Source organism: Mesorhizobium sp. (assembly GCF_024509055.1).
Classification (GTDB): Bacteria; Pseudomonadota; Alphaproteobacteria; order Rhizobiales; family Rhizobiaceae; genus Mesorhizobium.
Window position 1 is genome coordinate 1 of sequence record NZ_JANINM010000214.1, and the last position, 42,135, is coordinate 42,135.

Genomic DNA, 42,135 nt, shown 5'->3' on the forward strand with positions numbered 1-42,135 from the left:
GTCACGCTGCAATGGTACGAGGACCTGCCGCGCACGCCGGCGCTGATCGACGCCACCTGGAACAGCCTGATGGTTGGCGTCTCGGCCGCGATCCTGTCGACTGTGCTCGGTATCCTCGCCGCCCGCTCGATCACCCGCTACCGCTATCCCGGCCGACGCGCCATCAACGGGCTGATCATGGCGCCGCTGGTGCTGCCGGAAGTGATCGTCGCCATCTCGATGCTGCTGGTGATGCTGCAGCTCGGCCTCAGCCTGTCGCTGTTCACCGTCGTGCTCGGCCATGTGCTGGTCTGCATTCCCTATTCGATGACGGTGCTGACCTCCGGCTTCGAGGGCTTCGACCGCAGCCTTGAGGAAGCCTCCGCCGATCTCGGCGAAAGCGCCTTCGGCACCTTCCGACGCGTGACCTTGCCGATGGTCGCGCCAGCCATCATCTCCAGCCTGCTCGTCTGTTTCACCATCTCGCTCGACGAGTTCATCATCGCCTTCTTCCTGACCGGCACCGAGGCGACGTTGCCGATCTACATCTGGGGCCAGCTGCGTTTCGCGGCGAAACTGCCTGGCGTGCTGGCGCTCGGCACCTTGCTGCTCATAGCCTCCTTCGTGCTGATGACCATTGCCGAAATCCTGCGTCGCCGCGCGGCCAGACGCACCCAGACCGAGGGAGGCCTCCATGCTTGAGCGGGTCCAGTCCGAGCGCATCCAATCGGAGCGCACCATGATCGAGATCCGCGACGTCACCCGCAGCTATGGCGCCTTCAAGGCGCTGGACGATGCCTCGCTCAGCATCCGCGAGGGGGAATTCTTCTCGCTGCTTGGCCCCTCTGGCTGCGGCAAGACCACGCTTTTGCGCATGATCGCCGGCTTCGACAATCCGACCAGCGGCTCGATCGCCGTCGACGGCCAGCCGATGGAAGGCATTCCCGCCAATCGCCGGCCGACCAACATGGTGTTCCAGAGCTATGCGATCTTTCCCCATCTCAATGTCGAGCAGAATGTCGCCTACGGATTGAAGCGTCTGAAGCTGCAGGCCGGCGAAGAAAAGCGTCGCGTCGAGGAAGCGCTCGCCCAGGTATCGCTGACAGGTCTTGGCAAGCGGCGCGCCACCGAGCTTTCCGGCGGCCAGCGCCAGCGCGTGGCGCTCGCCCGCGCGCTGGTCATGCGCCCCAAGGTGCTGCTGCTGGACGAACCGCTCTCGGCGCTGGACAAGAAGCTGCGCGAGCAGATGCAGGTGGAATTGCGCCGCCTGCAGCAGGCGGTCGGCATCACCTTCGTACTGGTCACCCACGACCAGTACGAGGCTTTGGCCATGTCCGACCGCATCGCGGTGATGTTCGGCGGCAAGATCGCACAGGTCGCTTCACCAAAGGAAATCTATCAGCGCCCGGTCAACCGACAGGTCGCCGACTTCCTCGGCGGCATGAATTTCGTGAAAGCTCAAATCGTCGAGGAGAACGGCGCTTCGCTGGTGCTCGACACGCTGGGCTTCGGCCGCGTCAGGACCGACAAGCCGCAGGCCTATGTGCGCAACGGCGGCGCTGCCACGCTCGGCATCCGGCCCGAACGGCTGCGTGTTCTATGGGACAATGCGACGGCGAAGTTCGAGGTCGCCGGCAAAGTCGTCGAGCGCCACTATTTCGGCGAGATCACCCATCTGATCGTCGAGATACCCGGGCTGGAAAAACCGCTCTCGGTGACCGAGACCAACGATTTCGGCGCCGACGACATACCTGTCGGCACGTCGATCCGCCTCGCCTATGACCCCGAGGCCCTGGTGGCGATGGCCGACTGAAGCGCGGCCTGGACCTTTCCGGCGGCGAGCCTTCCCGCCACGATCGCGCCTTCGACATAGCCCGGGAACGACGGCGAGACTTCCGAAGCCGCGAAATGGATTGGCGGCGCGCCGGCGAGGATGATGCGTTCGGCGTCCCTTGCCGTCAGATCGACGATAAGATCGCTGTAGGCGCCGCCGCTCCACCGGTCGTTCGTCCAGTCGCGCTGGCTGAAGTCGAGCATGTCGGCCGCATCGGGACCCAGCGCACTCACAAGCCTTGCTGTCACCTCCGCGCGCAACGCCGCCTCGCCGAGCAAATGCCAGCGCAACGCCAGCGGCCCGCCGACGAAAACGATGAGCGCTGCATGGTCCGCGTCCTTGCTGCCGTCACAGGCGAACAGCCCCGGCAGGTCGCGCCACATCACCATGCCGCTCAGCTCGCGCTCGCGCCAGAACGGCCGGGCGTAGCGCACCAGGATCTTGATCACCGCGCCGCTTTCCCAGACGCTCAGCTCCCTTGCCAAAGCCGCCGGTAGCGCAGGCGCGAAATCGAGCTTCGCGGCCGTTGCCGGCGGCAGCGCGACCAGAACCTCGCTCGCTTTGACGATGATGCCGCTGGCCGTCGTTACCTGAACGCCTTCGGGCCCGCGCTCGATGCGCGTCGCGGCCTCGTTCAGCCTGAGTCGACCGTCGAGATCGGCGGCCAGGTCGTCGGCCAGCGACTGCATGGTGTCGCGCAAGAAATACTGCAGCTCGAACACTTCGTTGGTGATCCGGCGGTCGTTGTCGATCAGGTACCAGAGCGGCACCTTGTCCGCCGCGAGGCACCACAGGCCTTCGACGAGCGATCGGAAGGCCGCCTTGGAATCGGCGTCGTCATGCTGGCCATCGAGCCAGGCCGCGACGCTCAGCCCGGCAATCGACGGGTCGTCTGGTTCGATCCGGTTCATGCGTTCGCGGATCGCCACCGATGCCTGATAGGTCCGCTCGGCTCTTGCTGGCGACATCCCAGGATGGGTGATGAATTCACCCTCGACATAGGTTTCGACGAACGTCTTGCCACGAGTTTTGGCGAGCGCCATCAGTTGCGGCATGTCCTGGCACAGGAACTGGCCGCCGCTGTCGATCAACTCGCCCAGCCCGTTTCGCATCGCTTCGACGCGCCCGCCGACGCGATCTCGCGCTTCGAGCACAAGGAAATCGAGCCCGGCGCGCTGCAACTCGAGCGCGGCGGACAAGCCGGTGAAGCCGGCACCGACGATGACAACGTCGGTCTTCTGCGCTGTTCCGCTCAATAGCCGGCCTTGATCTTCTCGAATTCGGCGACCATGCGCCGCTTGAGGCCCGGTGGGACGGGCTGTTGGAACAGCGTCTTGTCGAGGAACTTGTCGAGATTGTCGAAACCGCGGTCGGTGAGCAGCTTCTGATCCATCGCCGCCATGCCGGCGCTGTTGCCGTGACCGTAGCCGAAGGTTTTCACCATATACTCAGAAACGCCCGGAGCGTTGACCGCGCTCAGGAAATCATAGGCCTGATCCAGCTTGCCGGGCGCGTCTTTCATCAGCACGTAACCGCAGACCCAGGTCGAGATGCCTTCCCTGGTGTCGCGGTTCATCGCGATCGGCATGCCTTGGCCCTTCAGCGTCACATAGGTCTCGTTCCAGCCCCAGACCAGGTCGACCTCATTGCCCGAGAACGCCTGGTTGAGGTCGGTGTCATCGGTCCAGTAGAAACGGACATTCTTGTGCACGTCGCGCAGGAAGGCCGAAGCCTGGCTGAACTGCTCGTCGGTCATCCTGGTCCAGTCCTTGAGCCCGATGACCAGGCTCGCCAGCGCATAGGCGTCGTCGACATTGTCGCCGATGGTGACGCGACCCTTGAACTTCGGATCGGCAAAGATCTTCAGCGACTTGGCCTCCTCGGCCGTCACCTTGTCGGTACGGTAGAGCAGCGAGGTGTTGCCCCAGTCGAAGGGCATGAACCAGGCCTTGCCATCGGCGGTGGTCGCCAGATCCCTCATTGCCATGATGCCGGGATTGAGGTCCTTCCAGCCGGCGATCCTCGAAGTGTCGAGCGGCTGCAGCAGGCCAGCGTCGCGCCATTTCACCACGCTTTGCGAGCAGGGATGCGCGATGTCGGCCTTGAAGCCGGCGCGCATCTTCTCGAAGGCTTCATCCTCATCGCCGAAGAAGGAGAAAGTTGGCTCAGCGCCATATTTGCCGGTGTAGCCCTGGTGCAGCAACGGGTCCTCGTAGCCCGACCAGTCGAAGACGACGAGATCGCCGCCAGCCTCGGCAAACGCATGGGCGCCGCCCGCGCCGACGGTGATGACGGCGGCCACGGCAAGGCGGCGAAGCGTGGATTTCATGGCGCGAGAAACTCCCCCATCGCGGATATATTCCAGGAGGTTAGGAGAATTCCCGGGCTTTGGCGAGCCCGCCCGCTTCGGCCCCACACCGGAGCAGGCGGGACGCGGAGGCTGGGTTCAATAGCCGGCTTTGATCTTCTCGAATTCGGCGATCATCTTGAGCTTGAGCTCGGAAGGCAGCGGCGACTGGAACAGCGTCTTGTCGACGAACTTCTCGACGTTGTCGTAGCCCTTTTCCTTCAGCACGGCCGGGTCGACGCCCGCCATGCCCTTGGCGTTGGCCTGGCCGTAGCCCCAGTCCTTGACCAGCACCTTGGCGATCTCCGGATCGTTCACGGCATTGAGGAAGTCGTAGGCCTTGTCGGCATTGCCGGGCGCATTCTTGAACAGCACGTAACCGCAAACCCAGGTCGAGATGCCTTCCTGCGTGTCCTTCTTGGACTTGATCGGCACGCCGGCCTTGACCGACTGCACCGCAGCGTCGTTCCAGGCCCAGGCGAGGTCGACCTCGCCGCCGGAGAGCAGCTGCACGATGTCGGTTGTGTCGGTCCAGTAGGAGCGCACGTTCTTGTGGACCTGGCGCAGGAAGTCGGACGCCTGCTTGAACTGGTCGTCCGTCATCTTGGTCCAGTCCTTGAGTCCGATGGCGAGGCTGGCCAGCGCATAGGCATCGTCGACATTGTCGCCGATCGAGACGCGTCCCTTGTACTTCGGGTCGGCGAAGGCCTTCAGCGACTGCACGTCCTTCTCGTCGATCTTCGAGGAGTTGTAGGTGAGCTGCGTGTCGCCCCAGTCCCACGGCATGAACCAGGCCTTGCCGTCGGCGGTGGTGGCGAGATCCTTCATCGCCATGATGCCCGGGTTTAGATCCTTCCAGCCGGCGATCTTCGAAGTGTCGAGCGCCTGCAACAGCCCGGCTTCACGCCACTTCACCACGCTTTGCGAGCAGGGATGGCCGATATCGGACTTGAAGCCGGAACGGATCTTTTCGAACGCCTCGTCCTCGTCGCCGAAGAAGGCGAAGGTCGGCGAGTCGCCGTTCTTCTCGACATATTTCGGATGGAAGCCCGGATCCTCATAGCCGGACCAGTCGAACACGATCAGATCCTTGTCGGCGGCCACGGCGATCGCCGCCGCCGAGGCCGCCAGCGTGCCGGCGAGCGCCAATGTCAGTGTCAGGCGTCGGCTGAGTTTCTTCATGCTGTTCCATCCTCTTTTGCCGGTCTTGGCGGCCGGCTGTTGCTATCGGTAATGCTCCGGGAAGGCGGCGACCAGAAACTCGTTCGCCGCCTGCAGCGCGGTCTCGCGCGTGGTGTCTTCGGTGCCCATCATCATCCGCAGCCAGAGACCTTCGAGCATGGCAGACAGCGCGAGCGCCATGACCTGCGGCTCATAGGCGTAGCCCCCGCTTTCCTTGAGGGTCGTGCAGAGATCGATGAATATCTGCTGGTAGTAGGCGTCGCGCGAGCTGCTCAGCGCCTGGTAGGTCGGCCGCGACTTGGCCTCACCCCAGAAGGCGCACCATGCGGCAAGCTTGCGCTTGTTGCAGATCGAGCGGTCGAAATCGGCCGCCACCAGGGCCTGCAGCTGCCGCGCTGGGTCGTCGCCGGCCTTCTGCAAGGCGTTGCGCCAATGCGCCGAATACTCGTCATACATATGCTGCAGCGTGGCGACGAGAAGCTTTTCCTTGCTCTCGAAATGGAAGTTGACGATGCCGCGCGACAGCCCGGCGCCGTCCGCGACATCCGCCATCGTCGTCTCGGCATAGCCTCGTTTCGCCAGCGAATCGATCGTCGCCTCGATCAGCTGGAGCTGCCTCACCTCTTTCGAGGCCTTGCGTCCGCGCTTCTCGCTGTCGTTCTTGCGTGCCGGTTCGGCGACAGCGTCCCTGTCTTCTATCGTCTTCATAGGCGTCACGGCCCCAAGCATTGCCGGCTACCCAACCGGCTTCCAACCGCGCAGATGAGTGGGGCGGTGCTCGCCACTGTCAAGCACCTTCTGCATCGCCTCCCAGGTCTGGATATTCTTGTCGACATAGGCCGAGCCGACCGCGACCGCGACCTGGCCATAGAACGGCCCCTTGAGCCGCGCGAGCTCCTCGCGAGCCACTTCGCGGTACCATGGATTGCGATCCCGGACGGTGATGTCGCGGAAGCCGGCGCGCCGCATCGCCTCGGCATAGCGCGCCGGCGAAGCCATGGCGAAGGAAAGGCCCTCGGCCGCCACATAGGCTTTCATGTCCGGCGACGGTTCGTCGTCATGCGAGATCATCCAGTTCGACGCGGCGAACACGCCGCCAGGTTTCAACACACGGAAGATCTCGGTGAACAGCGCATCCTTGTCGGACACGTGCAGCAGCGCGTCCTTGGAGAAGACGACATCGAAGGACGCGCCGTCGAACGGCAGTGCGCCGGGCGCGGCCTGGACAAAGTTGACGCGGTCTTGAAGGCCTTGCCTGGCCGCCCCGCGCCTTGCCGTCCGGATCACCGGTTCTTCCACGTCGAAGCCGGTAGCCCGCGACGCGCCATGTCGCGCGACCAGATGCAAGGTGATGCCGCCAACGCCGCAGCCGATGTCCAGGATCGTCTTTCCCTTGAGCGACAGGCCTTCGACCACACGGTCGACTTCTTCCGGGCCGCCCGGCGAAAGGTACCCCTCACCCCAGAGCGCTTCGAGGAAGCGTATGGCGGTATCGTCATATTCCGGCTCGGCTTCCGCCGTTTCGATCATCGGATCTCAGTCCCAAATGCCGAAGTGGCCCGCTTGGTAATGCGGGATCCAGAATGCGTGCAAAGCCTAGCGCATCAACAGGAAAACGCAACACCATTTGTTGAACATTCATTCAATATAGCTGGACAAAAAACCGTGATCCATGCCAAATTCGGGCAATCGGGGAACAACGCCAGGCAAAAAAAGAGGCGACCGGATGGAGGTTAGGCGCGCATGAAGGCATGGGACGCGATCGTCATCGGCGGCGGCCATAACGGCCTGGTCAACGCCTGTTATCTGCAGCGTGCCGGCCTCGACGTGCTGGTGGTCGAGAAAAACGACTGGGTCGGCGGCGCAGCCACCAGCCGCGAGCTTACGCCGGGCTTTCTCTATTCCAACTGCTCCTATGTCTGCTCGCTGTTCCGGCCCGAGATCATGCGCGATCTGGAGCTACCGCGCTTCGGCCTGCAGGTGATCTCCTACGAGGGCGGCGCCGTGTTCACCCGTGACGGCGACTATCTCGCCAACTACCGCGACCATGATGCGCACCGCCGCGAGTTCGCCCGCTTTTCCAGTCGCGATGCCGAGGCCTATGACCGCTATTCGCGTGACGTCACCAGGCAGTGCCGCTTCATCCAGCCGCTTTTGATGCGCACCGCGCCCGACCCGGCCAGCTTCAAGCCGCGCGATCTCGGCGAGTTGCTCTATCTCGGCAAGAAGTTCGCCGGCCTCACCGCCGAGGAGATGGCGCTGACGTTGCGCTTCTGGACGATGTCTATTTCCGACTTCCTCGACGAGTATTTCGAGACAGACGTCATCAAGGCGAATTTCGCGCTCTCCGGCATCATCGGCACGGCGCTCGGACCGATGTCGCCCGGCACGGCCTACGTCCTGCTGCATCATTACATGGGCGAGGTCGACGGCTCGGTCGGCGCCTGGGGCTATGCGCGCGGCGGCATGGGCGCCGTCACCCGGGCGCTGGCCGCATCCTTCAAGGCCTCGGGCGGCACCATCCGCACCGGCGCCGAGGTCGACCATGTGCTGATCAGGAACGGCAAGGCTAGGGGCGTCGTGCTGGCCGGCGGCGAGGAAATCCACGGCAGGCTGGTCGTCTCCAACGCCGACGTCAAGCGCACCTTCCTGACGCTGGTCGAGGAGAAGGAACTGCCCGAAATCTTCCTGCGGCGGGTGCGGAACTTCAAGATCCGAGGCTCGTCCGGCAAGGTCAACATCGCGCTCGATTCCCTGCCGGAATTCCCGGCCCTGCCGAAGGACTCTCCCGTTTATCGCGGCGACATGCATTTCACCGATTCCATCGAGCGCATGGAGCGCGCCTATGACGACTGGAAGGCAGGGCGCTGGTCGTCCGATCCCTTTCTCGACATGGTGATCCCGACCACGCTCGACCCGACCATGACGCCGCCCGGCAAGCACTTCATGAGCTGCTTCGTGCAATATGCGCCACCCAAGGTGAACGGTCGCGACTGGACCAACGCCGACCGCGACGGTTTCGCCGAGAGTGTGATCTCCCAGATCGCCGAATACTCACCGGGTTTCGGTGACCGCATCGTCCACATGGAAGTGCGCACGCCGCGCGAGATCGAAGCCGAAGTCGGCCTCACCGAAGGCAACATCTTCCAGGGCGAGCTCACCTTCGACCAGTTGCTCTTCAACCGTCCCGTGCCGGGCTACGCGCAATACCGCTCGCCGGTCGGCGGGCTCTATATGTGCGGCTCCTCCACCCATCCAGGCGGCGGTGTCATGGGCGCGCCGGGACGCAACGCCGCCGCCGAGATCCTGCGCGACCTCGCCAGGCCAACCCAACATATGAGCCCGGCCCATGATGTCATCTGAAGCAAACTGGGATGTGATCGTCATCGGCGGCGGCCACAATGGCCTTGTCACCGCCGCCGCGCTGGCGAAGTCCGGCCGCAAGGTGCTGCTGCTCGAGGCTGGCGACGATGTCGGCGGCGCGGCGCGCACCGAGGAATTTGCGCCGGGCTTCCGTGTATCCGCGGTCGCCCATCTGCTCAACCGGCTGCATCCCGACGTCGTCAAGGCGCTGGAGCTTGAGCACTACGGGCTGAAGGTCGAGCGTAGCGATTTCGCGCCCTCGGTGGCGCTGTCGAAGGTCGGTCCGCTGGTGCTGCATGGCACCTATGGCGAGGTGCTGACCGGCGCCAGCCCTGCGGAGCAGTCCGCCTGGAAGGAATTGCGCGCGCAGCTGCTGCGCTATGCCGGCGTCCTGAAACCCTTCCTGTCGCGCCGGCCGCCGGACCTTGCCGGCATGTCGCTCGCTGAAATGACGGGGCTTGGCCAGACGGCGCTGGCGCTGAAGCGGCTCGGCAAGGAAGACATGCGCGACTTCCTGCGCGTGCTTCTGATGAACGTCTACGACCTGCTCGACGAGCAGCTTTCGGACGACCGGCTGAAGGGACTGCTTGCCTTTGACGCGACGCTCGGCTCCCATCTCGGTCCGCGCTCGCCGACCTCGCTGCTCGGCCTCTACTACCGGCTGGCGGGAGAGATCGGCGGCCTTGCCGGCGCTCAAATCCAGCCCAAGGGGGGCATGGGCTCAGTTGTCGCCGCCATTCAGGCCGCGGCCGAGAAGGCAGGCGTGACGATCCGCGCAGCCTCCCCGGTCGCCAAGGTCATCGTCGAGAAGGGCCGCGCCGTCGGGGTCGTCACGCAAGGTGGCGCGACGTTGCGCGCGAAGACCGTCGTTTCCGCGATCAATCCGGTGACCACAATCCTCGATCTCGTCGGGCCGCGCGAGGTCGACACCGGCTTCGTGCGCAAGGTGAAGAACATCCGTATGAAAGGCGATGCGGCCAAGCTCAATCTGGCGCTCGACCGGCCGCCGCAATTCACCGGAGTCGATGTCGCCGGTCACAAGGGCCGCCTCGTCATCGCCCCCTCGCCCGATCATGTCGAGCACGCCTTCAACCCGTCGAAATATGGTGAGTTCTCGCCCGAGCCGGTGATGGAGATCACACTTCCCAGCCTGGCCGACCCAGCGCTCGCGCCCTCAGGCGCCTGCGTGCTTTCAGCGGTGGTGCAATACGCGCCTTATGCGTTGAGAGACGGTTGGACCGCCGGCAAGCCGCTGTTCCTCAAGGCCATCATGGCGCAGCTTGAAACATATGCACCGGGCATTGGCGCGACGGTGCGTCATGCCGAGCTTTTGACGCCGGCCGACATCGAGACGCGCTACCGCATGCCCGGCGGCCACTGGCATCACGGCGAATTGCAAGCCGACCAGATGCTGATGTCGCGTCCCGTTTCCGGCTGGTCGGGCTACGACACGCCGCTGGAAGGGCTGTTCCTTGCCGGCGCCGGCTCGCATCCGGGCGGCGGCATCTCCGGCGCCCCCGGCCTCAACGCCGCGCGCCGCATCATCGCGATGAGGGCATAGGTATGTTTTTGCAAATCGCTGGCGCAGCGCTCTACGGCGAAGGAACGCCGTGATGAATCGTTATGTGAAAATCAACTCCGATCGCCTCGCGGCCCAATCCCATTTCCGCACGCTGCGGCTCGGCACGCCATTCCAGCCGCGCATCGACGCGCTGGGGCTGAAGCAGGACTGGTACAGTTGGGCCGGCTACCGCGCGCCGCATTCGCTGTGGGACGAGGAGCTCGAATATTTCGCCATACGCAGCCAGGCCGCGCTCTTCGACATATCGCCTATGACGAAATACCGGGTCGAGGGTCCGGACGCCGAAGCCTATCTCGATCGCGTCACGCTGCGCGACGTGACGAAGCTGAAGCCCGGCCGCGTCCACTACACCGCCTGGTGCGACGACGAAGGTTTCGTGCTCGACGACGGCACCCTGTTCCGGCTGTCGTCGACGCGCTTCCGGCTCTGCTCGCAGGAGCGGCATCTGCCCTGGCTGCTGGACAGCGCCATTGGATACGAGGTCAGCGTTTTGGAAGAGACCGAGGCCGTCGCCGGGCTGGCGCTGCAGGGCCCGACCTCCTTCGCTATCCTGCGCGATGCGGGCTTTGCCGGCGTCGCGCGGCTGAAGGTCTTCGACCTCGCCGAATTCGCGCATGACGGCGGGACCGTCACCATCTCGCGCACCGGCTTCACCGGCGATCTCGGCTACGAACTGTTCGTGCCGATCGACAAAGCGTTGAGCCTGTGGGACCGGCTGATGGCGGCGGGCGAGTTGCGCGGCATCCGCGCTATTGGCTACACGGCGCTGAACCGCGCCCGGCTGGAAGCTGGACTGATCGTCGCCAATGCCGACTTCACAGCTGCCGAGCATGCCATCCGCGCCGACCGCTTGCGCATGCCGGACGACATCGGCCTCGGCTTCATGATCGATCCGGACAAGGGCCACTTCAACGGCCGCCGCGCCATCCTCGAAGCGCGGGCCAAGAAGAAGCTGCGCCACGTGCTGGTCGGCCTGGAGATCGAGGGCAACATCCCGGCCGAACATGCAATTGTCTACCACAAGAAGAGCCAGGAGGTCGGCCTGGTCAGCGCCGCGATGTGGTCACCGATGGCCAAGCGTAACATCGCCATCGCCTCGCTGCGGCGGCCCTATGGCGACACGATCGTCGACGATCTGTGGGTCGAGATTTACGCCATGCGCGAGTTGCAGTACCAGAAGCTGATGAAGAAGGCGAAGGTGGTGCAGCGGCCCTTCATCAAGCTTGAACGCCGCACCGCCAGCCCGCCGGCGGATTTCTGACGATGGCAAGCGGAGCGGAAGACCTGGACGCCGCGGCGGAAGCCGCCGAGCAGTGGCAGTTGGTCAACACGCCGCTCGGCGAGATGTGGTCCGGCCGCACCCGTTACGCGGCGGCGATGTACTTCTTCAAGCGCGACGAGATGAACGCCGAGACGCTCGAGGTCTATCGCATCTGCGCCCGGCTCGACAGCGAAGATCCCTTGCCGATCATCCGCGACCGTGGCGTCGGCAAGGAATGGCTGAAGCGCATGGGCTTCGCGCTTTAGCCGCACCTATCCTATCGTGCGCTCCAGCACGTTGAGCCAATTCCGATAAGCGATCTTCTCGATCAGCGCGCGCCCGAAACCGCGCGCTGCAAGCGCGTCGATGAGCTTCGGCAGGCCGGCCACGTCGCCGATGACGGCCGGGATCATGGCGCCGTCGAAATCCGAGCCGAGACCGACGCCATCCTCGCCCAGCGCCTGCAATAGCGAATCGATATGGCGCACCATGATGTCGAGGCTGGTGTCGGCATTCATGCGACCATCCTCGCGCAGGAAGCCGGTGGCGAAGTTCAGCCCCACCATGCCGCCCGATTCGCGGATCGCGCCGAGCTGCCATTCGGTCAGGTTACGCGAATGGCCGCAAATTGCGTGCACATTGGAATGGGTGGCGACCAATGGCGCATCGCTGAGCGCCGCCACGTCGCGAAAGCCCTTCTCGTTGAGATGCGACAGGTCGATCATGATCCTGAGCTGGTTGCACGCCTTGACCAGCGCCTTGCCCGCGTCCGTCAAGCCCGGCCCGGTGTCGGGCGAGGACGGAAAGCGGAATGGCACGCCATTGCCGAACGCGTTCGGCCGGCTCCAGACGATGCCCAGCGAGCGCAGGCCGGCGGCGTGAAGCACGTCGAGCATGGCGAGCTCGGGATCGATCGCCTCGACGCCCTCGATGTGGAAGACCGCGGCGATCGAGCCCTTCGCCATCGCTTCGCGCACATCGCCGGCGCTGCGGCACACCGTCAGCGCGCCCGCGCGCTCCAGCCTGAACAGGATCGAAGCCATGCCGATGGTGGACTTGACCGCTTCGGCCTGCGGCAACTCGGGCGGCAAAGGCTCGTTGTCGCTCGGCGCCGGCGGCACGGCACTGCGTTTGCTCTTTTCGACCGGCGGCGGAAAGATCGCGAACATGCCGCCAGCAAAGCCACCCTTCCTGGCGCGCGGCAGGTCGATGTGACCGCCCGGCGTTCCCTCGATGAACAGCTTTTCGACGTCCGCTTCTTTCGACTGGTAGAGTCGCAGGAGCGTGTCGTTGTGTCCGTCGAAAACGGGGATCAGGTCGGTCTCGGTCATCAGGGAAGCCATTCAATTCGGTGACAGGCGGGACGAACATTTCCGTCCGAGCGAACCGTAAACTTAGGCAAGATGACCGAGCCGTGCAAATGCCAGACCGGCTCTTTTCCTTCTCCCCTTGTGGGAGAAGGTGGATCGGCGCGCAGCGCCGAGACGGATGAGGGGTGCTCCAGCGGAGTGAGACGCTGGCGTTCCCTGGAACACCCCTCATCCGGCCGCTTCGCGGCCACCTTCTCCCACAAGGGGAGAAGGCAAAGCGGTCAATGTTTCAGCACGTCCGACCAATCCGGATGGCGGCGGAACTGGGCGTTTGCAAAGGGGCAGAGCGGAATAATCTTCTTGCCGGCGGCCCGCGCGTCCTCGACCGCGCGGGTAACGAGCCGGAGCCCGGCACCCTGGCCGCGAAAGACGTCCGGCACCTCGGTGTGGTCGATGATGAGCTGATGCTCGCCGATCTTCGTGAAGGTCATCTCGGCCTCGGCGCCACCCGGACCGCGCAGCACGTAACGGCCCTTGGAGCCGTGGTCTTCGAGTTCGATCTCGGGCAATTGGTCAGCCATTTTTTCCTCCTGCTTCTGTCGGCGTGAGGGCAAACAGCCGCCGCGCCGCCTCGATTTCATTCGGCCGCACCTCGTGCCCGCCGTCGTGCCATTCGACTGTGACATCGGCTCCGTCGGCGCGCAAATACGCCTCCAGCCGCGAGGTCAGGTTCGGCGGGCAGATCGGGTCGCGCCTGCCGGCCGTGATCAGGACATGCCGACCGGCAAGACTCCCATCTACCTGGGGTTCGAACGGGATCAGCGGGTGCATGAGCGCCGTGGCATCGAACAGGCCTGGTTCGGCGAACATCACCGAAGCCAGGATGTTGGCGCCATTGGAGTAGCCGAGCCCGAACACCGCCGAGGGCTTTGCCGCCTCGACATGCGCCTTGACGAAACCAGCCATCCTGGTCGTCGCCCGTGCAAGATCGTCCATGTCGTAGACGCCCTCGCCGGTGCGGCGGAAGAAGCGCGCGGCGCCATGTTCCAAGACGTCGCCGCGCGGCGATACGATGGTCGCCGACGGCACGAGCTCACGGCCGAAAGAGAGAAGCTGGTTCTCGTCCGCCCCGGTGCCGTGGAAGACGAAGAGCAGCGGACTGCCCGGCGAACCGGGCAGCATCTTGTGGATGTAAGCGTCCTTGCTCATGGCTTAGTCTTCCAGCTTCTGCAGATGCTGTTCGAGATAGGGCCTCAGATGCTGATGCTGCGACGGCAGCTTCAACGCCTCGCCGAGATGAGCGGTATCCTCGTCACGGTCGAAGCCCGGCTCGTTGGTAGCGACCTCGAACAGCACGCCGCCCGGCGTGCGGAAGTAGATCGCCCAGAAGTAGTCGCGATCGATGACCGGCGTGACGCCATAGCCGGTGTCGACCAGCGCCTTGCGCACCTCCAGCTGCTTGGCGCGATCCTCCACCGCGAAAGCCACGTGGTGCACCGAGCCTGCGCCGAGATTGGCGAAGCCGGCGCCCGGCAGCGATTCGATGTCGACGACGTCGGCGCCATTGCCGTTCTTGATCGCCAATCGGCGAACGCTGCCGGACTTGTCGACTTCCTCATAGCCCATGAGCTTCAAAAGTTCCTCGGTGGCGCCGCCGTCCTTCAGCCTCAGCGAGACCGAGTGAAAGCCGCGGATCGCTTCGTCACCGGGGACCCCGCCTTTGACCCAGGGCGCTCTGCTGTCGGCCTTGTCCTCGACAAGAGCGAAACCGTCGCCGTCAGGGCCGGTGAAGGTAAGGCGCTTCTCGCCGAAGCTTTCAGTACGGGCAACATTGGCCACTCCTTCGTCGGCAAAGCGCTTTTCCCAATAGGCAAGCGTGCCATCGGGAACCGAAAACACCGTGGTGCCTACCTCGCCGACGCCATGCCGGCCCTTGCCGATGTCCGGGAACGGAAAATAGGTCATCACCGAACCCGGCGTGCCGAATTCATCCGCGTAGTAGAGGTGATAGACGTCGGGTGCGTCGAAGTTCACTGTCTTCTTGACCCGGCGCAGGCCGAGCTTCTTCGTGAAGAAGTCGTTGTTCTGGCGCGCATCGCTTGCCATCGAGGTGACGTGATGCAGCCCCTTGATCTGATTGAGCATGAACGTGCTCCTTTCCCATTTTTGGTGCGGCCCTCGCCGCTGTCGACGCCAATATGAGGATAGCCCCGCCGGCGGCAAAGCGGCCAAACACAGAATGGACTGTCTAGAATGAGTGAACGATATTGTTTTTACGTTCACCATTTTCAACAATCTGGGCAACTTGCAACACTCGGGAATTTCGGCTCCATGAGCGGCGCGCCTTGAAGGAAGAGAAGTTTGGACAACCAGGTCAGCCGCCCCAATGTTCTTCTGATCACCTGCGACCAATGGCGAGGCGACTGCCTGTCGGCGGTCGGCCATCCGGTGGTGAAAACGCCGAATGCCGACGCGCTTGCCGCCGAGGGCGTGCTGTTCCGCCGCCACTATGCCGGGGCCGCACCGTGCTCGCCCGCGCGCGCCTGCCTCTATACCGGCCTCTACCAGATGAACAACCGCGTCTGCCGCAACGGCACGCCGCTCGATGCCCGGCATGCCAACATCGCGCTCTCGGCGCGCGCCGCAGGCTACGACCCGACGCTGTTCGGCTACACCGACGTCTCGCTCGACCCGCGCGAACTTGCGGCCGGCGATCCGCGGCTGCAGAGCTATGAAGGCGTGCTGCCCGGCTTCACCGCGCGGCAACTGCTTCCGGAGCATCAGAAGCAATGGCTATCCTGGCTGCGGGCACAAGGCGTCGATACCGGCACCGGTTATCCGCAAATCCACCGCCCCGTAGGCCGGCAAGGCAAGGTCCATGGCGAAGTTACCAACGCGCCGCCTGTCTATTCGAGAGACCAGACGCCAACCGCCTTCCTGGCCGGCGAATTCATCCGCTGGCTCGGCGAGCAGGAGCAAGATGCACCGTGGTTTGCGCATATCTCCTTCATCAGCCCGCACCCGCCTTTCATCGTGCCGGAGCCCTACAACACCATGTACGACCCGGCCGACGGTCCTGCATTCCGGCGCGCGATGGACTGGCAGACCGAAGCCAGCAACCACCCTTATCTCGCCTACGACCTTGCAAGGCAGAAGCGGACGAAGTTCGTCCCCGGCGTGGAAGGCAAAGTGGCGGAATGGAGCGAGGAGAATTTCCGCCGCATCCGTGCGATCTACTACGGCATGATCTCAGAGGTCGACGCGCAACTCGGCCGCCTCTGGCGAGCGCTGAAAGCCGCCGGCGCCTGGGATGACACGGTGATCGTGCTGACTTCCGACCATGCCGAGATGATGGGCGACCATTTCATGCTTGGCAAAGGCGGCTTCTTCGATGCCAGCTATCACATCCCGCTGATCATCCGCGACCCAGGTAGGAGGAGAGCGGCGGGTTCATCCGTCGACCGTTTCACCGAGGCCGTCGATATTTTCCCCACATTGCTCGACCTGATCGGCGCCACGCCCAAGCCGCACCTCGATGGCAGATCGCTGGCGCCCTGGCTGAATGGCGACGTATCGACCGGCTGGCGCGACGCCGCTCACTGGGAGTTCGATTTCCGCACGATTGCCGGGGGCGAGGTGGAACGCCACTTCGGCATCGGCTCGCGCCAGTGCAACCTGGCTGTCATCCGCACCGAGGATTTCAAATATGTCCATTTCGGCGGTGGCTTGCCGCCTCTGCTGTTCGACCTGAAGAAAGATCCGGGAGAACTCGACAATCTTGCCGACGACCCGGCCTATCTACCGGTGCGGCTGGAATTCGCCGAAAAGATGCTCGCCTGGCGCGCCGGGCATCTCGACCAGTCGCTGGCTCTGGCGGAACTGACTGAAAATGGCGTGGTCGGCCACGTTGCTAGGACGGAAGGGCAGTAGGGCCTTGCTGCCCTACTGCCCTTGTTCCCTTACTTCAATATCAGCCGCTGCTTATCGCGTTGCTGGGCATACGTGCCCTTGTCGTAGGCGGCCTGCGCCTGCAGCTCATCCTTGGTGAAGTTGGTGTAGAGATACTTCTTCCCGTCCTTGTCGGTCATGAATTTGAGCTTGTCCATGCCGACCGCCACCTCCTTGGCGCCGATGCCGAGGAAACCGCCAACGTCGACGATCACCGCATCCGGCTTTTTGTCCGGCGTCAGGACGACGTCACCGATTTCGCCGATCTTGGCGTCGTTGGCGCCATAGACGGTCGCACCCTTGAGGTCATCGCCCCTGATATCGCCCATCGGCATTTCCTTCAGGGTCGACTTGTCGATCGAGGCCGTCGTCGTCTGGTCGGTGGCGGAAGCACCCGAGCCGGCAGGCTTGTTTTCCGCCGTGGACGTGGCAGCTGGCGTCGTGGCCTCAGCCGTCGTCTGCGCGGGCTGAGCCGGCTTGCCCGCCTTGTCGGCCGTCGTGTCGGATGAGGCTACTGCCGGCGTTGTCGTTGCAGGCGCATTGTTCGACGCCGCGTTGGTCGCTGCAGGGGCCGGATCGTAGGCCTTGCGGTTGAAATCCGGCTGTGCCTGCAGTTGTTCTTTGGTCGCCTCCGCAACCAGCCAGCGCTTGCCGTCCCTCTCGGCCCATTTCGCCTTGGCAAAATCGAAGGTGACGTTCTTCGTGCCCATGCCGAGGAAGCCGCCGACGCCAATGACGAGCGACTCCGCCTTGCCGTCCTTGGCCAGTACGATGTCCTTCACGTCGCCGATCTTCTGCGCGTCGTCGGCCGTGCCGTTATAGACCGAGCCACCCATGATGTTGCTGGCAAGGTTGCCGTCGGCCTTCTTCACCGGCTCGGCCGGTTTTACGTCGGCGGGCTTCTGCGCGCCGCCAGTCGCAGACTGACCGGCATCGGCCGACTGCGCCGGGGCCGGATCGTAGGGCTTGCGATCGAACGCCGGTTGCGCGCTCAATTCGTCCTTGCTTGTCTTGGCCACCAGCCAGCGGTCACCATTCTTCTCAGCCCATTCCAGCTTGCCGTAATCGAAGGCTACGTCCTTCTTTCCAACGCCGAGGAAGCCGCCGACACCGATAATTGCGGACTTGGCCTTGCCGCTGGCATCGAACACGACGTCGTCGATCTTGCCGATGTTCTGGGCGTCGTCGCCGGTGCCGTTGTACACCGAGACGCCGATGATGTTGGTCATCAATGCACCGTCCGCACGCACGACCGGCGTCGGGTTCTGGGCGGCGGGCGGTTCCGCCGGGGTCGGCGTGGCGGTTTGTGCGAACGCGCCGGTAGCAATCAACGTCGCAAGCGCGGTTGTCGCAAAAAGAGTGCGGATCATGATGGGTCTCTCCTCGTGCCTGATTTCCGTGCATGCCGCGCCGATCGCCGCCCTTGCTTTTGCGCAGGTCAGTCCGCGGCATTCGTTTGACAGGTTCACAACGTCGTGACCAAGGCGTTGTTCCATCTTCAAAAAGCAGCAGCCTTCGCCGCAGGAATTCCCGACCACTCGCGGAACCTTTGCGTCGCCTTTTCGTTTCAGCCTCCGGCTGAGGGGCGTTTTTCGGCCTGAATTGAAGCCGGAATTGAGAACACGGAGCGGGGCATGCGGTTTGCTGCGGTGCTGAACCAGGACGGCGGCACTTTGCGCGATATTGATATCGACGCCTTCTCCGAGCGCCTGCGCCACGCACTCGAAGCGGCTGGCCATTCGGTCCAGATCGATATCGTTGCCGGCCGTGACATTGCCGCGGCGCTGGAAAAGGTGATCGCAAAGCGGAATGTCGATGTCGTTCTTGCCGGTGGCGGCGACGGTACGATTTCGAAGGCCGCGGCGCTGCTCATGAACAAGAAGAAAGCCCTGGCCATATTGCCCGCCGGCACCATGAACCTGTTCGCGCGTGGCCTTGGCATTCCGCAGACGTTGGATGCGGCGCTGAAATCCATCGTCGACGGCGAGGTGATCGCGATCGATATCGCAAGCGCGAACGGGCAGCCCTTCATCCACCAGTTTTCAATAGGCATGCACGCCAAGATGGTGCAGCTACGGGACAGCATGGAGTTCGGTTCGCGCCTGGGAAAGATCCGCGCCTCCGTGCGTGCTGCATGGGTCACCATCAAGAATCCGCCGGCGCTCAAGGTGAGCCTGACAATCGGCAAGGCCGAGATTCTCACTCGCACCACCGGCATCGGCATCAGCAACAACCTGTTCGGCGAGGGCCATCTTCCCTATGCGGACAATCCGGCCGGCGGCGTGCTGGGCATCTATGTCAGCGTCGCGCGCAGGCGCCATCACCTGGCAAAACTGTTGCTCGACATGCTGCGCGGCAGGTGGCGCCAAAGTACGCATGTCGAGGTTCATCAGACTGACAAGGCGCTGTTGAAAATCCATTCGCCGACAAAGAAATTCAGCGCCGTCATGGACGGCGAGTTAATCAGGCTGGAACGCGAGACCGTGATTGAAATTCATCCCGGCGCGCTGAACGTGCTCGTGCCGGCGCGCGGCGCGCAAGCCAGGGCTGCATGATGGGAAAATCAGCCGCCCTGCGACGGCTTTTGCGCTGCGGGGGCAGCAGGCACCGTCTCCTGGGTCGTTGGCTTCTTGATCAACTCGCCATAAATTTCCGCTCCGCCCCAGGCGATAAAGGCAAGCAGAAGGCCTGCGATGAGTATCCTCAGCGCATGCCAGCCCCAGCGTCCCTGGCGGGCTTTGTCTTCCGCAACGATCTTGGTCATTATCAGCCTCCATGTTGTGGAGCGGCAGCGGGCGCTTCTTGCAGAATCTGTTCGGTTAACTGGGTCTCTTCGCGAAGGTTCCATGTCCGATCATGGGGAGCCGCTCGTTTGCGGAGCGGCGTTTGAGGGATTGGTGAGCAGCAGGGCGGGAAAGTTGCCGGCCAATGTCGGCCGGGTCGTCGAAGACGCGGACAGGCTTGCCGTGCTTCACGGCCTCGATGCGCTGGACACGGCGTCCGATCCCGACTTTGATCGCATCAGCGGCCTCGCCGCTTCTATCCTCGAGGCGCCGACGGCGCTGGTGTCGCTGCTGGACACCGATCGGCAGTGGTTCAAATCGCGTATCGGTCTCGATGAGAAGGAGACCTCGACCGACATTTCGTTCTGTGCCCATGCCATCGCCGCCGGCGACGACCCGATGGTGGTGACCGACGCCACGCTCGATCCGCGCTTTGCCCGCAATCCGATGGTCACCGGCAAGCACCACATCCGCTTCTATGTCGGGGCTCCGATGATCGTGGCCGGAGCCAGGATCGGCACGCTTTGCGTGCTCGACCGGGAACCGAGGCCCTTCCCGCCGGCTGAAAAGCTGACGCAGTTGAAGACCCTTGCCAACCTCGCCGCAAGCCTGTTCACACTCAAGGACGCCACCCGCAACGGCGCCATCGCCAAGGCGGAACTGGCGCGCGAAGAGAAGCGTCGAGCCATCGCGCTCGATGCCGCCTCGCTTGCCAGTTGGGCATGGGACATCCGCACCGACATGATCGACTGCGACGTGCTTCTGGCCGAGCTTTTCAACCTGCCGCCGTCGAACCGGCTCAAGGCACGCGATATCCTGCGCGCCATCGACCCGCGCGACGTCTATCAGACCGAAACGCGCTTCCGCGACGCGTTGAGCGGCAGCGACGACTATTTTGGCGAGTACCGGGTCAAGGGCGCCGATCCCGCGCGCTGGATCGCTACGCGAGGGCGCGTCGTCGAGCGCGACAGCGATGGCAAGCCGATGCTGATCTTCGGCGTCAACTACGACATCACCGAGCGCAAGCTGGGCGACGAGCGACAACGCCTTCTGCTGCGCGAGCTCAACCATCGCGTCAAGAACACGCTGGCGACCGTGCAGGCGCTGGCTAACCAGACCGTTCGCCACGCTCGCCAGCCGAGCGAATTCCTCGAGGCCTTCAGCGCAAGATTACAGGCGCTTGGCGCGGCTCACAGCCTGCTGTCGGATCGCGAATGGCGCGGCATCGGTATCGGTGAACTGGCGCGCATCGAGGTCAAGCCTTTCGACACGGGCGATCAGCCCCGCATCACGGTCTCCGGACCGGACCTTTTGCTTTCGCCCGACCAGGCAGTCGGACTTGGGCTCATCCTGCATGAGCTGGCCAGCAACGCGCTGAAATACGGATCCCTCTCGTCCCCATTCGGAGAGGTCGACCTGACATGGAGGGCAAAAGGCCGCAAGGGTGCGCGGCGACTTGTGCTTACCTGGCGCGAAAGCGGCGGCCCGGGCGTCAAACCTCCAGATCGCCAAGGCTTCGGCTCGATCCTGATCCGTCGCAGCCTCGCCAAGGTCATCGACAGCGAGGTGACCCACGAATATCGGCCGGACGGCGTTTTTGCCGAGATATCGATGCCGCTCGAGCAATTGCTAAAGTGATGCGGCGCTAGAGCATTTTCCCGAAAAGTGGGAACCGGTTTTCGGAAAAGATGATGTTGTAACAAGAGGATAGAGCGGGGGCGACGATTCGAAGGAAAGTCATCCCGCTCTAGGGACTCTCGCCGGGGTCCCGGTCTTCGGGCCCGCGCTTCACGTTCTCGCGGTAGATTGCGTAGGCGGCTAGCGCGATGGCTGGAGCGAGAATCGCGCCCAGGCCGCCCTTGCTCTTCGCCAGCGCCGGAAGCAACGCAAGCGCTGCGGTGACGCCGACTGCCGTCATATCGGCCTTTCGCTTGCGCGCACGCCGGCGCGCCCGCATGCCGGTCGCCAGCTTGTGGACCGCGAGAATGAGCCCAGCGATCACCAGGAAGCCTATGCCGAAACCGAGGCTGGTGGCCAGCGGCCCATACCGCGCGGCCAGCCATATATAGGCCGCGCCAATGAGGAAACCGACGCCGCAAAGCGCGAGGAGGCCGGCCAACCCGTAAAGAATTGCCGTTGTGCGCGCCCTTTGGAGAGCAGCCGCGACCTCGCCGGAGGCCATGGCCGAAATCAGCGATACCAGCGTCCCCATCGCGGATTAACGGCGGGAGAGGAGCGCGAACAGGAAACCCACGCCTGCCGCGATCGCAAGCGATGTGACCGGCTTTTCGCGGACGCTGGCTATGATCTGCGCCTCAAGGTCCTGGGCGCTGCCCCGCATGCTTTCGAAGGCGGCCTCCCCTTGCGTGCGCAACTGCTCGACGCCCTCGGCGGCGGCGCGGCGCGCCGCGCCGTAGCCATGCTCGCCGGTCTTGGCGAACTGCTTGGTGAGCTTTTCGATATCGGCCTTCAATTGCTGGATGTCGGCCTCGAGGTCGGCTGTGGTGGGTTCATCTGGTGTGGCTTTTCCTGCAGCGGTCGCCATCGCGTAACTCCTTGCGTTTGCTTTGATTTCAACGCTTGACCGATTTCAAGGTTCCGGGCCTGCCGGCTCAAACCCGCTAGATGAGGGGTCGCCGCTCCTCTCCGAAGCCTTCCCACCGGGCGAGGTTTTTCAACCCGTCGTAATCGACGACCTGACAGCCCCCATCACGCCACATAATCAGCTTGCGGTCCATCAGCTTGCGGATCGTCTTGTTGGTATGGACGAGCGAGAGACCCAACGTATCGGCGATATGTTGCTGCGTGATCGGGATCTGCACGGGAGTCTTGCCGTTGAGCCCGGCGCTGCGGGCGCGGCTGGTGATGAATGCGATGAGATAGGCAGCGCGCTCAAGCGCGGTGCGCCGGCCAATGCTGAGCAGGTTCTCATCCAGCATGCGCTCCTCGCGCGACGCGATCCATGTGATGTCATAGGCGAGCCCGGGGTGGTTGCGATAGAGCTCGTGCAGTTGCTCGCGCTCGAAAACGCAAAGCAGCATCGGCGAAAGAGCCTCGACCGAATGCTGCATCTCCCCCATGAGGCTCCCTTGCAGGCCGATGAGATCGCCCGGCATGGAGTAGTTGAGTATCTGCCGCCGTCCGTCCGGCAACAGCTTGTAGCGAAACGCCCAGCCTGACAGCACCGTATAGAGATGCGCGCTATGACTGCCTTCGACCAGAACGGTCGCCCCCTTGTCGACGGCAAGCTCTCCCTTCTTGAAATTGCTGACGAACAGAAGCTCCTGCTTCTCGAACTCCCGGAAGGCCGGCAGAGGCCGAAGCGGACACTTCTCGCAAGGATATTGACGGCTGGGAACTGAGCGTGCGCTGTTGCCGGACATTTCGACCCCTCCTCGAAACACCTACCCTGACCGGGCTTGGAGCAACGCTCCAGAGGGGGATGAGGTTCCGCCCGATCACGGCGTGCAACCTTCAGCCATGTCTTTTTTAAATGACACGACGCCAAATACCGCGCATGACTGCGGGCCATTGTAGGAGCGACCGACACGTGCCCCCATTGCTGGACGGATTGCGTATCCTGATCCTGGAGGACGAATTCCTGATCGCCATGGACGTGGAGCAGTTGTGCCGCGATAACGGCGCCGCCGATGCCGTCATTGTCCGCGATCTGACCGAAATCGACCTGCCCGATGGACTTGGCGGATTTGACGCCGCCGTCGTCGATCTGATGCTTGGCGGTGTTTCGACACTTGATTTCGCGGCGCGACTGCGAAGCGCCGGAATTCCGTTCGTATTTGCCTCCGGCTATTCCGACGCGGATGAGATCAGTGGTTCTTTTCCGGAAATCCGATTGGTTGCGAAACCTTACTCGGGAGACGACCTGATCGAAGCCCTGGCCGCCGCCTGCGATCGCGCGAAGGCGGCTTAAGGGGATTCTGCGGCGCGCCCCTCCCGGCTGTGGCCGTCAGGCCGCGTTCGAGCCGGTCACCTGTGCCGAGATCGCATCGGGACCATATTCGTCCTCGCCGGAGATTTTGAGGATCTCCTGCAGCCTGGTGCGGGCCCTGCTGACCCGGCTCTTGATCGTGCCGACCGCGCAGCCGCAAATCTCGGCCGCCTCCTCGTAGGAAAAACCGGAAGCGCCAATCAGGATGATCGCTTCGCGCTGATCCTCCGGCAGCTGTTCCAGCGCGCCGCGAAAATCCTTCAGGTCGAGCTGGCCATGCTGTGCCGGATGAACCGCGAGCCTGGCGGTCATGATGCCGTCGCTGTCCTGCACCTCGCGGCCGCGTTTGCGCATCTGCGAATAGAATTCGTTGCGCAGGATGGTGAACAACCAAGCCTTGAGGTTGGTGCCGGGCTGGAAGCTCTCATGCTTGTCCCACGCCTTGACCAACGTTTCCTGGACGAGGTCGTCGGCCTTGTCGGCATTCTGCGTCAGCGACACCGCGAAGGCGCGCAGGCTCGGTATCGCACCGAGCAACTCGGTCTTGAAGCTCTGGGAGACCGCTGCCATGCCTCAATCCTTTTTCTGGGCAGGTTCGGTCTTTTCCAGTTGGCTGAGCAACTGGGCGAAGCGGTCCGGCACATGGTCCGATACCAGTTCGTCATAATACTGCTTGAGCTTACGGGCGATTTCTGAGTTCGGCCCGAGCGGATTGCCGTCAACAATCCGGTGGCTGTTGACGGCGCCGGCCGCGGTGTTCTTTGACATTTCTTTCATATTCGCCCTAGTTTCCAGCACTTGGCATCGCTCGTGAAATACAGACCAAAACGCAAGCGATCCCTTCGTCTGGTTGCCCATCCCGAAACCCCGAAACGCCGGCCCACTAATTTAGTTCCACGGCCGTCGGAACTTTTTCTGACAGCTAACGTTTGGTTTGCCGGGGCTTGCAATCAGTCTGGCCTGCAAATTCAACAACGTCATCTGAGGGAGACGTCGAATATGAGTCTGTCAGCAACCATCGCGCCGCACCTGCCGTTCCTGCGCCGCTTCTCGCGCGCCGTGTCGGGATCTCAGGAGAGCGGCGACGCGCTGGTCGCAGCGATGCTCGAAGCCATCATCGCCGACACCGATATCTTCCCAAAGGCATCGAGCGACCGTATTGCGCTCTATAAGGTCTTCGCAAGGCTCTTCACCTCGGTCGCCATCCGCGTCCCGCAGGAGCACGCTCAAACCGCCTGGGAGCAGCGCGCTGCCGCCAACCTGAATGCCATCGCTCCCCGGCCGAGGCAGGCTTTCCTGCTGGTGGCCGTCGAAGGGTTCAGCGAGGACGAAGCGGCGGAAATCCTTGACGCCGACGAGGACGAGTTCTCCGATCTGCTCGCCCAGGCCAGCAGCGAGATTTCCCGTCAGGTCGCGACCGATGTTCTGATCATCGAGGACGAACCGCTTATCGCGATGGACATCGAGGAGATGGTGGAGAGCCTCGGACATCGTGTCGTCGGCACGGCGCGCACACATGCCGAGGCGGTGGCGATGTTCGGCAAAACGCGGCCCAAGATGGTCCTGGCCGACATCCAGCTCGCGGATGGCAGCTCCGGCATAGAGGCCGTGAACGAGATCCTGTCTTCGACGCCGGTGCCGGTGATCTTCATCACCGCTTTCCCCGAGCGCCTGCTGACGGGCGAACGGCCCGAGCCGGCATTCCTGGTCACCAAGCCGTTCAATCCCGACATGGTTAAGGCCTTGATCAGCCAGGCGCTTTTCTTCGACAGGCAGGCACGGGCAGCGGCCTGACCGGGATCATCCTCTCGCCAGTATCCTTACTCGCAAGGCGGCCGGGTGGTTGCCTTGCGATTTCCGGTCGGAAACGTCGAGCGGGGATCGTCTTTTTCGGCGAATGGTGGAACAAACGGCACCGAGCCACGTTTTTTCCACGGCATCAGAAGGAGACGTATCATGCTGTACTGGGCGCTAGTTTTTCTTGTTGTTGCAATCATTGCCGGCGCGCTTGGTTTCGGCGGCATCGCCGGTACGTCGGCCGGTATCGCACAGATACTGTTCTTCATCTTTCTCGCCTTCCTCATCATTTCGCTCATCGCCGGCCTGTTCAAGCGAGCATGACGGGATCAGCGGCTGAACACTGGAAGCCGCACCCCTCAAACGGTTTCCAGCCACCGCCGGGCGGAGTCCTCAACGGAAACCGCTCGGCGGACCTTTTGAGGGATACCGTTCAGAGGTGAGCCATTCAGCCTGATTGAGTGGATTGATGCGTTCCACGACAGCAGACAAAGGCGGGAACAGGCATGGTGACGAGGTCATCGCCATGCATCCGGCGGAGAGTGGGATGCAGCTAGGTCGCGCCCTCCTCCACGCGCTTCACAACGCCGGCATTTCGGTCCTCTACCAGGATCGGGAGATGAAGACGGTCTGGGCGCGCAACATGCGGGCGCCGTGGGCATCCGACACGGCGGAGGGAAAGGATCTGCTTCCCCCTGCCCAGGTACAACGAGTAAACGTCGCCAAACGCAAGGTAGCCGAAACCGGCAACGCCGACCGCTTCGAGTTGAGCCTCCCGGCCAATGACGGCGTTCGCTGGTTCCAGGTCTGGATCGACGCTGATCGGGGGGACACGGGCGAAGTGCTCGGCGTCGTCACCACCATGATGGAGACGACCGAGCAGAAACGTCGCGAGCAGACGCTGCGGACCTTGTTGCGCGAGGTGAGCCACCGCTCGAAGAATCTTCTGGCCATAATCCAGAGCATCGCCACCCAGACCGGACGCTACTCCGAGACGCTTGGCGATTTCCTGACGCGCTTTCGCGGTCGTCTTCAGTCCCTCGCCTCATCCCAGGACCTGGTGACATCCTCCAACTGGCGAGGAGCGGCACTTCACGAACTCGTATCCGGGCAGGTCGGCCGCTACAGCGCCGACCCCAAGCGCAGCCTCCGGTTCGAAGGCGAAAACCCCTATCTCAGCCCCAACGCGGCGCTCCATATCGGGCTGGCGATGCATGAGCTCGCCGTCAATTCCGTGAGCTATGGCGCACTGTCGCGGCCTGGCGGCTATGTCAAGGTGAGCGCCCGGCTGGAGGGATCTGAAGCACCTGCCCTGTCGTTGACCTGGTCTGAGACGATTGAGGCCGGCGAGCGCAACGAAAAGCGCTTTGGCAGCGTGGCGCTTGAACGCGTCGTGCCGACATCGCTGAACGGCACCGCCACGCTCGACATCGGCGCCGACCGCCTCGAATACCGCCTTACTATCCCGCGCGGTAATTTCGAGAGCGATTGACCCGGCGGCTCGATTGCCGGCGTTCCTGCTCTTAACTGGCTGTTCACCATAAAGTCCGATCCTATGTGTATCCGGCTAACGATGCGCCGGAAACCCAGCCGCGCTCCGCGATTTGGGAGGACTGAAAGATGGTTGCCGACATGAACAGGTTGGAGCAGGCCGCCCGCGTTTCGATGGGCGGTTTCCAGGACACCGAGGCGCCGCCGTCCTCCCGCTCCTCCCATCTGTCATTTCGTCTCGGCGCGGTCGCGTTGCTCGCCGCCCTGGTGCTGGCAGCGGCCTGGCAACTGGCCTGATCCGACAAGCCCTGTCGCATATCGCCCAAACGCGCACAGCGACATGGGCGACGACAAAGATCCAATCGCATCAATCCGGCGTAAACGCCGCGTTTTGACCGGCTGGGTTGGAGAGCGCCTATTGTGCCCCGCAGCATCGAATCCAGGTTGAGCGACTGGAACTTTCGGGCATCCGACGCCGTTCTTGTGGCGAGAGGTTCTGTCGCCATGGAACATATCGCTGCGTTGCTTCTCGTCATCGGTTGCTCGAGCAACATGACCGACTGTCGCGAACTGTCGGTGCCGGTCAGTGTCTTCGAAACGTTCGAGGCCTGCACCGCCGAAAGGCCTTTCGCCCTGGGTGATCTTCAGGGCCAGGCGGCACACGTCGTCGGCAAGTGTCTTGCCGTCGATCCGGCGCTCGAGGACGACTATGATCAAATTGCCTGGAATGTCCGCCCGGACGGTACGCTTGACGCATCGCTTGAAGTTTCAGGAATGCTTATCGCGTCGAACAGCGTGCGCCCCGAAAAAGTCTCTCTTAAACAACAATAAGATCGGGCAGACGAAGCCCGTTTTTTCGTGTTAAACGTGAACCGGCATTGCCGAAAGTGAGGACAAAGTGAGGAGCAATTCTATGCGGAATATGATCATTGCCATGGTTGCTGTGGTCGCCGTCAGCGGCTGCACCAGCACGGAGAAAGACGTGAGCGTCGGCACCCTGGGCGGCGCAGCGATCGGCGGGCTGGTCGGCGGTGGCAAGGGTGCGCTCATCGGCGGTCTTGTTGGCGCGGGATCCGGTCTGCTCTATCGCCGGTTGGAGAACGGTTATTGCCAGTATCGTGATCGCTACGGCCGGATTTATACCGCCCGCTGCAACTAATTTCGCCGACTTGGCGGATACCCGATCGGAGGCCACCTCCCGGCCTCCGATTTTTTTGTGCCCGATGGTGATTCGCTCACGGCGCCAGGGGAATACGGATTTCCACCTTGAGGCCATCGGCCTGGAAGTCACGCTTGATCGTGCCGCGCAATTCCCGCGTGACGTTGAGGTCGATCAATTTGGTGCCGAAGCCGGTCTTCGTCGGCGTTTCCAGTTTCTTGTGTCCTGCTTCCCGCCAATTGAACACCAGCGTCCGTTCGCGGCCGCGGCCTTCTACCGCCCAGTCGACCTTCAACGCGCCGACCGAGCTGCCTGCTTCGCCGTATTTCAGCGCATTCGTGGCCAGTTCATGGAAGGTCAGGCCGAGCGCCTGCGTCGTCGTTTCGTCGAGCAGGACCTCCTGTCCCGACAATATGCCTTCCGGTAGTTCCTTGCCGAACACCTGGCCAAGCTCGATGCGCAGGAGATCGCCGAGATCGGCCTTCTGCCAGCGCGAGCGCGTCAGCATGTCCTGCGACGCCGCCATCGCCTGGAGGCGCGCCGAGAACGATGCCGAGAACTCCTTCACGTCGGTGGCCTGAGAAGCCGTCTGCCGTGCTATCGCCAGCACGCGGGTGATGGAGTTTTTGATGCGATGCTTCATCTCCTGCAGGATCAGGTCCTTTTCGAGCAGGCTTTTCTCCGTCGCCTCATGCAGGAGCGACTTGGCGTCATAGGCGCGCTCCTGGTAGCGCGCCACCAGGGCGATGGCGCCGGCAAGCAGCAGCCCGAACAACCCGAGCATGACCGGGATGGCGCGCGAGGACGGCGGTGAGAAGGCGCTGGTCGGATGGAACAAAATAGTCCACGGCCTGCCGGCCACGACGATGTTGCGGCGCGCCACGAACTTTTCACCAATCGGCTCGGCCGACGGTGCCTCAGAGCGGAACAGCAGGTTCCCGGCATCCGGCTTGCCGTCAAAGACCTCGACATTGACCGGCAGGAGCGGGACCTGGCTGAGCGCGATATCGAACAGGTCACGGGCGCGAAAGGCGGCGTAGAGGAAGCCGGCGGTGGAGGAGCGGCTGGCATTGATGACCTCTGGGGCCGTCTCCACGTTGAGCCTAACGAAAACCAGGAATCCGGTGAAGGTCTGCGTCACGCCAGCACCCTGGCCGAGTTGGACAATTCCGCTTGCATGCTGCCGGTCGTCCGCCATCGCCTTCTGGATCGCTTCCCGCCGCACCGGGTCGGTGAACATGTCGAAGCCGATGATCGACTGGTTGGACGTATCGAGCGGCTCGAACAGTGCGATTGGCGTTCGCCATTGCTGGGTGGTCGCGGGATAGACGGGGTGCGCCGAGCCGTAGTCATGCAGGATGTCGCGCTCGACCGCCGCCTCGTCGCCGGCCTTTGCCAGCTTCAGGAAGCCGATGCCGCGCAGACCGGCGAAGTTGTCGGCGATGTCCAGCGCCGTGAAGAAGGCCTTGAATTCGCCGCGTGTGATATCGCCGTTGCGGGCATCGAATAGCGCCTGGGTCGAGCGCAACAGCGACAAATGCAGGTCGATGCGGCTCTCGATGCGGCTGAGCGCATCATCGGCCGTGCCCTCGAACTTGATGCGCGCCGCCTCCTGGGTGGCGAAATAGGCGAACCCCGCCATCGTCAGGCTGATCAGCGCGACGGCTATGAAGGCGACGATCGGAAAGAGCTTTTTCAACGCAAGGCGCGGCCTATGGACGGGTAGACCACCTTTATGAGCAACTCTCCGAGTCAACACAATGGCGAGGCCAAGCCATCGTTACGGCTGGCATATCGATCGGCAATTGATTTGCCGGCTATCTTTTTGCCTCACGCAGCGATCTTGAGCGCGCCAGGACCGGGAATGGCGCCAGGCGGGGATTTGCCGAGGATGATCATGCCGAGGACCTCGTCCTGGGTAACGTCGCTCGTGCGCGCCGTGCCCACCACCTGCCCGTTCTTCATCACGCAGACCCTGTCGGCGAGTTCGAAGACGTCGTGGATGTCGTGGCTGATCAGGAAGATGCCGATGCCGTCGGCCTTGAGCTGGCGCACCAGCTCGCCGACTTGGGCGGTCTCCTGCGGCCCGAGCGCCGCCGTCGGCTCGTCCATAATCAGGATACGGGCGTTGAACAGGATCGCGCGTGCGATCGCCACCGACTGCCTTTGTCCGCCCGACAGCTTGATGACCGGCTCCTTGAAACGCTGGAAACGGGGATTGAGACGGCCCATCACCTTGCGCGCCTCGGCCTCCATGGCGACATCGTCGAGCGTACCCCAGCCCGTCATCAGCTCGCGGCCGAGAAAGAGGTTCGCCGCGGCGTCGACATTGTCGGCAAGCGCCAGCGTCTGGTAGATGGTCTCGATGCCGTATCTCTTGGCATCCCGCGGATTGGAGATCGACGCCTCCTCGCCATTGATGAAGATCTGCCCCGCATCGCGCTTGTAAGCGCCTGACAGGATCTTGATCAGCGTCGACTTGCCAGCGCCGTTGTGGCCGAGCAGCGCCACCACCTCGCCCGGGAACAGATCTATGGAAGCGTCGTCGACGGCGCGGATGCCGCCGAACGCGATCGAAATGTTGCGCATATCGACCAGAGGCGTGCCAGCGGGAGCGGTCTTGTCGGCCATGATTGTCTCCTCCCTCAAACGCGTTTGCGATACATGGTGTCGAGCCACACCGCGATGACCAGCACTGCGCCGACGACGATGCTCTGCAGCGGCGAGTCGACGCCGAGCAGCACCATGCCGGATTGCAGCGACTGCATCAAAAGCGCGCCCAGCATGGCGCCGAGCACGGTTCCGGAGCCGCCGGCAAGCGATGTGCCGCCGATCACCGCCGCGGCGATGACCAGCAGCTCGTCCAGCGTGCCGAGCACATTGGTCGACGAATTCTGCCTGGCGGACGAGATAGCCGCCGCGATCGTCGCCAGCACTCCCATGATCATGAACACCTTCATGGTGATCCAGCGCGTGTTGATGCCGGCGAGGTTCGCGGCCTCCGGATTGCCGCCGATGGCGAAGACATAGCGGCCGAAGCGGGTGCGCTTGGTGACGAAGGTCATGATCAGGCCTACCGCGACCGCCATCAGCACCGGAATGGCGATGCCATGCGCTATGAACAGCCCGCCTTCGGGAATGGTTATGTTGTTGGCGGCTGCGTAGCGGTTCACGATGCCCACCGGCCACGGATAGGAATTGGCGAGCCACACCGCACCCATGATGATCGCGCAGGTGACGGCGGCGAGCAGCGTCTCAGCCCAGATCGGGCGCAGCGGGAAGCGGAAGCGCTTGCGCTGCACGCGATCGTTGAAATGCATGAATACCACCGCCAGGCAGGCGACGATGCCGACGATCCAACTCCATTTGGCTCCGATCGACCCTGCCGGGCCGCCGCCCATCAGCTGGAAAGTGGCGTCCATCGGCGCCACCGTCTGGCCGCTGGTGACCCACCAGGCCGCGCCGCGCCAGACCAGCAGTCCGCCCAGCGTGACGATGAAGGCAGGCACATCGAGATAGGCGATGATGAAACCCTGGAAGGCCCCGATCAGCAGGCCGAGCGCGAGACCGATCAGCAATGCCAGGACCCAGATCCACGGGTTGCCGAGTTCAAGCCCGACGAAGCGCACCAGGAAATGCACCTGGGCAAAGCCCATCACCATGCCGATCACGCCTTCGGCCGAGCCGACGGAGAGGTCGATGTTGCGCATGACGATGACCAGCACCATGCCGGAAGCCATGATGGCCACCGCGGACGTTTGCACCGACAGGTTCCAGAGATTGCGCGGGGTCAGGAAGGTGCGGCTGTCGAAGTCGAGCGGATTGACGCCGAGCCGCATGCTCGAAATGACGTGCAGCCCGATCCAGATGATGAGCAATGCGCCGACCATGCCGAGCATGCGCGTGTCGAGTTCGGTCGCTTTCAGGAAACGGCCGACGGCGCCGAGCTCGGAAGCGCGCGCGCGATCCACGGCCGGAGCGGCCGGCGTGTCAGAGGTCGTATCGGCCATGATATCCTCCCACCGGCCTGCCCGTCTGGCGCGGATGCCGGATCACGATGCTATTTGCTTTCCTGGCTCATTTGAAGCGGAAAACCCTTTGACAAACGCCGCGGCTTTGAGGCCGCGGCGTTCGCATTCGAACAGGCGTCTGCCGGCTTACTTGCAGACGGCGACGCTACCGGCGGTGACGCCCGCGCAGACTTCGTCCTTCTTGATCCAGCCGGCGTCGATAACGACGTTGAGGTTGTCCTTCGTGATCGCGATCGGGGTCAGGAACAGCGACTTGACGGTGTTGCCGCCGGGCGTCGTGAAGTCCTTGGCGCCGGCGATGTCGGCCATCTTCTTGCCGTCGGCGAGCTGGGAGGCGATCTCGGCGGCGTTCTTGCCGAGCTCACGGGCGTCCTTCCAGACCGACACGGTCTGGGTGCCGAGCGCAATGCGGTTCAGCGCGGCATGGTCGCCGTCCTGGCCCGATACCGGCACCGTGCCAGCCAGACCCTGCGCCGTCAGCGCGGCCACGACACCGCCGGCGGTGCCGTCATTGGCCGCCACCACCGCATCGACCTTGTTGTCGTTGGCGGTCAGGAACTGTTCCATGTTCTTCTGCGCATTGGCCGGCAGCCAGCCATCGGTGTAGGCCTCGCCGACATTCTTGATCTTGCCGGCGTCGATGGCGGGCTTCAGCACTTCCATCGAGCCCGAGAACAGGAAATCGGCGTTCGGATCGGCGCCCGAGCCCTTGATGAAGACGTAGTTGCCTTCCGGCTTGACCTTGAACACCGCGCGGGCCTGCATGCGGCCGACTTCCTTGTTGTCGAAGGTCAGGTAGAACACGTCCTTGTTCTCGATCAGGCGGTCATATCCCACCACCGGAATGCCTTCGTCCAGCGCCTTCTGCACCGCCGGGCCGATCGCCGAAGCGTCCTGCGCCAAGATGATCAGCGCGTTGGCACCCTGTGAGATCAGGCTCTCGACGTCGGTCAGCTGCTTGCCCGGATTGGATTGCGCGTCGGCGGAGATATACTTGTCGCCGGCAGCTTCGATCGCCTTCTTCATTGCCGCCTCGTCGGTCTTCCAACGCTCTTCCTGGAAGTTCGACCACGAAACGCCGATTACCTTGCCCTTTGCGTCTGCTGCCGACGCCAGCATCAACGACATGGCGGCGCCCGCCAGGATGGCGGCTGCGAATCTCTTCATGATATCCTCCCTGCGCCGCGTGTGGCGCGACCAAACTGGCCCGAAGGCCGGCACAGAGGCTTTTTTTCGAGCCTCGAAAAAAGAGTGGGCCAACCGCGCGACGCTGTCAACCACGATTCTGATGGTTTTTGAGGTAGGTCGGACTTTTTTTCGAGGCTCGCAATAATTAATGACATCGCTTTCGGCTTCTGCCACTATCCCAGGGCAATTCCAGGAAAAGTGTGAAACGGTATTCCGTAAGGAATTGCGCCAGAACAAAAAGATGAGAGCGATTCCGCGTTCCTTTTGAACGGTGAACCGCTCTAGCGCGTCGCCGATGGCCCATGGCATGATCACAAGGCCGCGACGACCGGGAGGAAATGCGCAAACCCATGTCGGTCGGAATCCGTCACGATGACCTGCGCCGGCGCAATCGCGCCATGGTGCTTTCGGCCATACGCAGGGCCGGCCAGCCGTCGAGGACTGAAATTGCCGCGACCACCGGCCTCAGCCATTCGACCATTTCCGCGATCTCCGCCGACCTGATCCAGGAAGGCATCCTGATGGAAAGGCGGACAGGCGAGACCGCCTCGCTGAAGCGCGGCCGGCCGCAGATCGGGCTAGCGCTCAACCCCGAAGCCGCGGCGGTGGTGACGGTGGTGCTGTCGCTGAATTTCCTTTCAGTCGCCGTGATCGATTATGCCGGACAGATCATTGCCGAAGAGCAGCTGCGCCTCGACACGCTGACCGTATCGCGTGAAAGGCTGATCGGAGAATGCAAGGCGATAGTCCGGCGCCGGCTGGAAGACCCGGACCTTGATCTCGGCAGCGTCGCCCGCATCGCCATGGGCATCCAGGGCATCACCGACTCCCACGCTCGCGCCATGCTGTGGTCGCCGATCACGCCGCTTACCGACATTCCCTTCGCCGACATACTGGAAGCGGAGTTCGGCATCCCGGCCACCATGGAGAACGACTGCAACATGATGGCGGTGGCGCTGCAATGGCGCGATCCCGACCGCTACCGCGACGATTTCATCGCCATTCTGCTTTCGCATGGCATCGGCATGGGGCTGGTGCTGAAGGGCGAACTGTTCACCGGTACGCATTCCTCCGGCGGCGAGTTCGGCCACATGATCCACCGGCCCGGCGGCGCGCTCTGCCGGTGCGGCCGGCGCGGCTGCGTCGAAGCTTATGCCGGCAACTATGCTATCTGGCGCAGCGCCATGAGGATGAGCGAGGAAGCCGAGCCGGTCGATGTCAGCGACGCCGACATGCGCGCCCTTGCGGCACGGGCGCGCGCGCAGGACGGGCCGGAGCGGGAAGCCTATAGGCGCGCCGGAGAAGCGCTTGGTTTTGGCCTCGGCAGTCTGTTCGCCCTGATCGACCCGGCGCCGGTCGCGATGGTCGGCGTCAGCGCCGCGGCCTTCGACCTGATCGAGCCAGCGCTGCGCGAGGCGATCGCCCAGACCGCCGGCGGCCAGCATTCGAAATCGATCTCCTTCGACACCGAGCCGAACGAGTTGCCGCTGATCCGCGAAGGCTGCGCGATGCGGGCGTTGACCTTCGTCGACCAGGAGATCTTCGCGCCGGGCGCGCAAGCAAAGGCTGGCGCATCGGGCAAGAACGTGGCCTGAGGCTAATCCTCTCTTATCGCGTAGCCCGCCCCGCGGATGGTGCGGATCACGTCAGGCATGCGGCCATTGTTGACCGCCTTGCGCAGGCGTCCGACATGCACGTCCACGGTGCGCTCGTCGATGTAGATCGTCTCGCCCCAGACATTGTCGAGCAACTGGCTGCGCGAGAACACCCGGCCCGGATGGCGCATCATGAACTCAAGCAGCCGGAACTCGGTCGGGCCCAGCCTGATCTCGCTTTTCTTGCGGTAGACGCGGTGCGATTCACGGTCGAGCACGATGTCGCCGACCTTGAGCACGCTCGACAGCACCTCCGGCTTGGCGCGGCGCAGCAGCGCCTTGACCCTGGCCATGAATTCCGGCGTCGAGAACGGCTTGACCAGATAGTCGTCGGCGCCGGTCGACAGGCCGCGCACGCGATCGCTTTCTTCACCGCGTGCGGTGAGCATGATGATCGGCAGCCGCTCTGTCTCGGGCCGCATCCTGAGGCGCCGACAAAGCTCGATACCGGACACGGCCGGCACCATCCAGTCGAGCACGAGCAGATCGGGCACGTTCTCCTGCAGGCGAATCTCGGCTTCGTCGCCGCGAGTCACCACCTCGACCTGATAGCCCTCGGACTCCAGGTTATAGCGGAGCAGCACCCCCAGCGGCTCCTCGTCCTCCACCACCATGATGCGTGGCGCGATCATTTTGGCAGTTACCCTTGTCAGGCCGCCGGAGCCGACATTGCCGTCTCGTCCTGCTTCGGACGATTCGCTGGCAATTGCGTGCCGGTCAGCACGTAGTAGGCGTTCTCGGCGATGTTGGTCACGTGATCGCCGATGCGCTCCAGATTCTTGGCGCAGAACAGAAGATGCGTGCAAGCCGTGATGTTGCGCGGATCTTCCATCATGTAGGTCAGGAGCTCGCGGAACACGGACGTGTATTTGACGTCGATACGTTCGTCGTCGTTCCTGAGCTTGGCAAGCGCGGTGGCGTCGCCCGCGGTGTATTCCTCGATCACGCCCTGGACCTGGATCAGCACCAGCTGCGCCATGCCGTCGATGGAATGGGTAAGGTCGCGCGGCGCGGCGCTGACGCCGACGGAGCCGACACGCTTGGCGATGTTCTTGGCGAGATCGCCGATGCGCTCGAGATCGCCGGCCATGCGGATCGAACCGACCACGTGGCGCAGGTCGTCGGCCATTGGCTGGCGCTTGGCGATCAGCGTGATGGCGCGATCGTCGAGCTCACGCTGGCGCGCGTCCATGATGGCGTCGTCGGAGACGACGCGCTGCGCCATCGCATTGTCAGATTCCAGCAGGGCCTTGGTCGAAGCGCCGACCATGGAGCTGGCGAGATCGCCCATGTCGTTGATGAGCCGGCTGATCTGCCTCAGATCCTCGTCGAAGGAAGCGACGGTATGTTCGGCCATGATTATGTCCTCGTATGAACTCAGCCGAAGCGGCCGGTGATGTAGTCCTGCGTGCGCTTCTCGCGAGGCGAGGTGAAGATCTTCTCGGTCCGGTCGAACTCCACCAGCTCGCCGAGATACATGAACGCCGTCTGCCGCGACACGCGCGCCGCCTGCTGCATGTTGTGGGTGACGATGACGATCGTGTAGTCGGCCTGCAACTCGTCGATCAGCTCCTCGATCTTTGCGGTGGACAGCGGATCGAGCGCCGAAGCCGGCTCGTCGAGCAGGATGACTTCCGGCTTCACCGCAACGGTGCGGGCGATGCAGAGCCGCTGCTGCTGGCCGCCGGAGAGACTGAGGCCGCTGGCGTTGAGCTTATCCTTGACCTCGCTCCACAGCGCCGCGCGCTTCAGCGCCTGCTCCACGCGGCCGTCCATCTCGGCCTTGCCGATCTTCTCGTACAGCCTGACGCCGAAGGCGATGTTCTCGTAGATCGACATCGGGAACGGCGTCGGCTTCTGGAACACCATGCCGATCTTGGTCCGGAGCAGGTTGAGGTCCTGCGAGCGGTCGAGGATGTTCTTGCCGTCGAGCAGCACCTGACCCTCGGCGCTCTGCTTCGGGTAGAGTTCGTAGATGCGGTTGAGCACGCGCAGCAGGGTCGACTTACCGCAGCCGGACGGGCCGATGAAGGCGGTCACGCTGCGTTCCGGCAGGGACAGATTGATGTCCTTCAGCGCCTTCGACTGGCCATAGTAGAAGTTGAGGTTCTTGACCTCGATCTTGGCCTTCTCGACGGTTGTGTCGGCTGCATTCAGGTCGGTGGACAACATCGGTTTCATCTGTCCTCTCTGCGTCCGGTAAGGCTGCGGGCGAAGATGCTGAGCCCGAGAACCGTCAGGGTGATTATGAGTGCGCCCGTCCAGGCCAGTTGCTGCCATTCCTCGTAGGGGCTGAGAGCGAACTGGAAGATGGTCACGGGCAGGCTGGCCATCGGCGCGTTGAGATCGCTCGACCAGAACTGGTTGTTGAGCGCGGTGAAGAGCAGCGGCGCCGTCTCGCCGGAGATGCGGGCAACCGCCAGCAGGATGCCAGTGACGATGCCGGAGAGCGCGGCGCGATAGGCAACCGAGCGAATGACCACCCAGCGCGGCGCGCCGATCGCGGTGCCGGCTTCGCGCAAGGCATTCGGCACCAGGTTCAACATGTCCTCCGTGGTGCGCACCACGACCGGTATCACCAGGATGGACAGCGAAACGGCGCCCGCGATCGCCGAAAAGTGACCCATCGGCCGCACCATCAGCTCATAGACGAACAGGCCGACGATGATCGACGGCGCCGACAGGAGGATGTCGTTGATGAAGCGCACCACCGTCGTGAGCTTCGAGAAGCGTCCGTATTCGGCCATGTAAGTGCCGGCAAGGACACCGATAGGCGTGCCGACGACGATGCCGATGATCGTCATCACGATGCTGCCGTAGATGGCGTTGAGCAGACCGCCGGCATCGCCTGGCGGCGGCGTCATTTCGGTGAAGACAGCCAGCGAGAGGCCGGACAAGCCCTTGTAGATCAGCGCGCCGAGGATCAGCGCCAGCCAGGCGAGGCCGATGCCGGCGGCGATGACGCAGAGCGCCATCATCACGCCATTCTTGCGCTTGCGGCTCTGGTGAAGAGACGTGGCTACCGACATGGATCAGGCTCCCGTGCGGCTGTCGAGACGCAACAGCATGTAGCGTGCGATGGCAAGGATGATGAAGGTGATGATGAACAGGATCAGGCCCAGCGACACCAGCGAGGACGTATAGAGGTCGCCGACCGCTTCAGTGAATTCGTTGGCGATGGTCGCCGAGATCGTCGTGGCAGGCGCGAACAGCGAGGCGCTGATGCGGTGCGCGTTGCCGATGACGAAGGTGACGGCCATCGTCTCGCCAAGCGCACGGCCCAGGCCGAGCATGACGCCGCCCATGATGCCGACACGGGTATAGGGGATCACGACGCGCCGAGTAACCTCCCAGGTCGTGCAGCCGATGCCGTAAGCCGACTCCTTCAGCACCGCGGGCACGGTATCGAACACGTCCTTGGTGATCGAGGTGATGAACGGCAGCACCATGATGGCGAGGATCAGCGAGGAGGTGAGCAAGCCGATGCCGTAGGGCGGGCCGGCAAACAGGCTGTTGAGCCCGGGGATGCCCTTGAAAAGCCAGATGATGAAAGGCTGCACGGTCGTCTGCAGGAACGGCGCGAATACGAACAGGCCCCAGATGCCGTAGATGATCGATGGGATGCCGGCCAGCAGTTCCACCGCCATGCCGATCGGACGCCTGAGCGGGCGCGGGCACAGCTCGGTCAGGAACACTGCGATGCCAATACCGATCGGCACTGCGATGACGATGGCGATCGCCGAGGTGATTATGGTGCCATAGATGGGCGCGAGAGCGCCGAACTTCTCGGTGACCGGGTTCCAGGCCTCCGAGGTCACGAAGGAGAAGCCGAAGGTCGACAGCGCCGGCCAGGAGCCGGCGATCAGCGAAATGGCGACACCGCCAAGCAGGACCAGAACCAGTATCGCGGCGGCCTTCGTCAGCGCGCGGAAGATCGCGTCGGTGAGAGCGAACCGCCTGACAGTGGCATCGCGCGAGCCGCGGGTGGCCGGCATGGCTTCCTGGACAGCACTCATGTCAAGTCCCTGCTCTTCGGCTCGAGGAGAAAGGAGCGCCGCGGTGCGGCGCTCCTTCGTTTGTCTTACTCGCCAGCGTAGACCGGCTTGCCGTCAGCCTGGATGTCGGCCTTCCAGGAAGCCTTGATCAGGTCGACGACGCTGTCCGGGATCGCGACGTAGTCGAGGCCCTTGGCCGTCTCTTTGCCGTCCTTGTAAGCCCAGGCGAAGAACTTGAGCGCCTCGCCGGTGGCCTTGGCGTCTTCCGGCTTCTTGTGGATCAGCACCCAGGTCGAAGCGGCGATCGGCCAGGTGGTGTCGCCGGGCTCGTCGGTGATGATGACGTTGAAGTTCTTCGAGCCTTTGAAGTCGGCGTTCGAAGCAGCAGCCGCGAAGCTGTCCAGCGACGGCTCGACGACCTTGCCGGCGGCATTCAGCATCTTGGAATAGGAGAGCTTGTTCTGCTTGGCATAGGCGTATTCGACATAACCGATGCCACCGTCGGTCTGCTTGACGGTGTTGGCGACGCCTTCGCTGCCCTTGGCGCCGACGCCGGTCGGCCATTCCACGGCGGTGTCGGAACCGACCTTGGACTTCCAGTCGGGCGAGAGCTTCACGAGATAGTCGGTGAAGTTGAAGGTCGTGCCCGAGCCGTCCGAGCGATGCACGACGGCGATGGCGGTCGACGGAAGCTTCAGGCTCGGGTTGAGCGCCTTGATTGCAGCGTCGTCCCAGGTGGTGATGGCGCCGAGATAGATCTGGGCAATCGTCTTGCCATCGAGGACGAGTTCGCCAGGCTTCACGCCCTGGAGGTTGACGATCGGCACGATGCCGCCCATCACCATCGGGAACTGCACGAGGCCGTTCTTTTCGAGATCGGCGTCGGACATCGGCTTGTCGGTTGCGCCGAAGGTAACGGTCTTGGCGATGACCTGCTTGATGCCGCCGCCGGAGCCGATCGACTGATAGTTGAGGCCGATGCCGGTATCCTTCTTGTAGGTGTCGGCCCACTTGGCGAACACCGGATAGATGAAGGTCGAACCGGCGCCGGAAAGGTCAGCGGCCATGGCCGCGCTCAAGGTGACGGTGGATGCCGCAGCCATTGCAATCGCAACGACCGCCGAGCGGATGAAGTGTCTCATGTGGCCTGCTCCTGTTCGGAAGATGGTCTCTCGGCACCCGTTCTACCGGCGCCCGGGGAGGGCAATAGCCTTCGATTATTACAGTCGCATGACAGTTTCATGTCAGCCCGGTAACGCCTGAACGGAGATGTCCAGAGGGTCGCGCGGCCGCCTGTCCGGGCCAGCCCGAGTTTGTCGCGTGAATCAGCGACTTGTCTGACTTTTGGCGTAAAAATTATCCCGGCGGCCAGCTTTTGGCCGCCGGGAAATAAAATCCGGACGAGAGCGCGTTGCCTGAATGCCAGAGCGGATCATGGCCCAGCTCATCGCCGAAAACAGGTCCGTTGGGGTAGAGTCGACGCTGTTTCTTGTTGGCGGCCGCCGCTCCCGCCCGTAACCGAAGGCGGAATCGATTTGCTTATTGTTCCGGCTCAATGATCACTTTGATATGGTGCGATCGCACCATATCCCGGCGCGATGCGCTCAAGTCGATGATGGCCATGGCGCGAAAATCCGCGCCGCCCGGCAACGGCTCTCAGGGCCATCCCGACCTTTGAACTAAACTATTGTTTTAACTAGCAATCCGGACACAGGCCGGCGCGTGCGTGTCCCGGGACCCTTAGCCGGCGCTGCGCCTAATCTCCACATCGGCGCCGAGCCAGCGTTCGAGCTTCTCAAGCAATGCCCTGGGGCTGATCGGCTTCGGCAGATAATCATCCATGCCGGCCTCCAGGCAGCGTTCCCGGTCGCCCTTCAGCGCATGCGCGGTGACACCGACGATCGGCACATGCCCCCCCGTCTCGTCCTCGACCCGACGAATGGCGCCGGTCGCCTCCAGGCCGTTCATCTCCGGCATCGACACGTCCATCAGGATCATGCGCGGGTTGAGCTTGCCGAAGGCGTCGAGCGCCTTCTTTCCATTGGCCACGATCTCGAAGCGATAGCCGGTCTCGCCGAGGATCTGCGTGAACACCATCTGGTTCACCTCATTGTCCTCCGCCACGAGGATGTCGAGCCCGCGCTCCTCGCCAGCCGGGCGCGGACGCGCGCGCACCGGTGGCGGCTGCAGCATGGCGCGCTCGGCGAAAGCCGTCTGCGCCGGGGATGCCTGGGCAGCGGCAAGCCCGGCGCCGACGCCAAGGACCAGGGGCGCGCGAGCCGCTGCCGCGCTGTGACGATGCCGCTGAATGGTGGCGACCAGCGTTTCGAGCAGAATCGAGGAACGCGCCGGCTTGATCAGTTGCGCATCTATGCCGAGATCGCGGTAGCCGGTATTGGCGAGCGACTGGTCGACCGACGTCAGCATGATGATCGGCGTGTCCGCAAGGCCCGCCGTGTTGCGCACAATGCGCGCCATCTCGGCGCCCGTCATGCCCGGCATTTGATAGTCCAGCACGACACAGTCTACCGGCACGCCATAGGCGGCGGCGGCAAACATCACCTTCAACCCTTCGGCGCCGCTCTCGGCCGCGCAGGAATCGAACATCCACGACGCCATCTGCTCACGCAGGATCGAGCGGTTGACGGCGTTGTCGTCGACGATCAGCACGCGGGCGCCGGTGACGTCGACCGGCATGATGCGCTGCCCGCCCTGCTCGGCCCTTGGCAGCGTCACGGTAAACCAGAAGGTGGAGCCCTTGCCCTCGGCGCTGTCGACGCCGATGTCGCCGCCCATCAGGTCGACCAGGCGAGAGGTGATGGCAAGGCCGAGCCCGGTGCCCTCATGACGCCGCGTCGAGGACGTGTCGACCTGGCTGAACTTTTCGAAGACGGGCTTCAGCTTGTCCTCGGGAATGCCGATGCCCGTGTCGGTGACCGAGATGGTGAGCTTCGTGCCTGCCGGGACGCGCTCGCCGGTCACATCGACAAGCACATGACCCTCGTCGGTGAATTTCACCGCATTGCCGAGCAAATTGGTGACGATCTGCCTGATGCGGCCGACGTCGCCGACGAACTGGCCGTCGAGACCCGGCTGCACGCGCACGATCAGCTCGAGGTCCTTCTCCTTGGCCCGCGTCGACACCAGTGTCGCCACATCCTCGATCGCCTCCGCCAGGTTGAAGGGTCCTGGATCGAGCACGAGCTGGCCGGCGTCGATCTTGGAGAAGTCGAGGATGTCGTTGATGATGGTGAGCAGCGCGTTGCCGGACTTGACGATGA

45 protein-coding genes are annotated in these 42,135 nt (G+C 63.4%); 18 read left to right on the top strand and 27 right to left on the bottom strand.

The window, feature by feature from the left end; genetic code table 11:
* Both Q0L57_RS10080 and Q0L57_RS10085 read left to right on the top strand, forming a co-directional pair.
* Positions 1–681, top strand: a 681-nt coding sequence (locus Q0L57_RS10080) for an ABC transporter permease (RefSeq protein WP_296741850.1), incomplete at its 5' end; no start/stop codon positions are given.
* Between the two features lie 37 nt (positions 682–718).
* Positions 719–1,792 (top strand): ABC transporter ATP-binding protein, encoded by a 1,074-nt coding sequence (locus Q0L57_RS10085; RefSeq protein ID WP_296742104.1) that lies wholly within the window; start codon positions 719–721, stop codon positions 1,790–1,792.
* Here Q0L57_RS10085 and Q0L57_RS10090 read toward each other — a convergent pair.
* From Q0L57_RS10090 to Q0L57_RS10110, 5 genes are all read right to left on the bottom strand, one after another.
* Complete coding sequence (locus Q0L57_RS10090) at positions 1,756–3,069, bottom strand: flavin monoamine oxidase family protein (RefSeq protein WP_296741853.1); 1,314 nt, start codon at positions 3,067–3,069, stop codon at positions 1,756–1,758. The genes Q0L57_RS10085 and Q0L57_RS10090 overlap by 37 nt on opposite strands.
* The gene (locus tag Q0L57_RS10095) at positions 3,066–4,142 is read right to left on the bottom strand and encodes an extracellular solute-binding protein (protein ID WP_296741856.1); all 1,077 of its coding nucleotides are present in this window, start codon (positions 4,140–4,142) and stop codon (positions 3,066–3,068) included. The genes Q0L57_RS10090 and Q0L57_RS10095 overlap by 4 nt, the downstream gene beginning before the upstream one ends.
* A gap of 117 nt (positions 4,143–4,259) precedes the next feature.
* Positions 4,260–5,342 (bottom strand): ABC transporter substrate-binding protein, encoded by a 1,083-nt coding sequence (locus Q0L57_RS10100; RefSeq protein WP_296741858.1) that lies wholly within the window; start codon positions 5,340–5,342, stop codon positions 4,260–4,262.
* A gap of 42 nt (positions 5,343–5,384) precedes the next feature.
* Positions 5,385–6,050 (bottom strand): transcriptional regulator BetI, encoded by a 666-nt coding sequence (gene betI, locus Q0L57_RS10105; protein WP_296741860.1) that lies wholly within the window; start codon positions 6,048–6,050, stop codon positions 5,385–5,387.
* Positions 6,051–6,077: 27 nt separating this feature from the next.
* A complete protein-coding gene (locus Q0L57_RS10110) occupies positions 6,078–6,872 on the bottom strand; it encodes a class I SAM-dependent methyltransferase (protein ID WP_296741863.1) in 795 nt (264 codons plus the stop codon).
* A 213-nt stretch (positions 6,873–7,085) separates the two neighbouring features.
* Between Q0L57_RS10110 and Q0L57_RS10115 the strand changes: the two genes are divergently transcribed.
* The 4 genes from Q0L57_RS10115 to Q0L57_RS10130 are packed head-to-tail and all read left to right on the top strand — an operon-like array spanning position 7,086 to position 11,814.
* Positions 7,086–8,705, top strand: coding sequence for an NAD(P)/FAD-dependent oxidoreductase (locus Q0L57_RS10115; protein WP_296741865.1), 1,620 nt, complete (start codon positions 7,086–7,088; stop codon positions 8,703–8,705).
* The gene (locus Q0L57_RS10120) at positions 8,692–10,266 is read left to right on the top strand and encodes an NAD(P)/FAD-dependent oxidoreductase (protein ID WP_296741868.1); all 1,575 of its coding nucleotides are present in this window, start codon (positions 8,692–8,694) and stop codon (positions 10,264–10,266) included. Before Q0L57_RS10115 ends, Q0L57_RS10120 begins: the two co-directional genes overlap by 14 nt.
* Positions 10,267–10,318: 52 nt before the next feature.
* Complete coding sequence (locus Q0L57_RS10125) at positions 10,319–11,548, top strand: aminomethyltransferase family protein (RefSeq protein WP_296741870.1); 1,230 nt, start codon at positions 10,319–10,321, stop codon at positions 11,546–11,548.
* Positions 11,549–11,550: 2 nt separating this feature from the next.
* Positions 11,551–11,814, top strand: coding sequence for a hypothetical protein (locus Q0L57_RS10130; protein WP_296741873.1), 264 nt, complete (start codon positions 11,551–11,553; stop codon positions 11,812–11,814).
* 6 nt (positions 11,815–11,820) lie between these two features.
* Here the strand turns inward: Q0L57_RS10130 and Q0L57_RS10135 are convergent, their stop codons facing one another.
* The 4 genes from Q0L57_RS10135 to Q0L57_RS10150 all read right to left on the bottom strand — a co-directional run bounded on the left by Q0L57_RS10135 (position 11,821) and on the right by Q0L57_RS10150 (position 15,003).
* Positions 11,821–12,879, bottom strand: coding sequence for a dipeptidase (locus Q0L57_RS10135; protein WP_296741876.1), 1,059 nt, complete (start codon positions 12,877–12,879; stop codon positions 11,821–11,823).
* 260 nt (positions 12,880–13,139) lie between these two features.
* Positions 13,140–13,439: a GNAT family N-acetyltransferase gene (locus Q0L57_RS10140; protein WP_296741877.1), complete on the bottom strand. Its 300-nt coding sequence runs from the start codon at positions 13,437–13,439 to the stop codon at positions 13,140–13,142.
* Complete coding sequence (locus Q0L57_RS10145) at positions 13,432–14,067, bottom strand: alpha/beta hydrolase (protein ID WP_296741880.1); 636 nt, start codon at positions 14,065–14,067, stop codon at positions 13,432–13,434. Before Q0L57_RS10145 ends, Q0L57_RS10140 begins: the two co-directional genes overlap by 8 nt.
* A 3-nt stretch (positions 14,068–14,070) precedes the next feature.
* On the bottom strand, positions 14,071–15,003 hold the full coding sequence (locus Q0L57_RS10150) for a VOC family protein (RefSeq protein ID WP_296741883.1): 933 nt from the start codon (positions 15,001–15,003) through the stop codon (positions 14,071–14,073).
* Between the two features lie 216 nt (positions 15,004–15,219).
* Here Q0L57_RS10150 and Q0L57_RS10155 point away from each other — a divergent pair, with 216 nt between their 5' ends.
* On the top strand, positions 15,220–16,788 hold the full coding sequence (locus Q0L57_RS10155; protein WP_296741886.1) for an alkaline phosphatase family protein: 1,569 nt from the start codon (positions 15,220–15,222) through the stop codon (positions 16,786–16,788).
* Between the two features lie 29 nt (positions 16,789–16,817).
* Here Q0L57_RS10155 and Q0L57_RS10160 read toward each other — a convergent pair whose 3' ends face one another.
* On the bottom strand, positions 16,818–18,035 hold the full coding sequence (locus Q0L57_RS10160; RefSeq protein WP_296741888.1) for a PRC-barrel domain-containing protein: 1,218 nt from the start codon (positions 18,033–18,035) through the stop codon (positions 16,818–16,820).
* Here Q0L57_RS10160 and Q0L57_RS10165 point away from each other — a divergent pair.
* Positions 18,022–18,285, top strand: a complete 264-nt coding sequence (locus Q0L57_RS10165) for a hypothetical protein (RefSeq protein WP_296741891.1) — start codon at positions 18,022–18,024, stop codon at positions 18,283–18,285. The two genes, Q0L57_RS10160 and Q0L57_RS10165, sit on opposite strands and share 14 nt — an antisense overlap.
* 155 nt (positions 18,286–18,440) lie before the next feature.
* Positions 18,441–19,361, top strand: coding sequence for a diacylglycerol kinase family protein (locus Q0L57_RS10170; RefSeq protein WP_296741893.1), 921 nt, complete (start codon positions 18,441–18,443; stop codon positions 19,359–19,361).
* A gap of 8 nt (positions 19,362–19,369) precedes the next feature.
* Here the strand turns inward: Q0L57_RS10170 and Q0L57_RS10175 are convergent, their stop codons facing one another.
* On the bottom strand, positions 19,370–19,570 hold the full coding sequence (locus Q0L57_RS10175) for a hypothetical protein (protein ID WP_296741895.1): 201 nt from the start codon (positions 19,568–19,570) through the stop codon (positions 19,370–19,372).
* Positions 19,571–19,652: 82 nt separating this feature from the next.
* Between Q0L57_RS10175 and Q0L57_RS10180 the strand changes: the two genes are divergently transcribed.
* A complete protein-coding gene (locus Q0L57_RS10180; protein WP_296741898.1) occupies positions 19,653–21,227 on the top strand; it encodes an HWE histidine kinase domain-containing protein in 1,575 nt (524 codons plus the stop codon).
* Positions 21,228–21,336: 109 nt separating this feature from the next.
* Here Q0L57_RS10180 and Q0L57_RS10185 read toward each other — a convergent pair whose 3' ends face one another.
* From Q0L57_RS10185 to Q0L57_RS10195, 3 genes are all read right to left on the bottom strand, one after another.
* Positions 21,337–21,801 carry a hypothetical protein gene (locus Q0L57_RS10185; protein ID WP_296741900.1) on the bottom strand — a complete coding sequence of 155 codons (465 nt, stop codon included), beginning with the start codon at positions 21,799–21,801 and terminating at the stop codon, positions 21,337–21,339.
* Between the two features lie 6 nt (positions 21,802–21,807).
* Positions 21,808–22,134 carry a hypothetical protein gene (locus tag Q0L57_RS10190; RefSeq protein WP_296741902.1) on the bottom strand — a complete coding sequence of 109 codons (327 nt, stop codon included), beginning with the start codon at positions 22,132–22,134 and terminating at the stop codon, positions 21,808–21,810.
* A 76-nt stretch (positions 22,135–22,210) separates the two neighbouring features.
* Positions 22,211–22,972, bottom strand: a complete 762-nt coding sequence (locus tag Q0L57_RS10195) for a Crp/Fnr family transcriptional regulator (RefSeq protein ID WP_296741904.1) — start codon at positions 22,970–22,972, stop codon at positions 22,211–22,213.
* A gap of 227 nt (positions 22,973–23,199) precedes the next feature.
* Here Q0L57_RS10195 and Q0L57_RS10200 point away from each other — a divergent pair, with 227 nt between their 5' ends.
* Entirely contained in the window at positions 23,200–23,520 is a 321-nt protein-coding gene (locus Q0L57_RS10200) for a response regulator (RefSeq protein ID WP_296741907.1), read from the top strand.
* A 36-nt stretch (positions 23,521–23,556) separates the two neighbouring features.
* Here the strand turns inward: Q0L57_RS10200 and Q0L57_RS10205 are convergent, their stop codons facing one another.
* Both Q0L57_RS10205 and Q0L57_RS10210 read right to left on the bottom strand, forming a co-directional pair.
* Positions 23,557–24,108 (bottom strand): RNA polymerase sigma factor, encoded by a 552-nt coding sequence (locus Q0L57_RS10205; RefSeq protein WP_296741910.1) that lies wholly within the window; start codon positions 24,106–24,108, stop codon positions 23,557–23,559.
* 3 nt (positions 24,109–24,111) lie between these two features.
* Positions 24,112–24,315 (bottom strand): NepR family anti-sigma factor, encoded by a 204-nt coding sequence (locus tag Q0L57_RS10210; protein WP_296742107.1) that lies wholly within the window; start codon positions 24,313–24,315, stop codon positions 24,112–24,114.
* A gap of 222 nt (positions 24,316–24,537) precedes the next feature.
* On the opposite strand from Q0L57_RS10210, the gene Q0L57_RS10215 reads away from it, so the two are divergent.
* The 6 genes from Q0L57_RS10215 to Q0L57_RS10240 all read left to right on the top strand — a co-directional run bounded on the left by Q0L57_RS10215 (position 24,538) and on the right by Q0L57_RS10240 (position 27,985).
* Positions 24,538–25,332: a response regulator gene (locus tag Q0L57_RS10215; protein WP_296741913.1), complete on the top strand. Its 795-nt coding sequence runs from the start codon at positions 24,538–24,540 to the stop codon at positions 25,330–25,332.
* A gap of 162 nt (positions 25,333–25,494) precedes the next feature.
* Complete coding sequence (locus tag Q0L57_RS10220) at positions 25,495–25,659, top strand: DUF1328 domain-containing protein (RefSeq protein ID WP_036240811.1); 165 nt, start codon at positions 25,495–25,497, stop codon at positions 25,657–25,659.
* A gap of 145 nt (positions 25,660–25,804) precedes the next feature.
* Complete coding sequence (locus Q0L57_RS10225; protein WP_296741925.1) at positions 25,805–26,827, top strand: sensor histidine kinase; 1,023 nt, start codon at positions 25,805–25,807, stop codon at positions 26,825–26,827.
* A gap of 128 nt (positions 26,828–26,955) precedes the next feature.
* Positions 26,956–27,123 (top strand): hypothetical protein, encoded by a 168-nt coding sequence (locus Q0L57_RS10230; protein WP_296741927.1) that lies wholly within the window; start codon positions 26,956–26,958, stop codon positions 27,121–27,123.
* Positions 27,124–27,330: 207 nt separating this feature from the next.
* Positions 27,331–27,657, top strand: coding sequence for a hypothetical protein (locus tag Q0L57_RS10235; RefSeq protein WP_296742110.1), 327 nt, complete (start codon positions 27,331–27,333; stop codon positions 27,655–27,657).
* 82 nt (positions 27,658–27,739) lie between these two features.
* Positions 27,740–27,985 (top strand): YMGG-like glycine zipper-containing protein, encoded by a 246-nt coding sequence (locus tag Q0L57_RS10240; protein ID WP_296741931.1) that lies wholly within the window; start codon positions 27,740–27,742, stop codon positions 27,983–27,985.
* 76 nt (positions 27,986–28,061) lie between these two features.
* Here the strand turns inward: Q0L57_RS10240 and Q0L57_RS10245 are convergent, their stop codons facing one another.
* The 4 genes from Q0L57_RS10245 to xylF form a co-directional block, all read right to left on the bottom strand.
* Positions 28,062–29,684 carry a CHASE domain-containing protein gene (locus tag Q0L57_RS10245; RefSeq protein ID WP_296741934.1) on the bottom strand — a complete coding sequence of 541 codons (1,623 nt, stop codon included), beginning with the start codon at positions 29,682–29,684 and terminating at the stop codon, positions 28,062–28,064.
* A 131-nt stretch (positions 29,685–29,815) separates the two neighbouring features.
* A complete protein-coding gene (locus Q0L57_RS10250; protein WP_296741937.1) occupies positions 29,816–30,616 on the bottom strand; it encodes an ATP-binding cassette domain-containing protein in 801 nt (266 codons plus the stop codon).
* A gap of 14 nt (positions 30,617–30,630) precedes the next feature.
* A complete protein-coding gene (locus tag Q0L57_RS10255) occupies positions 30,631–31,995 on the bottom strand; it encodes a sugar ABC transporter permease (protein WP_296741940.1) in 1,365 nt (454 codons plus the stop codon).
* Positions 31,996–32,142: 147 nt separating this feature from the next.
* The gene (gene xylF / locus Q0L57_RS10260; protein ID WP_296741943.1) at positions 32,143–33,183 is read right to left on the bottom strand and encodes a D-xylose ABC transporter substrate-binding protein; all 1,041 of its coding nucleotides are present in this window, start codon (positions 33,181–33,183) and stop codon (positions 32,143–32,145) included.
* Between the two features lie 371 nt (positions 33,184–33,554).
* On the opposite strand from xylF, the gene Q0L57_RS10265 reads away from it, so the two are divergent.
* Positions 33,555–34,799, top strand: coding sequence for an ROK family transcriptional regulator (locus Q0L57_RS10265; RefSeq protein WP_296741946.1), 1,245 nt, complete (start codon positions 33,555–33,557; stop codon positions 34,797–34,799).
* Positions 34,800–34,801: 2 nt separating this feature from the next.
* On the opposite strand, the gene phoB is transcribed toward Q0L57_RS10265, so the two are convergent.
* The 7 genes from phoB to Q0L57_RS10300 form a co-directional block, all read right to left on the bottom strand.
* Positions 34,802–35,491 (bottom strand): phosphate regulon transcriptional regulator PhoB, encoded by a 690-nt coding sequence (gene phoB / locus Q0L57_RS10270; RefSeq protein ID WP_010911896.1) that lies wholly within the window; start codon positions 35,489–35,491, stop codon positions 34,802–34,804.
* A gap of 17 nt (positions 35,492–35,508) precedes the next feature.
* Positions 35,509–36,216 carry a phosphate signaling complex protein PhoU gene (gene phoU / locus Q0L57_RS10275; protein WP_296742088.1) on the bottom strand — a complete coding sequence of 236 codons (708 nt, stop codon included), beginning with the start codon at positions 36,214–36,216 and terminating at the stop codon, positions 35,509–35,511.
* 20 nt (positions 36,217–36,236) lie between these two features.
* The gene (gene pstB / locus Q0L57_RS10280; RefSeq protein WP_296742091.1) at positions 36,237–37,040 is read right to left on the bottom strand and encodes a phosphate ABC transporter ATP-binding protein PstB; all 804 of its coding nucleotides are present in this window, start codon (positions 37,038–37,040) and stop codon (positions 36,237–36,239) included.
* Positions 37,037–37,888, bottom strand: coding sequence for a phosphate ABC transporter permease PstA (gene pstA, locus Q0L57_RS10285; RefSeq protein WP_296742094.1), 852 nt, complete (start codon positions 37,886–37,888; stop codon positions 37,037–37,039). The genes pstB and pstA overlap by 4 nt, the downstream gene beginning before the upstream one ends.
* A gap of 3 nt (positions 37,889–37,891) precedes the next feature.
* Positions 37,892–38,875, bottom strand: a complete 984-nt coding sequence (pstC, locus tag Q0L57_RS10290) for a phosphate ABC transporter permease subunit PstC (RefSeq protein ID WP_296742097.1) — start codon at positions 38,873–38,875, stop codon at positions 37,892–37,894.
* A 65-nt stretch (positions 38,876–38,940) separates the two neighbouring features.
* Positions 38,941–39,996: a phosphate ABC transporter substrate-binding protein PstS gene (pstS, locus tag Q0L57_RS10295; RefSeq protein ID WP_296742100.1), complete on the bottom strand. Its 1,056-nt coding sequence runs from the start codon at positions 39,994–39,996 to the stop codon at positions 38,941–38,943.
* 598 nt (positions 39,997–40,594) lie between these two features.
* A partial coding sequence (locus Q0L57_RS10300) for a response regulator (RefSeq protein WP_296742102.1) occupies positions 40,595–42,135 on the bottom strand: 1,541 nt, incomplete at its 5' end.

Excerpts from the sequence above, each read along its gene's own strand:
- Q0L57_RS10085 (WP_296742104.1), top strand. The coding sequence starts at position 719 with ATGATCGAGATCCGCGACGTCACCCGCAGCTATGGCGCCTTCAAGGCG.
- Q0L57_RS10095 (WP_296741856.1), bottom strand. The coding sequence starts at position 4,142 with ATGAAATCCACGCTTCGCCGCCTTGCCGTGGCCGCCGTCATCACCGTC.
- Q0L57_RS10100 (WP_296741858.1), bottom strand. The coding sequence starts at position 5,342 with ATGAAGAAACTCAGCCGACGCCTGACACTGACATTGGCGCTCGCCGGC.
- betI (WP_296741860.1), bottom strand. The coding sequence starts at position 6,050 with ATGAAGACGATAGAAGACAGGGACGCTGTCGCCGAACCGGCACGCAAG.
- Q0L57_RS10110 (WP_296741863.1), bottom strand. The coding sequence starts at position 6,872 with ATGATCGAAACGGCGGAAGCCGAGCCGGAATATGACGATACCGCCATA.
- Q0L57_RS10115 (WP_296741865.1), top strand. The coding sequence starts at position 7,086 with ATGAAGGCATGGGACGCGATCGTCATCGGCGGCGGCCATAACGGCCTG.
- Q0L57_RS10120 (WP_296741868.1), top strand. The coding sequence starts at position 8,692 with ATGATGTCATCTGAAGCAAACTGGGATGTGATCGTCATCGGCGGCGGC.
- Q0L57_RS10125 (WP_296741870.1), top strand. The coding sequence starts at position 10,319 with ATGAATCGTTATGTGAAAATCAACTCCGATCGCCTCGCGGCCCAATCC.
- Q0L57_RS10130 (WP_296741873.1), top strand. The coding sequence starts at position 11,551 with ATGGCAAGCGGAGCGGAAGACCTGGACGCCGCGGCGGAAGCCGCCGAG.
- Q0L57_RS10135 (WP_296741876.1), bottom strand. The coding sequence starts at position 12,879 with ATGACCGAGACCGACCTGATCCCCGTTTTCGACGGACACAACGACACG.
- Q0L57_RS10140 (WP_296741877.1), bottom strand. The coding sequence starts at position 13,439 with ATGGCTGACCAATTGCCCGAGATCGAACTCGAAGACCACGGCTCCAAG.
- Q0L57_RS10145 (WP_296741880.1), bottom strand. The coding sequence starts at position 14,067 with ATGAGCAAGGACGCTTACATCCACAAGATGCTGCCCGGTTCGCCGGGC.
- Q0L57_RS10150 (WP_296741883.1), bottom strand. The coding sequence starts at position 15,003 with ATGCTCAATCAGATCAAGGGGCTGCATCACGTCACCTCGATGGCAAGC.
- Q0L57_RS10165 (WP_296741891.1), top strand. The coding sequence starts at position 18,022 with ATGATGTTGGTCATCAATGCACCGTCCGCACGCACGACCGGCGTCGGG.
- Q0L57_RS10160 (WP_296741888.1), bottom strand. The coding sequence starts at position 18,035 with ATGACCAACATCATCGGCGTCTCGGTGTACAACGGCACCGGCGACGAC.
- Q0L57_RS10170 (WP_296741893.1), top strand. The coding sequence starts at position 18,441 with ATGCGGTTTGCTGCGGTGCTGAACCAGGACGGCGGCACTTTGCGCGAT.
- Q0L57_RS10175 (WP_296741895.1), bottom strand. The coding sequence starts at position 19,570 with ATGACCAAGATCGTTGCGGAAGACAAAGCCCGCCAGGGACGCTGGGGC.
- Q0L57_RS10180 (WP_296741898.1), top strand. The coding sequence starts at position 19,653 with ATGTCCGATCATGGGGAGCCGCTCGTTTGCGGAGCGGCGTTTGAGGGA.
- Q0L57_RS10185 (WP_296741900.1), bottom strand. The coding sequence starts at position 21,801 with ATGGGGACGCTGGTATCGCTGATTTCGGCCATGGCCTCCGGCGAGGTC.
- Q0L57_RS10190 (WP_296741902.1), bottom strand. The coding sequence starts at position 22,134 with ATGGCGACCGCTGCAGGAAAAGCCACACCAGATGAACCCACCACAGCC.
- Q0L57_RS10195 (WP_296741904.1), bottom strand. The coding sequence starts at position 22,972 with ATGTCCGGCAACAGCGCACGCTCAGTTCCCAGCCGTCAATATCCTTGC.
- Q0L57_RS10200 (WP_296741907.1), top strand. The coding sequence starts at position 23,200 with ATGGACGTGGAGCAGTTGTGCCGCGATAACGGCGCCGCCGATGCCGTC.
- Q0L57_RS10205 (WP_296741910.1), bottom strand. The coding sequence starts at position 24,108 with ATGGCAGCGGTCTCCCAGAGCTTCAAGACCGAGTTGCTCGGTGCGATA.
- Q0L57_RS10210 (WP_296742107.1), bottom strand. The coding sequence starts at position 24,315 with ATGAAAGAAATGTCAAAGAACACCGCGGCCGGCGCCGTCAACAGCCAC.
- Q0L57_RS10215 (WP_296741913.1), top strand. The coding sequence starts at position 24,538 with ATGAGTCTGTCAGCAACCATCGCGCCGCACCTGCCGTTCCTGCGCCGC.
- Q0L57_RS10220 (WP_036240811.1), top strand. The coding sequence starts at position 25,495 with ATGCTGTACTGGGCGCTAGTTTTTCTTGTTGTTGCAATCATTGCCGGC.
- Q0L57_RS10225 (WP_296741925.1), top strand. The coding sequence starts at position 25,805 with ATGCGTTCCACGACAGCAGACAAAGGCGGGAACAGGCATGGTGACGAG.
- Q0L57_RS10230 (WP_296741927.1), top strand. The coding sequence starts at position 26,956 with ATGGTTGCCGACATGAACAGGTTGGAGCAGGCCGCCCGCGTTTCGATG.
- Q0L57_RS10235 (WP_296742110.1), top strand. The coding sequence starts at position 27,331 with ATGGAACATATCGCTGCGTTGCTTCTCGTCATCGGTTGCTCGAGCAAC.
- Q0L57_RS10240 (WP_296741931.1), top strand. The coding sequence starts at position 27,740 with ATGCGGAATATGATCATTGCCATGGTTGCTGTGGTCGCCGTCAGCGGC.
- Q0L57_RS10250 (WP_296741937.1), bottom strand. The coding sequence starts at position 30,616 with ATGGCCGACAAGACCGCTCCCGCTGGCACGCCTCTGGTCGATATGCGC.
- Q0L57_RS10255 (WP_296741940.1), bottom strand. The coding sequence starts at position 31,995 with ATGGCCGATACGACCTCTGACACGCCGGCCGCTCCGGCCGTGGATCGC.
- xylF (WP_296741943.1), bottom strand. The coding sequence starts at position 33,183 with ATGAAGAGATTCGCAGCCGCCATCCTGGCGGGCGCCGCCATGTCGTTG.
- Q0L57_RS10265 (WP_296741946.1), top strand. The coding sequence starts at position 33,555 with ATGTCGGTCGGAATCCGTCACGATGACCTGCGCCGGCGCAATCGCGCC.
- phoB (WP_010911896.1), bottom strand. The coding sequence starts at position 35,491 with ATGATCGCGCCACGCATCATGGTGGTGGAGGACGAGGAGCCGCTGGGG.
- phoU (WP_296742088.1), bottom strand. The coding sequence starts at position 36,216 with ATGGCCGAACATACCGTCGCTTCCTTCGACGAGGATCTGAGGCAGATC.
- pstB (WP_296742091.1), bottom strand. The coding sequence starts at position 37,040 with ATGAAACCGATGTTGTCCACCGACCTGAATGCAGCCGACACAACCGTC.
- pstA (WP_296742094.1), bottom strand. The coding sequence starts at position 37,888 with ATGTCGGTAGCCACGTCTCTTCACCAGAGCCGCAAGCGCAAGAATGGC.
- pstC (WP_296742097.1), bottom strand. The coding sequence starts at position 38,875 with ATGAGTGCTGTCCAGGAAGCCATGCCGGCCACCCGCGGCTCGCGCGAT.
- pstS (WP_296742100.1), bottom strand. The coding sequence starts at position 39,996 with ATGAGACACTTCATCCGCTCGGCGGTCGTTGCGATTGCAATGGCTGCG.